This is a genomic window from Amycolatopsis sp. NBRC 101858 (assembly GCF_030269325.1).
Taxonomy (GTDB): Bacteria; Actinomycetota; Actinomycetes; order Mycobacteriales; family Pseudonocardiaceae; genus Amycolatopsis; species Amycolatopsis ponsaeliensis.
Map to the genome: position 1 here is coordinate 788816 of NZ_BSTD01000002.1, position 55909 is coordinate 844724.

The following is a 55909-nucleotide window of genomic DNA, read 5'->3' on the forward strand; positions in this document are numbered from 1 at the left end:
CCATGGTCAACCAGCTCCCCCAGGGCTACATCGGCAGCGACGACAAGCTGGCCGTCGAGAGCAACCAGGGCATCAAGGACGCCTGGACCAAGGTCACCGACGCCGTCGCCAAGGGCGAGTCGGCCAAGCTCACCGCGTTCAGCAACGAGTGGAACACCGGCTTCAAGCAGGGCGCGTTCGCGACGAAGGTGTGCCCCGCCTGGATGCTCGGCGTGATCAAGGAGCAGGCCGGCCCGGAGAACGCGAACAAGTGGGCCGTCACCGCGGCCTTCCCCGGCGGCGGCGGCAACTGGGGCGGCTCGTACCTGACCGTCCCGACGCAGTCGAAGCACCCGAAGGAAGCCGCCGAGCTCGCGGCCTGGCTGACCGCCCCGGAGCAGCAGATCAAGGCGTTCCAGGCCAAGGGCACCTTCCCGAGCCAGGTCAAGGCGCTGACCGACCCCGCGCTGCTGAGCAAGACCGATGACTACTTCGGCGGCACGAAGGTCGGCGAGCTGTTCGCCGAGCAGGCCAAGAAGGTCCAGAAGCCGCAGTACAAGGGCCCGGGCGACGGCCAGATCCAGGAGAACGCGTCCAGCCCGGCCCTGCAGGCGGTCGAACAGGGCAAGTCGGCGGCGGACGGCTGGAACCAGATGGTCGAAGCCGCGAAGAAGATCACGCGCTGAGCCGATGACCGTCCTCGACAAGGTCGCGCCGGAAGGGAGCAAGGCCGGGGAGCGCACGTCTCCCCGGCCCACCTTCCGTCACCGGTTGAGCCGGTGGGACGTCAAGGTCTCGCCGTACCTCTACATCGCGCCGTTCTTCATCCTCTTCGGGATCGTCGGGCTGTTCCCGCTGCTCTACACCGCGTACGTTTCGCTGTTCAAGTGGGAAGCCGGCAGCGACGACCCCGACTTCATCGGCCTCGACAACTTCAAGGAGCTCTTCGCCGACGCGCAGTTCTGGAACGCGCTGACGAACACGATCAGCATCTTCCTGCTCTCCAGCATCCCGCAGCTCATCATCGCGATGCTCCTGGCGGCGCTGCTCGGGGCCCGGCTGCGCGGCGCGACCGGCTGGCGAGTGGGCATCCTGCTGCCCTACGCGGCCAGCCTGGTCGCCATCGGCATCATCTTCGCCAACCTCTTCGGCCCGAAGTACGGGCTGATCAACGGCGTACTGCAGACCATCGGGCTGGACCCGGTCGACTGGCAGGCCAGCCGGTTCGGCAGCCACGTCGCGATCGCGATCATGGTGAACTGGCGCTGGACCGGCTACAACGCCCTGATCGTGCTGGCGGCCATGCAGGCCATCCCCAAGGAGCTGCACGAGGCGGCGCTGATCGACGGCGCGGGCACGTGGCGCCGCTTCTTCAACGTCACGCTGCCGCTGCTGAAGCCGACGCTGGTCTTCGTCACCATCACCTCGACGATCGGCGGCCTGCAGATCTTCACCGAGCCGAAGCTGTTCGACGCCATGCCCGGGTCGAACAACGGCGGCTCCACCAACCAGTTCCAGACCGTGACGCTGTACCTCTACCAGACGGCGTTCCAGAACGCCGATCTCGGCTACGCCTCGGCGATCGCCTGGGTGCTGTTCCTGATCATCGTGCTCATCGCGCTGGTGAACTTCTTCCTCACCGGCCGGCTGGCGCGTACCCCGGCGGTGAAGAAGAAATGACGACACTCCAGAGTGACATTCGAAAAGCGGGGCTGCGACGGCGGGTCGCCACGCTCGGCAAGCCGCGCAAGGCGACCTACATCGTGCTGGCGATCTTCGTGCTCGGGTCACTGTTCCCGTTCTACTGGTCGTTCCTGGTGGCCAGCCGCGACAACGGGATGCTCACCGAGCGCATCCCGCCGTTCGTGCCCGGTGGCAACTTCTTCGCCAACGCGGCGCGGGTGTTCGACACCGTGCCGTTCTGGAAGGCGCTGGCCAACAGCGTCATCGTGTCCGGCACGGTGACCCTGACGACGGTGCTGTTCTCCTCGCTGGCCGGGTTCGCCTTCGCGAAACTGCGGTTCCGCGGACGCGACAAGCTGTTCGTGTTCATCGTCGTCACGCTCGCGGTGCCCACCCAGCTCGGCATCATCCCGCTGTTCATCGCGATGTCCGAACTGGGCTGGACGGGGACCCTGACGGCGGTGATCGTGCCCAACCTGGTCACCGCGTTCGGGGTGTTCTGGATGCGGCAGTACACAGTGGACGCTCTGCCGTACGAGCTGATCGAGGCCGCGCGCGTGGACGGCTGCAGCATGATCCGGATCTTCTGGAACGTCTGCCTGCCCGCGGTCCGCCCGGCGGCGGCGATCCTCGCGATGTTCACGTTCATGATGTCCTGGAACGACTTCCTGTGGCCGCTGGTGGTCCTGGACGCGGGCAACCCGACCGTCCAGGTCGCGCTGGAGAAGCTCCAGAGCGGTTACTACGTCGACTATTCGCTGGTGCTGGCCGGCACGACCCTGGCCACCATCCCGATCCTCATCGTCTTCGTCCTCCTCGGCCGCCAGATCGTGGCCGGGATCATGCAAGGTGCCGTGAAAGGGTGAACATGTCCGTACATCCCGACAGCGTTCGGGCGGAGACAGCGCTGATGTTCCCGCCCGGCTTCGTCTGGGGCGCCGCCACCGCGGCGTTCCAGGTGGAAGGAGCGACCACGGCCGACGGTCGCACGGACTCGGTCTGGGACGTCTTCGCACGCCGTCCGGGTGCGGTCGTGGGCGGCGACACCGGCGACCCGGCCGCCGACCACTACCGCCGGTACTCCGAGGACGTCGACCTGATGCGCCGGCTCGGCCTCGGCGCCTACCGCTTCTCGCTGGCCTGGCCGCGGGTGCGGCCGGACGGCGGCGCCCCCAACGCCGCCGGGCTCGCGTTCTACGACCGGCTGGTCGACTCCCTCCTGGAGGCCGGGATCCAGCCGTGGGCGACGCTCTACCACTGGGACCTGCCCCAGACGCTGGAGGAGCAGGGCGGCTGGACGTCGCGGGACACCGCGTACCGGTTCGCCGAGTACGCCGAGACGGTGCTGGAGCGCCTCGGCGACCGCGTCGCCAGCTGGTCGACGCTGAACGAGCCGTGGTGCGCGGCGATGCTCGGCTACGCGGGCGGCATCCACGCGCCCGGCCGCACCGACCACCCGGCCGCCGTCGCCGCCACGCACCATCTGCTGCTGGGGCACGGGCTGGCGATGGACGTCATCCGCCGGCACGCGCCGGGCGTCCCGGCCGGGATCACGCTCAACCTCTACCCCGTCGTGCCGCACGACCCGGCGAACGTCTCCGACGTCTCCGCGGCCCGGCGGATCGACGGCCTGCAGAACCGGCTGTTCCTCGACCCGGTGCTGCGCGGCGGCTACCCGGACGACCTGGTCACCGACCTCGAACCGTTCGGGTTGGGCGAAGTCGTCGAGCCCGAGGACAGCGCGATCATCGCGGCGCACGTCGACTGGCTGGGCGTGAACTACTACCGCGACTACCGCGTCGCGGGGCGCCCGGTGCCGGGCAGCGAGCCGGCGGGCCCGGAGTGGGTCGGCGCGGGCGACGTCCACTTCGTCCCGGACCCGGCGGCCCCCCGCACGGACTCCGGCTGGGAGGTCCAGCCGGCCGGGCTGACCGAGTCGCTGCTGCAGGTCCACCGGGGCTATCGCCGGGTGCCGCTGTACATCACGGAGAACGGCGCGGCCTACCCGGACGTCGTCTCCGAGGGCGGTGACATCGTCGACACCGACCGCGTGGCGTTCCTGGACTCCCACCTGCGGGCGGCGCACGACGCGCTGGCGGCGGGCGTCGACCTGCGCGGGTACTTCTACTGGTCGCTGCTCGACAACTTCGAGTGGGCGGAGGGGTACGCGAAGCGGTTCGGGCTGATCCACGTCGACTACGCGACCCAGGTCCGCACGCTGAAGCGCAGTGCGCAGTGGTACTCCCGGGTGATCGGGTTGAACGGCCTCGGCTGAGGTCCCGGTCCGGGCAGGCCACCGGCGCGGGTGGCCTGCCCCAGGTTCCCGGCCGGGCCCGAGGGATCCGGGCCCGGCCACCGGTCCACCTGCGCAGGCGAGCGGCCCGACAAACGGACGAGGACCCAGACCCTCCCGCACCCCGATCCGAAGCCAGAACACGGCCGGCAGTGCCGGGTCAAGGCATCTTTCCCGCCTTGACGCGGTGCTGCCGGCCGTAGTCACCATGACAGCTTCGGGGTGCCGAAGAGGAAACCGTCCCCGTCCACCCGAGGACGTGCATTCCGGCACCACCATTGACAGACTGACCGGTATGGGACTGCGCAGCGAAGCTTGGTTCAACAACCCCGCCGACCCCGGGATGACCGCGCTCTACCTCGAGCGGTACATGAACTGGGGTCTCACCCGGGAGGAGCTGCAGTCCGGCCGGCCGATCATCGGCATCGCGCAGACCGGCTCCGACCTGTCCCCCTGCAACCGGCACCACCTGCAGCTCGCCGACCGCACGCGTGAGGGCATCCGCGAGGCCGGCGGGATCGCCATCGAGTTCCCCGTGCACCCCATCCAGGAGACCGGCAAGCGCCCGACCGCCGCCCTGGACCGCAACCTCGCCTACCTCGGCCTGGTCGAGACCCTCTACGGCTACCCCATCGACGGCGTCGTCCTCACCACCGGCTGCGACAAGACCACACCCGCGTGCCTGATGGCGGCCGCCACCGTCGACATCCCGGCCATCGTGCTGTCCGGCGGTCCGATGCTCAACGGGTGGTACAACGGCGAGCGCACCGGATCCGGGACCATCGTCTGGAAGGCCCGCGAACTGCTCGCCGCCGGGGAGATCGACGACGCCGGGTTCATGGAGCTGGTCGCGTCGTCCGCGCCGTCGCCCGGGCACTGCAACACCATGGGCACCGCCTCCACGATGAACGCGCTCGCCGAAGCGCTCGGGATGAGCCTGCCCGGCTGCGCGGCCATCCCGGCGCCGCACCGCGACCGGGCGCGGATGGCCTACCGCACCGGGCTGCGGATCGTCGAGATGGTGCGCGAGGACCTCAAGCCGTCGGACATCCTGACGCGCGAGGCGTTCGAGAACGCCATCGTGGTGAGCTCGGCGATCGGCGGCTCGACCAACGCGCCCATCCACATCGGCGCGATCGCCCGGCACGTCGGCGTCGACCTGCCGCTGGCCGACTGGCAGCGGCTAGGCCACCACGTGCCGCTGCTGGTCGACCTCCAGCCGGCCGGGAAGTACCTCGGCGAGGAGTTCCACCGCGCGGGCGGCGTCCCGGCGGTGGTGCACGAGCTGATGCGGCACGGGCTCGTCCACGAGGACGCGCGCACGGTCAACGGCCACACGCTCGGCGACAACTGCCGCGACGCCGAGGCCGGCGACCGCGACGTCATCCGCACGTTCGACACCGCGCTCACCGAAGACGCCGGGTTCCTCGTCCTCCAGGGCAACCTCTTCGACGCGGCGATCATGAAGTCGAGCGTGATCTCGCCGGAGTTCCGGCGCCGCTACCTGGCCGGTGGCGTCTACGAGGGCACCGCGGTCGTGTTCGACGGCCCCGAGGACTACCACGCCCGCATCGACGACCCGGACCTCGGCGCCGACGAGCACTCGCTGCTCGTCATGCGCGGCACCGGGCCGCTCGGCTACCCCGGCTCGGCCGAGGTCGTCAACATGCGCCCGCCCGCCGAGCTGATCAAGCGCGGCGTGCACGAACTCCCGTGCCTCGGCGACGGCCGCCAGTCCGGGACGTCCGGATCGCCGTCGATCCTCAACGCCTCCCCCGAAGCCGCGGCGGGCGGCGGGCTCGCCGTGCTGCGGACCGGCGACCGGGTGCGGATCGACCTGGCCGCGGGCACCGCGAACGTGCTCATCCCGGACGAAGAACTCGCGCTGCGGCACAAGGAACTGGCAGAGTCGGGCGGGTATCCGGTCCCCGACTCGCAGACGCCGTGGCAAGAGATCCAGCGGTCGATGGTCGACCAGCTCTGCGACGGCATGGTGCTGCGGCCGGCGGTGGCGTACCAGCGGATCGCGCGGACGAAAGGCATCCCCCGCGACAACCACTGACGTTCACGGAAAACCGCCGCTTCGAACGGGAGCGGAACGGGTACCACTCACACAGCCGAGGCGAGGAGGCCCACCATGCTGCCGGATCGCGAACGCCACGTGCTGCGCGAAATCGAGCTGGAACTGCAGGCGAGCGATCCCGCGTTCGCCGCCGCGTTCGCCGGCCGCACGCAGCGCGAGACCCGGCGGTGGAACCTGCTGCTCGTGCTGTGTGACGTGACCGCGGTCGTCATGCTGGTCGTCGGCCTGTTCGCCCGCGACGCCGGGCTCGTGCTCTGGGGCACGGTCGGCGCCGGCGCGCTCGTGGCGTGGCACATCGCCCGCGCCGAGACGACCCGCAAGCCCGCTCCCGACGGCACGACCCCGGCCGCCGACTCCCACTGAGCCGGCCGAGCCGATGCGTCCACTGTGGACAGCCGGCGGCGGGATCCCGCCGCTCACGACGCCTTGAGCGCCTTCTCCAACTGGGCGCGCGTCATCTTCGACCGGCCCTTCACACCCTGCTCGCGGGCCAGCTTGTCCAAGTCGGCCTTCGACAGGCCGGCGAGGTCCTTCTTCTTGCCGCCGCCCTTGCGGTTCTTCACGCTGCGGGAGAGCGCCTCGAACAAGTCGACGACTTCGGCCGAGCGCTCCGGCTCCTCTTCGTGGGCGATCTCCTTGCCCTGTTCCTTCGCCTTGATCAGCTTCTCGACGCGCTCGGAGTACTCGTCGCGGTAGTCGCCGGGCTTCCACGGCGCCGTCATCTCGTCGACGAGCGCCAGCGCCATGTCGAGTTCCTTGGGCCGCGGCTTCGGGAGGCTGGGCAGCCCGCCCATGACGTCCTTCGGCTTCCGCAGGTCCGCGACGAAGTGCAGGGTGTTGAGCACCATGACGTCTTCGCCGGCGCGGACGGCCGCGAGGTACTCCTTGCCGCGCAGCACGAACTTCGCGACGCCGGCCTTCTCGCTGCGGTCCATCGCCTTCAGCAGCAGGCCGTACGCCTTGGCGAAGTCTTCCTTCGCCGGCTTGAGCCAGTACGTGCGGTCGTAGAACCACGGGTCGATCTCGTCGAGCCCGACGAACTGCTCGATGTCGATCCGCCGGGACCGCTCGGGGGCGATTTCGTCCAGCTCGCCGGGCTCGACGAGCACGTGGTCGCCGCCGCCGAGGTCGTAGCCCTTGACGATCTCGTCCTGGGTGACCTCGTCGCCGGTCCGCTCGTTGACCTTGCGGTTGCGGATCCGGTCCGACGTCCCGCGTTCGAACTGGTGGAAGTGGATCGTGTGGTCCGCCACCGCCGGGTACAGCTCCACCGGAACGGTGACCAGCCCCAGGCTCAGCGCGCCGCTCCACACCGGTCTGGCCATGTCTCGACCTCCTCACCGGCAGCGATACCCGCGTGACCGGTGCGCGAAACGCGGGCCGTAGCGGAGGGTGACGCGCCGGAGCCCGCCGGACCAGGTGGTCTCGGCGGGCTCCGGGTGAGTCGTGCGTCAGGCGACTTCGCTGCTGCTGCGGCCGCCGGACCGGTGCAGGCCCAGCATGTCGAGCAGCTGCGCGCAGTCTTCGGAGTCCTTGGCGTTCGCCGCGACGGCCAAGGCCGCCTTGCGCCGGGTCGCGGCCTGAGCCGGCGTGTCCCCGCCCTCGAGCAGGAGGTCCGCCACCGGTCGCAGGTCGTTCCGCTTGTCTCGCATGTTCGCTCCCCTCCGGCAATCCCCGGTCATCCCTGTCCCCGGCCGGTTACCCGGCCTCATCCCACCAAACACAAGAGGCACCGAGCGGGTTCCCGGAGACAGCCGACGCTAGGCCGAACGAGTGATTTCACCGGGTTCTGACCAGAGAACCGGCAAGGTATGTGAGACCCACGTCACACCAGGAGGCCGGATGGGCACCCAGCTCCGCATCAGCCGCGAGGACGGATCGCTGCCCTGCGAAGTCTGTGGCTTCCCGACGTTGCACGTGGCCCAGGTCGTGGCCGACGACGGGACCGTGCTCGGCCGGACGCTGGTCTGCACGACGTGCCAGCGCGGCAGACACCGGCCCGAGCCGGTGCCGGAGACCGAGGCACCCCCCGACGAGGTCCCGACCAGCTAGCCGTACCCGGACAGTCGGCTCACGTACCCAGAGAGTCGGCTCGCGTACGCGGAGGGTCGGTTCACGAACCTGGAGGGTCGGTTCACGAGCCGACCGTCCAGGTACGCGAGCCGACCGCCTGGGTACGCGAGCCGACTGTCCAGGTACGCGGGTGTCACGCTTTCGTGGTCGCTACCGCCTCCACGAACTCCGCGGCCACCTCGTGCAGCTTCCGGTTGCCGTCCTGGGAACGCTTCACCAGCCGCTGGAACGCCTCCTCCGCGGTGATCCGGTGCGCGGCCATGAGGATCCCCTTGGCCTGGTCGATCACCGCGCGCGTCTCGAGCGCGCGGTTCAGCTGGTCGATCAGCTCGCGAGCCGCGAAGTACCGGCGTGCGCTGCGCAGGCCGAACACCACCGTCGCCGTGTACAGCTCGAGGATCTTCGTGCCCAGCTCGCTGAAGCCGTGCTCGCCGAAGCCGAACAGGTTCACCGCGCCGGACATGTCGCCGTCCACGGTCAGCGGCGCGGCGAGGAAGCTCGCCACGCCCAGCTGCTCGGCCTTCGACACGAACTGCGGCCACACGTCGCCCACGGCCCCGACGCCGACGCGCACCGGCTGCCCGGTCTCGGCCGCGCGCAGGCACGGGCCGTCCCCGATCCGGTACTGCTCGCGATCGAAGTTCACCGCCCGCTGGTCGGTGCTGGCCACGGTTTCCGGCAGGCCTTCGCGTACCAGGGTGATGCTCGCCATGTCGGCCCCCGGCACCACCTGGACCACGTGGTCGCAGACCGCCTGCAGCATCTGGCCGAGGTCGAGCTCCGAGTCCAGCATCGAGGTGAGCGATTCCATCGCCACCGTGACCTCGTCCAACCGCGCGGTGAGCCGTTCATCGCCGCCCGTCATCCTGGTGACGCCCCTCTTCTCGGTGCTCAGGGCGCTCTCAACCAGGGAGGACCCGGGCGCGCGCCACTAGTGGGCCGCTAGCGCTTTAACGGGTCCAGCGCGAGATTACTGCATCCCGCTCGGGGCGGGCACAAGCGGTCACCGCCCCGGCGGGCCATCCGTCCGTTCGGAGCAACGACGGTTGCGAACGGCTCGCACACAGTTAGTCTTTTGCCATCGGTTCAGCACAGCAGCCGGCTCGGAACACCCTCGAGCGCGGCGCTGCGGCCCCGCGCCTACCAGGACGGCGGCGAACCGGCGTGAAAGTCCCCGGACCGAGAAATCCCCTCCTGCGGCTGCGCACGACGTGGCCCGCTCAGCGCGCGGTGCTGGTCACCGCACGCGGCGCCCTTGACTCCGCGACGGCCGGCGATCTGGCCGCGCTGGTCTCGGACCGCCTCTGGGCGGTCCCCGAGCGGCTGACCATCGATCTGTCCGAAGTGGACTTCCTCGGCGTGGCCGGCGTCCGGGTGCTGCTGCACGCGGCGCTGCAGGCCGAACAGAACGGCACGGACCTGCAGGTGGTGACCGGGACGAACCCGATGATCCGCCGCGCCCTGCGGGTGACGGAGGCCGACCGGCGCCTCTCGCTCGCCACCCTCCGCCCGGAGCCCGCACCGGCCTGAGCCGCGGCGGCGGGCACGTCGTCACCCGTCCGATTCCGCTGCTCATCGCCCGGTCGGGACGTTTACCGGGTGATCGACCGGGTACCCGACCCGTGAGCACGAAGGGAGCCGTCATGCCTCAGGCCTGGAGCAAGAAGCGCGAGCGCCAGTACGAGCACGTCAAGGACTCGGCCGAGGACCGCGGCGTCGGCCCCGAACGGGCCAAGGAGATCGCCGCGCGCACGGTGAACAAGAACCGCGCGCAGGCGGGCGAGTCCCGCGAAGCCAGCAAGACCTCCCTCGACGACAAGTCCCCGCAGCAGCGCGGCGGTGAGCGGTCCGGCAACCGGAAGGGTCCCGGCGGCCCGACGAAGGACCAGCTCTACAACGAGGCCAAGAAGCGGAACATCGACGGCCGCTCGACGATGACCAAGCGGGAACTCGAACGGGCGCTCGGCCGGTGACCGATCCGGAAATCCCTGGCCACGAAGTGTCGTCGTTCGCCCGGATGGGTAGTACCTCCCGCATGGAAGAAACACGAGGCGGCAGCTCGCACAGCGCCAAGCCGACGCTGGAAGAGCTGCTGGAGGAACTGGTGGAGCTGCGCCTGCCCGCCATGGCGGAGCAGATCCCCCTCGTCCGGATGCTCACGCACGGCGTGGTTTCGCGTGCGGACTTCGGGCTGGACGCCATCGCCGACGCCAAGATGGCCGTCGACGAGGCCTGCGCCCAGCTCGTCCAGCTGGCCGAGCTGGGTACGCAGCTGCACTGCCGCTTCCGGCAGGGGCCCGACGGCCTGCACGTGACCATTTCGACCCGGTCGACCGACCCGCGTCCGCCGAGCGACCGCACCTTCGGCTGGCACGTGCTCACCACGCTGAGCCAGTCCGTGACCGCGCACTGTGACGTCCTGCCCGGAGGAGGCGCGGGCATCGTCACGATCGAACTGGTGCTCAACCCGGGAACGAGCGCGTGAGCGGCGAGCGCAAAACCCTCCTCCACCGCCCGGACGAATATGCCCACTGCGAACCGCTGTTCGAGGAGCTGGGCACCTTCGGCCCCGACGACCCGCGCCGCGAGGTCGTCCGCGGCCGGCTGGTGACCGAGCTGCTGCCGCTCGCCGAGCACATCGCCACCCGCTTCTCGGGCCGGGGCGAGCCGCGCGAGGACCTGGTCCAGGTGGCCCGGATCGGCCTGATCAACGCGGTCGACCGGTTCGACCCCGCCCGCGGCCACGACTTCCTGTCCTTCGCGGTACCGACGATCATGGGCGAGGTGCGGCGGCACTTCCGCGACACCGGCTGGTCGGTGCGGGTCCCGCGGCGGCTGAAGGAACTGCACCTGTCCCTGAGCCAGGGCTCGGCGGCGCTGTCGCAGCGCCTGGGCCGCGCCCCCACCCCGACCGAGCTGGCGGAGCACCTGAGCCTGGACGTCGACGAAGTCCGCGAGGGGCTGCTGGCCGGCAACGCCTACCAGGCCCTGTCCGTCGACAAGCCGGTGCACGACGACGCCGAGGCGCTGTCGCTGGCGGACACCATGGGGGAACCCGACCACGAGATGACCATGGTCGAGAACCACGAGGCCCTCCAGCCGCTGCTCGAGGAACTGCCGAAGCGGGAGCGCGCGATCCTCGTGATGCGCTTCTTCGGCGGGCTGACCCAGACCCAGATCGCCGACCGCGTCGGCATCTCCCAGATGCACGTCTCCCGGCTGCTGTCGCAGACCCTGGAGCAGCTGCGCGGGAAGCTCACCGGCGAAGGCTAAGGCCGGGCTCAGCCGAGCCAGCCCGGCCGCCCGCCCTTCCGGAGCCGCCGCCACTCCCCCGCGAACCGCTCGCGCAGCCTCGCCGCCGTCTCGGCGTCGCGCTCGTACAGCATCCCGAACGTGAACGTGTGCTGCCCTTCGGCGTGCCCGGCGATGGTGAGGTGGTGCAGGACGTCCCGGCCGACCGTGGTGTCCTGGTGTTCGCCCAGCGTGCTCTGGACGGCCTTGACGTTCTTGCGCCACTCCCGCAGCTTCTCGCCGTAGACCGGCTTGACCGTGTCCGCGGCGTAGCGGGCCCGCTTGGCCTTCTTGCGGACCTCGTGCAGGGCCGTCTCGAGCTCGAGGCCGTCGAGGCCGCGTGCCGCCGCTTCGGCCCGGCGCAGCTTCTCGGCCGCCTTGCGCAGCGGCTTGCGCAGGGCGGACTTCGCGGGCTTGCGCGCCCGGCCGGTCAGCGGCGGATCCGTCACCACCGCGTCCAGCGCGCGCAGCAGGTTCCGGTACCGCTTGCCCTCCAGCGCTGCCAGCGCGCGGGTGCGGCCTTCCTCCGCCTCGCGGGCGAAGTAGCGGGTGAGGTACTGGCGCAGCGGCCCGAACACCAGCTCGGACGGGACGTCGTCGAGCTGCTCGCGCAGCCGCTGCTCGCTCACCTCCGCGTCCCGGGCCGGCGCCAGCTCCTGCCCGAGCCACTTCAGCTCGGCCGCCAGCGGCCCGGGGACGTCCACAATGGACTCGAACGTGCGCAGTGCGCTGCGCAGCTTCCGGGTCGCGACGCGCATCTGGTGCACCGAGTCCTCGACGTCCAGGCGCACCCCGACGTCCGCCCGGCGCAGCCGGGCGTAGTGCTCGCGCAGCGACGTCACCACGACCTCGCCCGCCTTCGGCTTCTTGCGGCCGTGGGGCGGGGCCGGCACGCGGTCGCCGATCAGGCGCCGCAGCTTCGACGGCCACGGCGACGCCGAGGCGCCGGCTTCCGCCAGCGCCCGGTCGAACTCCTCGAGCCGGCCAGGGTCGGTCGCGGGGTCGAGCTCCAGCTCCAGCTCACGCCATTCGTCGAGCCGCGCGCTCTCCCCGCCGGCTTCCCCGGTCACGTGGTCGTCGGTGAGGATCGCGACGGTCCGGCCGTCGCCGTCGGCCAGCCGGTGGGCGAACCGGTCGGTGCGCAGGTGCGCGATCGGCACCAGCTTCTCCCCCAGGGTGTAGGCGCGCACGAGCCGGCGCAGGCGTCCGGGGACCTTGTTCGGGTCGCCGCCCAGCGGCAGCTGGAGCTCCTGCCGTTCGTCGGCGGAGACGGGCAGCTTGAGGTGCCAGCCGGCGTCGTGCCCGCCGACGCGGCGCCGCAGCGTGATCCCGCTCCGGGCCAGCCGGAAGGTCCCGGTGTCGTAGTAGGACGCGTCGAGGATGTGCTCGACCGGGTCGTCCTGGACCGCGACACCCGCGACGCCGACGAGCCGCGGCACCCCGCTGCCCGCCTCGATCTCGTACTTGCGCTCGCGCTCGATCACCGACGACGGCGCTGCCATGATCATCCTCCTCGAGGGACGGTTGCCCTGACGGATACCCGGCGCACGCCGGGCCACACGGGATTCGGCGGCCGGGCAGCGGGTATCCGTCCGGGAAACCCGAGTCCGGACCAGGAGCGTGCATGACCGACAGCCGGCCCGCAACCGATCTGACCACCGTCCTCGCCGGCGACCACCGGGGGCTCGACCGGCTGTGCACCGAAATCGAGCTCGGCCAGGGCAGCCCCGAGAACCGCAAGGACCTCGCCGACCACCTGATCGCCGAGCTCGTCCGCCACGCCGTCGCCGAAGAGCCCTTCCTCGACGGCGAGGGCGACCTCGCGGAGGCGGAGGGCCTGATGCGCGAGCTGGAGGGCGTGGGACCGCAGGAGACGCGGTTCGAGCGCCTGCTGAGCGCGCTGGTCCGCGCCGTGCGGCGGCACGTCCACGACGAGGGCCCGGAGGCCGTGCGCCGGGTCCGGCTCACCTGCTCGCCCGACCGGCGGGCCGAGCTGGGCGAGGAGGTCCTGGCCGTCCGGGGCGCCGCGGCGACGCTGCCGCACCCCGACCTGTCCGACCGGATGCCGCAGGCCGACCAGCTGTGGCCGGGCCCGGGCTTCGTCGACCGGGCGCGGGCCGCGCTGCGCCGCGCGGCCGGCTGACCCGGGTGCGCGCCGCCATCGGGTTGAATGGGGGTCCATCCCCGGAGACGACGGAGAACCATGAGCATCGGTGAAGACGAGTGGGCGCTGGAACGGGCCCGGTTCGGCCAGGACGGGGACCAGCCTCCCGGCCTCCTCGCGCGGCAGTTCGCCGACCTGACGCGCAGGCTGCTCGACGTGACGCCGACCGTCGGCGGCGTGCTCAGGCTGGTCGTCGGTGCCGCGAGCTCGCTCGTCCCGGACGCCGACCTGGTCAGCGTCACCCTCCGGGAACCCGACGGCAAGTACCACACGCCGGTGGAGACCGATCCCGTCGCGGTGCGGCTGGACCAGGTGCAGTACGACCACGACGAAGGACCGTGCGTCGAGTCGGCCCGCCCGGACGGGCCGGCCATCGCCTGGTCGCAGGACCTCGCGCACGACCCGCGCTGGCCGTCGTTCGGCCCGGCCACGGCGGCCCACGGCTACCACTCGCTGCTGGCGACGGCGCTGCTGCCCGACGCCCGCCCGCCGCGGCGCTCGGGCGCGCTCAACATCTACTCGAGACGGCCGGGCGCGTTCGACGGGCCGTCGATCGACCTGGCCCTGCTGCTGGCGACCCACGCGTCCCTGGCGCTGATGCACACCGAGGCCGTGCTGGCGGCCGAGCTGGAGACGGAGCACCTGCGCCGCGCGGTCGAGAGCCGCGACGTGATCGGCCAGGCGAAGGGCATCCTGATGCAGCGCCGCGGCATCACCGCGGACGAAGCCTTCGACGTGCTGCGCCGCGCGTCCCAGGACCTGAACGTCAAGCTGGCCGACGTGGCCCGGACGCTCGCCACCCGGCACACCGAGATGGACCTGCCGGCGGACCACTGAGCAATACAGCCGAAGGGCGGCACTTCCGCACGGGAAGCACCGCCCTGGGACCGAAACCGGCTACGAAGCCGAGTACGGGGACCGGTTCTCCAGCGACGGGCTGACCTCCGGGTAGGTGCCCGGCTGGCCCGGCGCCGGCGTCACCGTCGGGCCCTGCGGCTCGGGTTCCACCCGCTGCCGGGGACCGCGCTGGACGACCGCCTCGACCTCCTGCTCACCGCGGATGCGGGACAGCGCGGCGATCGTGATCGCGTGGGCCAGCGCCAGGATCAGCAGCAGGACGCCCACGCGGGCGACGACACCCGTGATGCCGACGCCGATGTCGATGGTCGACACGAGCGCCAGGACACCCAGGGTGCCGAGGTGGAACAGCACCGTGACCAGGCGGGTCATGGAGGAACCCGCCTCCGGGTCGCCGTAGGAGTTCTCGAGGTAACGGCGGCCGCTGCGGTAGATGATCTGCCCGTCGATCAGGACCAGCACCACCCCGATCACGAGAAACGAGAGATACGCGTTGGTGCTCATGCCGAACGCTCCTTCCGGGGGGACCTCTCCGGGTGAGGTACCCGGCCGGTAGCGGAGGGAAACTCCGCGGTCACCCCGTGAAGGTGTCGGGATCCGGCCCGGTGCGCCGGCCGTCGTCGAGCTTGCCGATCGCCGTCATGTCCTCGTCGTCGAGCTCGAAGCCGAAGACGTCGATGTTCTGCTTGATCCGCTCCGGCGACGACGACTTCGGGAACACGATGTTCCCGAGCTGGATGTGCCAGCGCAGCACCACCTGCGCGGCGGTCCGGCCGTGCTTCTCGGCCAGGTCCGCCAGCACCGGGTCCTCGAGGACCTCCGCCTGAGCCAGCGGGCTCCACGCCTCGGTCGCGATGCCGTGCTCCCGGTGGTAGGCGCGCAGCTCGGTCTGCTGCAACGCCGGGTGCAGCTCGATCTGGTTGACCGCGGGCACCGTGGAGGTCTCTTCGGCGAGCCGGTCGAGGTGGGCGGGCTGGAAGTTCGAAACGCCGATCGCGCGGGCCTTGCCCGCCCGCAGGATCTCTTCGAAGCCCCGCCACGTCCGGAGGTAGTTGTCCTTGTGCGGCAACGGCCAGTGGATCAGGTACAGGTCGACGTAGTCGAAGCCGAGGCGCCGCAGGCTGCCCTCCAGCGCGGTGATCGCGTTGTCGTGGCCGTGCGCGTCGTTCGCCAGTTTCGTCGTGACGAACACGTCTTCGCGCGCGACCCCCAACTCCGCGATGCCGGCGCCGACACCCTCTTCGTTCCGGTACATCTGCGCCGTGTCGATGTGGCGGTAGCCGGCCTCCAGCGCGGTCCGCACGGCCTGGGCGGTCTCCTCGGGCGGGATCTGGAACACGCCGAACCCGAACTGCGGGATCCGCACGCCGTTGGTCAGTTCCACGGCCGGGACGTCGGGGGAAATCATGTGTGCGGCCTACCCGAGGTCCCCGGACGCGAAACACGGCGGGCGCGAGCCTTTCTTCCGTATCACCCGATCGTGTGGCGGACCGGGCAAACCCGGCGTGGTTGACCTCCGGTGGACCGGGTACACGGCGATCAGGCAAGGAGGTGTTCGTGATCGAAGAAGTGAACGAGAAGCCGCCGGCCGACCGGTCGGTCGGCGAGCTGGTGACGGACCTGACCGGCGAGGTCAAGCGGCTCGTCCGGGACGAGCTGCGGCTCGCGGTCTTCGAACTGCAGCGCAAGGGCAAGAAGATGGGCCTCGGCGCCGGGCTGTTCGGCGCCGCGGGCCTGTTCGCGCTGTTCGGCGCCGGCACGCTGGTCGCGGCCGCCGTGCTGGCGCTCGCGCTGGTCGTGCCCGGCTGGCTGGCCGCGGTGATCGTCGCGGTCGTGCTGTTCGCGGCCGCCGGGATCGCCGCGCTGGTCGGCAAGAAGGAGGTCACGCAGGGCGTGCCGCCGGTGCCCGAAGAAGCCATCAGCGGCGTCCGGCAGGACGTGGACACCGTCAAGCAGGGAGTGCGCACATGAGCGGGGACTTCCCGAAGAACGCCGAAGAGGCGCGGCTCGACCGGGACGCCACCCGGGAGGAGCTGACCGAGACCCTGGACGCACTCGGGCAGAAGCTCGACGTGAAGAGCCGGGTCAAGGAGAACGTCGACGAAAAGCTCGACCAGGCGACCGCGAAGGTCGCCGACGTGACCAACGAGCCGACCGCGGTGAAGTTCCGCCAGGGCGCCGACGTCGTGCGGAGCAACCCGGTACCGGTCTTCGCCGGCGTGCTGGGCCTGGTGATCGTGATCCGGCTGATCCTGCGACGGGGGAGCAACTCGTGAACAAAGTCGTCTACAAGCCGCTGAGCTGGGGAGTCGGTGCGCTCGGCGGCCTTCTCGCCGGCCAGGTGTTCAAGCAGGTCTGGAAGCGCGCGGCCGGCGAAGAGGACGCGCCCGACGCCATCGACCGCGACTACACCTGGGCGCAGGTGGTCATCGCGGCCGCGGTCCAGGGCGCGATCTTCGGTGCGGTCAAGGCCGCGACCGAACGGGCCGGTGCCGTCGGGTACCGCAAGGCCACCGGTGACTGGCCGGACTGAGCCGAGAGTCCACAGTGGACGGCGGGAGGCGGGATCGCCGGGCGGTCACGCCTCCCGGCCGGGCTCGGGCACCGGGGTCAGCTCCGCGAGCGCGGCACCGACCCGGGAGTGGATCTCCAGCAGCACGTCCGCGCCGGTGGCCTCCAGCGAGCGCGTCACGGCGTGGCCGCCGACGACGACGGCGATCCGGGTGCGGGCGTTCGCCTCGAGCAGGGACCGGACGCCGGCGCAGCTGAGGAAGGCGACCCGGGTCAGGTCGACCACCAGCCGCTCGCCCGTGGCGAGGGCCTCGTCGAAAGTTTCGACGGTGGCCGCGTCGATGTCACCCACCAGAGTGACGACGCGGATCCCGCCCGGTCGTTCGGTGGCGGTGAAGGTCAAGCCGGACGGTTCGTCGATCGTGCGAAAGCAGTGCATGGCGCTCCCTATCGCGGCGTGCAGGGGCGCTGACCGGAGCACGTGTCTGAACAACAGCCAACACCCTGACCGTACGCCCCTGGGCCCCCAGGTCAACCCCGCGGGTCACTGGGCCGCGAGATCCGAAGGGTGCGTGGCCAGCGGGGTGACCTCGATCTTCATGAACGGGTACAGCGGCAGCGCCGCGAGGATTCCGTGCAGCTCGTCGTTCGAAGCGACGTCGAAGACGCTGAAGTTGCTGTAGCGCCCCACGATCCGCCACAGGTGCACCCACACGCCCGCGCGCTGGAGCTCCAGCGCGCGGGCCTTCTCGGCGACGACCCGGTCGGTGACGTCGAGCCCGGGCGGGATCGAGACGTCCATCCGCACGTGGAACAGCATCTCAGCGCCTTTCCAGGCGGCGCACGGCCGCCGGGTCGAGGTCGATGCCCAGGCCCGGGCCGTCCGGCAGGTGGAGCTCGCCGCCGGCGTAGCGCAAGGGCGTCGTCAGCAGCTCTTCGCTCATCAGCAGCGGGCCGAACAGCTCACTCCCCCACGTCACCGCCGGGGTCGTGCAGGCCAGTTGCAGCGTGGCCGCCGTCCCGACCGGGCTCTCGATGGACGTGCCCGCGTGGCACGGGATCCCGGCCGCGGCGGCGACCTCCGCGATCGCCCGCGTCGCGCGCAGGCCACCGGACTTGGTCGTCTTCAGCGAGAACACGTCGGCCGCCCGGGCCCGGGCCAGCCGGAGCGCGTCGCCCGGGGTGCGGAGGCTTTCGTCGGCCATCACCGGGATCGGCAGCGCGCGGTTGATCTCGGCGAGGGCCTCGACCTCGGCGCCCGGCACGGGCTGCTCGACGAGGTCGACGCCCGCGTCCGCCAGCCGCGGCAGGTACTTCAGCGAGGTCAGCAGGTCCCAGCGCGCGTTGAGGTCGACGCGCACGCTCGCCACCCCGACGAGTTTTTCCGCCACCGCGCAGACCCGCGCGACGTCTTCGGCCGGGTCCAGCGCGCCCATCTTGAGCTTGAAGCTGCAGTGCCCGGCGTCGAGCTTCGCGAGCGCTTCGTCGGCGACCACCGGCGCCGGCTCGGTGCCCAGTGCCCACGTCACCGGCACGGACCGCCGGGCGAGGCCGCCCAGCAGCGTGTGCACCCCGACGCCGAGCGCGCGGGCCCACGCGTCGTGCAGGGCCACCTCGACGGCGGCCTTGGCGTACAGGTTGGCCGCGACGACGTCACCGAGGTCGCGCAGGATCCCCGCGATGTCGTCGACCCGCCGCCCGAGCAGCACCGGGGTGAAGTACCGCTCGACGACGAGCGCCATGGTCTCCACCGATTCGCCGCCCCACCACGGGCCGCCCGGCACCACGCCCTCGCCGGTGCCGACGGCGCCGCCGCGGGTGTGGACGAACACCAGCAGCACCGGCTGCGCGGCCATGCCGGTGCGGGCGAACCGGTGCGGCCGGCGCAGCGGGACGTCCAGAAGCACCGTTTCGACGCGCTCGATCGCCAGGTCTGTCATGTCTCCTCGTTCCGGGGGAAGGGACCGGCCGGGCCCGCGGGAGGCCCGGCCGGGGGCGGCGAGTCAGGCGCGTTCGAGCACGAAGTCGTAGGTCGCGCGCAACCGGCCGTCGCCGGCCGGGCGCGGGTCGAGCACGAGCTCCGGCTTGGTGGCTTCCGCGACGTCGCTGTCGAGCCATTCCCCGCCTTGGAAGTACAGCTGCGTGGTGATCGTGCGGTGGCCCGGCGCGCGCACCATCAGGTGCAGGTGGGCGGGCCGCCACGCGTGCCAGTTCGCGGCGGAGATCAGCTTGCCGGTCGGCCCGTCGGTCGGGATCTGGTACGGCGCGGGCTGGACCGTGGTGATCTCGAACCGGCCCTGCCCGTCGCTCACGACGACCCCGCGCAGGTTGCCGGCCGGGATGTCCGGCGCGAACCCCGAGTAGTAGCCGTCGTCGTCGGCGTGCCAGATGTCCAGCTCCGCTCCGGCCACGGGGGCGCCGTCGAGGTCGCGGACCTGCCCGGCGAACACCAGCGGCGTCCCCTGCTCGTCCGGCCGCATCGGCAGGGCCGACTGCCACGGCAGGGTCTCCTGGTCCGGCAGGTAGTACGGGCCCTGGATGCTGCCCTTCGTCCCGTCCTGGCTCCGGGCGGCCACCTCTTCGACGACGTGCTCGACGAACACGTCCAGGAACAGCGGCCACTCGCCGCCCTCGCCGACGTCCATCAGCCACTGCTTCGCGGCCTGGAACTCGGCGTAGGTGACGTCGTGCTCGCGGATGGCCTGGTGCACGCCGCGCAGGACGGCGCGGGCGACCTCGTCGACGCGCTCGGGCGGTACCTGCGCCGTCGCGCGGGCGGCCGCGCGGAAGGCCTCGCTCGCGGAGCTGCCCGAGCCGGCCGCGGTGGGTGCGTGTTCGGTGGTGGTCATGGCAGGTGTCCTTCGTCAGCGGGAAAGGGAGGTGGCGCCGGGGTTGTAGAGGTCGGGGACGGTCCAGCCGTCGAGGTCGTACTCGGCCATGCACTGCTCGGCGAAGCCCTTCATCGCCTCGGCCGAGCCGGACTGCTGGGCGGCGAAGAGCAGTTCGGCGCGCACGCCTTCGTGGTTGCCGGAGTAGTTGCGCTCGTAGAGCTCGTGGCGGCCGCCGAACTCGCTGCCGATCGAGTCCCAGATCAGCTTCATCAGCTTGACGCGCTCGACGGAGTCGTAGCCGTTGGAGCCACGGACGTACTGGTCGAGGTAGGGCCGGATCTCCGGCGAGGAGAAGTCCTTCGCCGACGACGGCAGGTAGATCAGCGCGGACCCGAGATCCTGCATGATGATCTCGCGGATGCGCGGGTAGCCGAGCGTCATGAACCAGCGGTACGCGAGGCCGTAGTCCAGGTGCGGCAGCACCGCGCCGTTCTTCCACTCGTCCGGGTTCGCCGCCATCGCGTCCGACAGGGCCCAGAACAGGTTGCGCCAGCCGATGACCTCGCCGACGCGGGTCTGGATGCCGCGGAAGTCCTTGGTGCCGGTGACTTCCACGCCCTTCATCAGCAGTCCGGCGATGAAGTCGAGTTTGACGGCCAGCCGCGCGACGCCGTGGAAGGTGAAGCGGTGCAGGAAGCCCGAGCCGGGGAAGAAGGTGCTCGCCTTTTCCGCGTCACCGTAGATGAAGACGTTCTCCCAGGGGATCTTCACCTTGTCGAGGATGAAGATCGTGTCGTTCTCGTCGAACCGGCTCGAGAGCGGGTAGTCGAACGGGCTCGCCGTCGCGTCGGCGACGTTCGAGTAGGAGTTGCGGCAGATCAGCTTCATCCCGGGGGCGCCCATCGGCACGGTGCAGACCAGGGCGAACTCGCGCTTCTTGATCGGCAGGCCGTAGTGGGCGATGAAGTTGTAGTTCGTGATGGCCGAGCCGGTCGCGACGACCTTGGCGCCGGAGACGATGAGGCCGTCGTCGCGCTCCTCCTCCACGTGGATGAACAGGTCCTTGACGTCGTCGGGGTTGCGGTCGCGGTCCACCGGCGGGTTGATGATCGCGTGGTTCCAGTAGAGGACCTTCTCCTGCGACTCGGCGTACCAGCGCCGGGCGTTGTCGGCGAAGGGCTCGTAGAAGTCGGAGTTCGCGCCGAGCGTGCCGAGGAAGGCGGCCTTGTAGTCCGGGCTGCGGCCCATCCAGCCGTAGGTCATCCGGGCCCAGGCGACGATGGCGTCGCGGTCGGCGAACAGGTCCTCTTTGGACTTCGGAGTGCGGAAGAACGGGTGGGTGAAGCCGCTGCTGCCGGTGTCGGTCGGCGCGGTGAGCACGGACTGCCGGTCGGGGTCGTGCAGGGCGTCGTAGAGGCGGGCGGTCATCCGGACGGAGTTGCGGAACGCGGGGTGCGTGGTGACGTCGTCGACCTTGTCGCCGTAGATGAACACCTCCCGGCCGTCGCGGATGGACTCGACGTACTCGTCGCCGGTCATCGGCCGGGTCGTGCGCACCTTCGCCGGCGCGTCGTGCTCTTGGATGGACATCGGGCAAACCCTTCGTCGGTGAACGGTTCAGGAAGCGGCGGTGGTCAGCGGGGCGAATTCGGCGGCGGAGCCGAACCAGCCGAGGTCGGGGCAGTCGACCGAGGCCGACCAGTGGGCGTGGCCGCGCGGGCCGAGTTCGCGGAACCCGCCGGCGAAGAACAGCAACGGGTCCGCGTCGCTGGTTTCGAGGTGCTCGACCTCGCCGACGACGATGAGGTGGTCACCGCCGTCGTAGCTGCGCCACGGCCGGCACGAGATCGTCGCCGCGGCGCCGGTCAGCACCGGGGCGAGCGGCCCTTCGGCCCATTCGGGCACCCGGTCCTGCGGGCGGCCGGCGAAGTGCCAGGCCGTGTCGAGCTGGTCCGCGGCGAGGACGTTCACGGCGAACGGCGCGCCGTCGAGGTAGCCGCAGGCCTTCGACTGCCGGGTCAGCGTCACCTGGCACAGGGCCGGCTCGAGCGAGACGGCGGTGAAGGCGTTCACCGTCGCGCCGTGGGGCTCGCCCCGGTCGTTGCGGCAGGTCACGACCGTGACGCCGGTGGCGAAGCGGCCGAAGGCGTTGCGGACTCGGCGCTGGTCGAGCGTCATCGCTCCCACCTCCTGTACGCTCTGCGTACAACTTGAACGCTATGCGGACACGTTAAGGAGAGTCCCCCGGCGCGCCCGGGTTGTCAAGACGGCCGGTACGGAAGGATGGCCGCATGGAGACCGACCGCGACTTCATCCAGAGCATCGAGCGGGGCTTCGCCGTGCTGATGGCGTTCGACGCCGAGCGCGCGAACCCGACGCTGGCCGAGCTCGCGACCGCGACCGGGCTGTCGCGCCCGGCGGTGCGGCGGATCCTCCTGACGCTGCAACGGCTCGGGTACGTCCGCGGCGACGGCCCGCGCTGGTCGCTGACCCCGCGCGTGCTGAGCATCGGCCAGCACTACTCGGCGTCGCACGGGATGATCGAGACCGCCCAGCCGCGGCTGCTGAGCCTCGCGGAGGAGACCGGCGAATCGGCGTCGCTGGCCGCGTTGGACGGTGCGGAGGTCGTCTACATCGCCCGCGTGCCGGTGCGGCGGATCATGAGCATCAACGTCTCGATCGGCACGCGCGTGCCGGCGCACGCGACGTCCATGGGCCGGGTGCTGCTGGCCTGGGCGCCGCCGGCCCTGGTCGACGAGGTGGTGGCGGCCGGGCTGCCGCGGTTCACGGCCCGGACCGTCACCGACGCGGACGGGTTCCGCCAGACGTTGCGGACCGTGCAGGACCAGGGCTGGTCGCTGGTCGCCGAGGAGCTCGAGGAGGGCCTGCTGTCGGTGTCGGCGCCGGTGCGCGACGCGAGCGGGGCGGTGGTGGCGGCGCTGGCGTCGTCGACGTCGAGCGGGCGCTCGGACGTCGAAAAGCTGCGCCAGGAGGTGGCGCCGCTGGTCGTGCGGACGGCCGCGCGGATCAGCGCCGACCTGGGGCACCGGGTCGCGCCGGGCAGCGGCCGGGACGGGTTCTTCTGAGGGTCAGTCGTCGTCGAAGACGGACAGCGCCTGTCGGCGGTGCAGCAGGTCGACGGCGTCGTCGAGCTGCCGTTCGAGGTCCTTGAGCCGGAGGCGTTCGGCCGGGGTGAGCCCGCCGTGGTGGAGGGCGCCCTTGCGCAGCCGGTGCTCCTCGTCGATCAGGTCGGCGATCCGGTCGGTGATTTCGTGGCCTGCCATGGGAAATCCCCTCCTGTCCGCCAGCGAGCATACGCTGCGCGGGTAGCCTCGCCCGGGTGATCCACGTCGCGGAAGTGGTGCGCGCCCGCGGGGCGCGGGCGAGCCTGTGCGTGCTGCGCGAGGGCCGGGTGGTGCTCGACATCGGCGTCGGCGGCCCGCCGGACGCGCTGTTCTGGATCTTCTCGGCGAGCAAGCCGTTCGTGGCGCTGCTGGTGCACCAGCTGGCGGCGCGCGCGGTGCTGGACCTGGATGCCCCGGTGGCCCGCTACTGGCCGGCGTTCGCGGGCGGCGGCAAGGGATCGGTGACGGTCCGCCAGGTGCTCTCCCACCGGTCGGGTTTCGCGACGGCCCGCGGGCTCGCCGGGGACGCGCTGACGATGACCGACTGGCCGCGCGCGGTCCGCGCGATCGAGCGAGCCAAGCTGCGGTGGGAGCCCGGCTCGGTCGCGGCCTATCAGCCGATCGTGTACGGCCACATCCTGGGCGAACTGGTCCGGCGGGTGACGGGTGTTCCGGTGGAGGCGGTCCTGTGGTCGGAGGTGCTGGACCCGCTGGGTCTCTCGGACACGTACCTCGGACTGCCGGCGTCGTTGTGGCCCCGTCGTGTCCCGGTCCGCGGCTCCGGTTTCGGCGGCCCGCTGACGGCCCGGATGGTGAACCGCCGCGCGGTCCGCCGATCGGTGATCCCGGCGGCGGGCCTCTCGACGACGGCGCGTGACCTGGCCCGCTTCTACCAGGCGTTGCTGGACGGTTTCGCCCCGGCGGCGGTGACGGAGGCCCGGCGGCCGTCGGGGGACGTGGTGGTCGACCGGACGATCGGGACCCGCATCCGCTGGGCCCAGGGGTTCCAGCTGGGCGGGGTGGGCCGTCCGATGGGGAGTTTGAGCGGGCGCGAGACGTTTGGGCACAACGGGAGCAATTGCTGCATCGGGTGGGCGGACCCGGACCGGCGGGTGGCGTTCGCGTACGTGACGGACCGTCTGGTGTCCGGCCACAGCGCGGCGGCCCACCTGGGCGAGGTGGCGGACGCGGTCTTGAGAACCTGCGACTGACGACGGCCGAGCCGAGGTGGCCGGCCGCGAGAGAGCAGCGCAGCGTCCGGCGCGGGGCACGCGCACCCCAAGCGGCGACGCTCTGCGCGCGGCCCGCCTGCGCCTCCCCGAGCCGATCGCGCCGACTGCGAGCACCCCACCGCGCGGCGTCCGGCGCAGGGCACGCGCACCTCATGTGGCGTTCCGTGCACCCCGCCCGTCCGAAGCGGCGCTCAGCCCTCCGCCCAAGCCTCGCCGCGTCGAGCCGAGTCGATGAACGCCCGAACCACCGGCGACACCGTCCCCGCCCGCCAGGCCAGCCCCAGGTCGATCACCGGCGCCGGCTCCTCCAACCGCCGCAACACCACCCCGCGCCGCTTCAACCCCCGCGCCCTATGCTCCGGCACCGCCGCGATCCCCGCGCCCTCCGCGACCGCGCGCATCAGCTGCTCGTCCTCCGGTTCCTCGCGGACGATCCGCGGCACCCCGCCCGGCCAGACCTGTGCGCTGATCGCGTCGTACTGGCCCGGACCGTTCTCCCGCGGCCAGAACACCACCGGCTCCGAAGCGATCCACGCCCGCCGCAGCCGGCCGCGGCGGCGGGCCAGCGCGTGATCCGATGGCAGAGCGAGCAAGACCTCCTCCGAGCCCACCACCGCCACCTCGATGCCCGGCGCCACCACCGGCGGCCGGACGAACCCCACGTCGATCTCCCCCGCCGCCAGCCGGGCCAGGTTCAGGCTCGTCCAGCCCGTCTCCAGCTCCAGCGAGACCTCCGGGTGCCGCCCCCGGTACGCCGCCACCAGATCGCCCGCCAGCGGACCCGGCGCCGAACGCGTGTACGCGATCCGCAGCCGTCCTGCGTCGCCCCGGCCGGCCGCCGCGATCACGCCGCGCGCCCGGTCGAGACGGTCCAGCAGCTCCCGGGCCTCCGCCGCCGCGACGCGCCCCGCCTCGGTCAACGCGAACCGCGGGCCCGAACGGTCGAGCAGCGCCACCCCCAGCTCCGCTTCGAACGCCCGGATCTGCTGGCTCAGCGAAGGCTGCGACACGAACAGCCGCGCGGCCGCCCGCGTGAAGTGCATCTCCTCGGCGAGCACGGCGAAGTAGTGCCAGCGGCGCAGGTCCACCCAGCCACTATAGGACGAACCTATAGATCAAGAGGGATGAAGTCTTGGACCGGCCCCGCGCAGCGGCCCAAGACTGGGGGACGTGAACCGCACCGACCGCAAGCTCCACGCCCTCGCCGCCGCGGCGGACGCCGGCCTCCTCGACCCGATGGCCGGCTTCGTCGACCTCGCCGGGATCCGCGAAGCCGTCGAAGACCTGACCAAGGCGTTCGCGCCGCTCGGGCGCGTCCAGCACACCGTCGCCGCGAAGGCGTGCGGCCTGGCCCCGGTCCTGCGGTACCTCGCCGACCTCGGGGTCGACGCCGAGGTCGCGAGCCCGGGCGAAACGGCAGTCGCCGAAGCCGCCGGGCTCCGCGGCCCGCGGCTGGTCCTCGACTCCCCCGCCAAGACCACCGCCGAGCTCGCGCACGCGCTGCGCGAGGGCACCGCGATCAACGCCGACAACTTCCAGGAGCTGGCCCGGCTCGACGCGCTCGCCGGGGAGCACCCGCACTCGGTCCTCGGCCTGCGGATCAACCCCCAGGTCGGCGCGGGCCGGATCGGCGACACCAGCACCGCGACCACGACGTCGAAGTTCGGCATCCCGTTGCGGGACAACCGGAACCGCATCGTCGAAGCCTTCGCGCGACGGCCGTGGCTGACCCGGCTGCACGTCCACGTCGGCTCGCAGGGCTGCCCGCCGGAGCTGATGGCCGACGGCGTCGCCGCGGTCCACGCGCTCGCCGACGAGATCAACGCCGAGGCCGGCCACCGGCAGGTCACCAGCCTCGACCTCGGCGGCGGCCTGCCGGTGAACTTCGCTTCCGAAGACCCGGGCCCGACCTACGCCGGCTACGTCGCGACGTTGCTGGCGAAGGTCCCGGCCCTCGCCGACGGCCGCTACACCTTCGTCACCGAGTTCGGCCGGTCCCTGCTGGCGAAGAACGGCTTCCTCGTCAGCACCGTCGAGTACACGAAGGTCGCCGGCGGGCGGCCGATCGCCGTGACGCACGCGGGTGCCCAGGTCGCGGCCCGCACGGTGCTCCAGCCGGAGCACTGGCCGCTGCGGCTGACCGCGCTCGGCCCCACCGGCCGACCGAAGACCGGGCCCGAGGTGGCGCAGGACATCGCCGGGCCGCTCTGCTTCGCCGGTGACCTCCTGGCGAACGAACGGCCGCTGCCACTGCTGGAACCCGGTGACCTCGTCGTCGCGCACGACACCGGCGCCTACTACTTCGGCGCGCACTACGCGTACAACACGCTGCCGCGCCCGGCCGTCCACGGCTTCACGGTCACCGAGCGCGGCGAAGTCCGGTTCACGCCGATCCGCCGCGCGCAGTCCGTGGCCGAACTCGTCGCCGATGCCGGGGGCGAATACGTCGGAGCGCTCCCCGAAGCGTGATCATCGGCGTAGCATCCGGGCACGCCGAGGGGAGACTGCCATGGGGGCCGGTCGGGACCTGCCGCGGTTCGCCGCGCTGCCAGTGGGAATCGTCGTCGCCGCGCAGGCGGTGATCCTGACCCTGTTGTCCGGCCGCTACGGCTTCCACCGCGACGAGCTGTACTTCGTCGCGGCGGGCCACCGGCCGGACTGGGGCTACGTCGACAACCCGCCGATCACGCCGTGGCTCGCGCGTGCGTCGACGGCGGTGTTCGGCGAGACGCCCACGGGTTTGCGCGTGGTCGCGACCCTGCTCGGCATGGCGACGGTGGTGGTCGTCGCGCTGATCGCCCGCGAGTTCGGCGGCGGCCGCGGCGCGCAGCTGTTCACCGCGATCGCGACGGCACTCTCGGCGTACGTCCTGGTGGTGTCGCACATGCTGGCCACCAACTCGGCGGACGTGCTGCTGTGGTCGCTGATCGCCCTGTTCGGCTTGAAGCTCCTGCGCACCGGTGACGGCCGGTGGTGGCTCGCCGTCGGTGCTGCCGCGGGGATCGGCCTGGCCAACAAGTGGCTGGTCCTGCTCCTGCTGTCCGGGCTCGGCATCGGCGTGGCGATCGCCGGGCCACGGGGGGTGCTGCGGACGTGGTGGCTCGCGGGCGGCATCGGGATCGCCTCCGTCCTCGCCGCGCCGGTCGTGCTCTGGCAGGCGTCGCACGGCTGGCCGATGCTCACCGTCGCCGGCGGGATCAGCGACGACGGCGGCGAGAACCGCATCCTGTTCATGCCGATGCAGCTGGTCTACCTCTCCCCCGTGCTGGTGCCCGGGTGGATCGCCGGGCTCGTCCGGCCGTGGCGCGACCCCGCCCTGCGCTGGGCCCGCGCGCTCGCGATCGCCTATCCGGTGGTCTGTGCCGAACTCCTGGTTCTCGGCGGGAAGCCGTACTACTCGGTGCCGTTGCTGCTGCCGCTGGTGGCGCTCGGCGCGGAACCGGCGCTGCGGTGGCTGAGCCGGGGCGGGACGACGCGGCGGGTGCTCACCGGCGCGGCCGCCGCGGTGTGCGCGGTCGTGTCCGTCCTCACCGGACTCCCGGTGGTCCCGGCCTCGGCCCTCAACGGCCCGCTGCTCGCGGTCAACAAGGAACCCGGCGAGCAGGTCGGCTGGCCGGGGTTCGCCGACACGGTCGCCGGCGCGTGGGCGCGGATCCCGGCCACCGAGCAGGACACCGCGGTGATCCTCGCCGGCAACTACGGGGAGGCGGGCGCGCTGGAGCACTACGGGCCCGAGCGCGGGCTGCCCCAGCCGTATTCGCCGCACATGTCCTACGCCGACTGGGGCCCGCCGCCGGACCGGCAGGTCGGCCCGGTGCTGCTCATCGGGAGCTTCGAGCGCGGTTCGCCCGCGTCGCGGCTGATCACCGGCTGCCGCGTGGTGGCCAAGCACCACACCGCCGAAGGCGTCGACAACGACGAAAACGGCGTCATGCTCTCGCTGTGCACGCTGACCGAACCGTGGTCGACGGCGTGGCCGCTCCTTCGCCAGTACTACTGAACGATTTGCCCGGTTCGCGCTACCCTCGGGCGCATGGTGGCGAGGCGCACGGCGGTGGCCGTGGTGGGGGCGGGCCCGGCCGGGCTCACGGTGGCGAACCTGCTGCGGCGCGCGGGGATCGGCTGCGTGCTGCTGGAGCAGGAGAGCCGGGCGTTCATCGAACAGCGGCCGCGGGCCGGGTTCATCGAAGAGTGGGCCGTCCGCGGGCTCGAGCAGCGCGGCCTGGGCGAACAGCTCGTCGCGAAGGCGCCGCGGCACGAGAAGTTCGAGTTCCGGTTCGCCGGGCAGCGGCACACCTTCCGCTACGGCGACGTCACCGGGCAGCGGCATTTCGTCTACCCACAACAACTTCTGGTCACCGACTTGGTCGCGCAGTACACCGACGCAGGCGGTGAAGCGGTCTTCGAAGTCTCCGACGTCCGGCTGCACGACCTGACGTCGGACTCCCCCGCCGTCACGTTCCGGACCGCCGAGGGCGAGCACCGGATCGACTGCGACTTCATCGCCGGCTGCGACGGCGCGCGCGGCGTCTCCCAGGGCCACCTGCCCCCGGAATCGACCGTGAAGTCCCACCACGACTACGGAATCGGCTGGCTGGCCCTGCTCGCGGAAGCGCCACCGTCCGCCGACGGGGTGCTGTTCGGCATCCACCCGCGCGGGTTCGGCGCGCACATGGCCCGCACGCCCACGGTGACCCGGTTCTACCTGCAGACCGCGGCAGGCGAAACCGCAGACGACTGGCCCGACGAGCGCGTCTGGACGGAACTGCAGGCCCGGCTGGCGGTGCCCGACGGCCCGATCACCGGAGGAAAGCTGATCGAGAAGCGGATCCTCGACATGCACAACTACGTCGTGGAGCCGATGGCGCACGGCCGGCTGCACCTGGCGGGCGAGTCGGCGCACCTGGTCGCACCGATCGCGGCGAAGGGCATGAACCTCGCCCTGCACGACGCGTTCCTGCTCGCCGAGGCCTACCAGGCGTACTACGCCGGCGATCCCGCGCGGCTGGCCGGGTACTCCGCCGCGTGCCTCCCGCTGGTGTGGCAGTACCAGGAGTTTTCGCTGTGGCTGTCGGACATCTTCCACCACACCGCGGCCGCGGGCGACAACCCGTTCGCGGCGCGCGTCGCGGAGGCCCGGATGCGCCGCCTGCTGGGTTCGCCCGCGGCCGCGGCGGCGTTCGCGGAGCTCTACATCGGCAAGAACGCCGACCTCTAGCTCCAGGCGATCTTGAACACCCAGGCGAAGCGGCCGGCCTGCCGGGCCGCGGCCGGGACGTCGATCACCAGCGAACCGTTCTCGACCGTCCAGTGCAGGTTCCCGCGGTACCCGAGCATCGTCACCCGGTCCCCGCTGCGGATCGGGACCGGCGCGTCGACCACCAGCCTGCTGCCCGGCGCCACCAGTGAATGCACGTAGAACGCCTCGTTCTGCTTGACCGTGAACCGCAGGTCGCCGAGCTGGGCCATCCGCGACCAGTACGTCGTGCCGTAGATGGCCTCGCCGTTGACCTTCAGCCACGCGCCCGCGTCGCGCAGGTGCTTCTGCATGACGTCCGGGATGGTGCCGTCGAAGTCGGGACCGATGTCGAGCAGGAAGTTGCCGTTCTTCGACACGATGTCGACCAGCGTCCGGACGACCTCGTCGGCCGTCATGTACCGGTCGTCGGGGGTCGCGCGGTTGTAGCCGTAGGAGAACGGGTCGAGGCCGCGGCTCGCCTCCCACCTCGCCACCACGGTGTTCGGGTACGTCGTGTACTCCGGCGTCGTGAAGTCGTGGTCGGGGATGCCGCCGCGGTCGTTGTAGGTGACGTCCTTGGGGCGCTTGCGGTTCTTCGCGTGGTTGAAGTACTCCGAGACCACCGCGCGGGAGTCGTTGACGCCGCCGATGTCGAACCACAGGACGTCCGGGTCGAACTCCGAGATCAGCTCGAGCACCTGCGGCGCCTGGTAGTCGCGGACGAAGTCCTTCCCGGCCGTGTAACCGGTGTAGGGCAAGGGCGCGCCGGTGTAGGGGTTGCGCGGCGCGTGCCCCATCCACGGGTTGTCGGGGTTGAACCACTCGGGCAGCGAGAAGTACAGGCCGTTGCGCAGCTGGGGCGTGTACTTCCGGGACGCCGCGAACAACTCGGCGATGACGTTGCGCTTCGGGCCGAGCTTCACGGAGTTGCGGTCGCTGACCTTGGTGTCCCACAACGCGAAGCCGTCGTGGTGCTTGGACGTGAGGACGTAGTATTCGGCGCCCGCGTCCGCGATCAGCTTCAGCCAGGTGCGCGGGTCGAACTTCTTCGCGGTGAACATCGGGATGAAGTCGTCGTAGGCGAAGTCCTCGCCGTACTTTTCCTTGTGGTAGGCGTAGGTCGCGCCGTTCGGGTCCTGCTGGTTCTGCCAGTACCACTCGGCGTACTGCTGGCCGACCGGCGCCCACGCGGGCACGGCGTACACGCCCCAGTGGATGAAGATGCCGAACTTGCTGTCATTGAACCAATACGGCGCGCGGTGCGTCGACAGCGACGCGTCCGTCGGCCGGAAGTCCGGGACGCCGAGGGTGACCGGGATCTGCTGGGTGGCCAGGGTGCCCCGCCCGGCCGTGACGCGGACCTGGCCGTTCGTGGTGGTCCCGGGCGGCACGGACGCGTTCGGGGCGAGCCCGAGCCGGACCGTCGCCTGCTCCCCCGGCGCCAGCGCGCGGATGGCCGCCGGCACGGTCGTCCGGCCGCCGGGGACGTCGACGGTGACGCTGACCTTGTCCCCGGCCCCGAGCCACACCGTGCCCGCGTTGACGACGGTCGCCTCCGCGGCCTGCGGACCGCCGTCGGTCAGCAGGTTGGCCGCCGAGCGGCCGTCGAGGATGAGCGCCGAGCGGCCGACCGCCACCGGCTGCAGGGTGAGCGCGAAGACGTGCAGGCTGGAGACGTTCGGGGCCGGGGTGGCCGTGGTGGGCAGGGTCAGCGCGACGGCGTCGCGGGCCGGATCGACCCAGACCTGGCCGGTGGCCAGGGAAACCGGGTTGTCGTCGACGACGCCGCCGGGCGCGTAGCGGAACGGCGCGACCAGCGCGCCGGAGCCGGTGTACCAGTCGGGGCCGGAGAGGGAGCCGGTGCTCGTGCTGCCGTCGGCGTAGTGCACGGTCGCCGTGCCGCCGGTCGCGCCGTAGCTGGCGGCGACCAGGAAGTACGCGACGAAGTACCGCCCCTTCGGCAGGTCGATCGTCTGGCCGGTGGCGGCGATGTCGTTCTTCGCGCCGGCGGCCGCGGAGCCGAGCTTGAACGGAACGCCGCCGACGGTGGCGGTCTGCCCGACCGGCAGGTGCTCGGCCGGGAAGGTGTAGCCGGAGCCGTCGAAGTCGCCGCCGGGGGCCGACGCGCTGTCGATGCCGTCGTTGGAGAACCACGTGTCGAGGGCGACCGGGACGGGTGGCGGGGGCGGGACGATCGGGGTGCCGGGGCTGTCCGCGGCGGCGTCGACGGGCACGGCCGCACCACTGGCGCCGGCCGAGGTGCGGCCGGCCGCGCTGAGCGCCACCGCGCCTCCCAGGGCGATGCCGAGAGCTTGTCGGCGGGGGAAGGTCGTCACTGAACCTCCAGGGATCGGATGACTACGGCGGAATGACGACAGAGTTCGCCCCTAGCTGGCCGATCTGTCGTTGGCGGAGCTGATTCATCCGACGACTGACCCTGCTCGCTGCGCCTTCCGCTGTCAAGAGCCGATCGTTATGAACCTCGCTCAGGTCCGGCCCGTAGTCCTGGGTAACGAGCTGCAGCACTCGCCGCCAGAACCCAGCCGCGTCGAAAGGCCAGACCGATGTCCACCTACCCGAGCGCACTGAGCCGCCGCGCGATCGCCATGTTGAAGGCGGTCGGCGAGGGGCGCGCCGAGCTCCGCTGCAGCTGTGAACCCGACCTCCGCGTGGACGGGTTGTCGTGCTGCGACCAGAACACCGCCCACGACCTCGCCCGCGCCGGGCTGATCCGCGCGATCGGCACCCCGGCGCGCGGCCAGTGGGCCCCGGCCGAACTGACCGACGCCGGGCACCGCGCGCTCGGCGGAGGTCTTCCCGCCGCCGCTTGAGCCTCCCGCTCGAAAGCCGTGAAGGGCATCCTCATGGACGTCACAGCCATGAAGGTGCCCTTCACGGCTTTCGCGTCTTTCGCGGCGGCGACGAAGTGAGGTCGACAAAACCCCGAACCGGGCTGAACCGCCCCGGGCCGGGGACCGTGCTTTGGGTGAGGGCGTCTCGCACACGCCCTCCGGAGTCGCCACGACGCAAACGATCCGGGCCAGCCTCCGCCCGATCGGGACCGGGCACTCCGGCGAGCGGCCGTCGCGGCAACGGCCACCTCGCGCGGGCCCGTCCGGCATCCCCAGAATCCCGGACGGGCCCGCTCCCTCGCCGAGTGCACTGTCCGGGATCTTGTCCGATTCGCTCACCTGATCAGCGGTCGCTGGTCCGGAGCAGTCGCGCCACTGTGAGTGCATGCGACGCTTTCTGGCCGTGAGCGCGGCACTTCTGGCAGGGTTCGGCATCCTCACGACTTCCGGCAGCGCGAATCCGGAAAGCGCTGCCCCGGCGATCGCCGAGCACGCCGTCGGCGGCTGGGTCGGCACGTGGGCCGCCGCGCCCGCGTCCGCCGTCGCCAACACCCCGGACGGCTACCCCGGCTTTTCGATCCGCAACGTCGTGCACACCAGTGCCGGCGGCGACCGGGCCCGCGTCCACCTGTCGAACGCCTTCGGCGCCACTCCCCTGACCTTCGGGCACGTCACCGTCGCGGTCCAGGGCACCGGCCCGGACGCCGTGCCCGGCACGCTGCGGTCGCTGACCTTCGGCGGCGCACTGAGCGTCGTCGTCCCGGCGGGCGCCGAAGCCCTGAGCGATCCGGTGAGCCTGCGCGTGCCGGCCGACGCCAACCTGCTCGTGACGACCTACGTGCCCACGAAGTCCGGCCCCGTCACCTACCACCCGGCCGCTTCGCAGACGTCGTACTTCACGCGTGCGGGCGACTTCGCCGGCAGTGAGTCGGGCGCGCCCTACACCGAGCAGACTTCCGTGTGGCACTACGTTTCCGGCGTTGACGTCCAGGGCAGTGCCGAGGCTTCGATCGTGACGCTCGGCGACTCGATCACCGACGGCGTCGGCTCGGTCGCCGGGACCAACCACCGCTGGCCGGACTACCTCGCCGACCGGCTGCACGGCCGCTTCGGCGTGCTCAACGCGGGCATCAGCGCCAACCGGCTGCTGCTCGACGTGCCCGGGTCGGGTGCCGGCCAGAACGCCTTGTCCCGCTTCGACCGCGACGTGCTGAGCGTCGGTGGCGTGCGGACGCTGATCGTGCTGGAAGGCATCAACGACATCCAGCAGGACCCGCACCAGACCGACCCGAACGCGATCACCTCGGCCTACCGCCAGCTGGTGACGCAGGCGCACGCCCGCGGCATCCGCGTCCTCGGCGGCACGCTCACGCCGTTCAAGGGCTGGGGCGTCTACGACGAAACCCTCGAAGCGACCCGCACCGCGGTGAACACGTTCATCCGCACCAGCGGGGTGTTCGACGGCGTCGTCGACTTCGACGCCGCCGTCCGCGACCCGGCCGACCCGCTCCGGATGCTCCCGGCCTACGACTCCGGCGACCACCTCCACCCGGGCGACGCCGGGTACGAGCGGATGGCCGCCGCCGTCCGACTAGACCGGCTGTGAGCGCGGAATGAACAGCACCGCCACCAGGCTGAGCACCGCCACCCCCACCAGGTAGAGCGACACCGAGAACGAAGTCCCGGTCGAGGTCTGCAACGCCGTCGCGATCAGCGGCGCGAAGCTGCCGCCCAGCACCGCGCCCACCGCGTAGGAGAACGACGCGCCGCTGTAGCGGAACCGCGGCTCGAACAGCTCCGCGAACAACGCCGACTGCGGCCCGTACGTCGCGCCCAGCCCGATGTTCAGCACCACCACGGCCACGATCAGCCAGACCGCGGCCTTCGTGTCCACCAGCAGGAAGAACGGGATCGGCCAGACCACCAGCAGCACCGACCCGGCCAGGTACACCGGTTTGCGGCCGACGCGGTCCGACCACGCGGCCGTGACGAGGATGCTCACCAGCCACGTCACGCTGCCGACGATGACCACCACCAGCAGCGTGGTCCGGTCGATCTTCAGCACCGACGTGCCGTAGGACAGCAGGTACGCCAGGAAGATGTACCCGATCGCGGTGTTCGCGATGAAGCTGCCCGACGCCACGAGCAACGCGCGCGGCCGCTCCCGGAAGACGTCGACCATCGGCCGGCTGCTGCGCGCCTCGGTTTCCCGCAACCGCGCGAACACCGGCGTCTCCTCGATCCGCAGCCGGATCACCAGGCCGACGCCGACGAGCACGATGCTCGCCAGGAACGGCACCCGCCAGCCCCACGCCGCGAACTGCGCGTCGGACATCGTGCGGCCGAGGATGAAGAAGAACAGCTGCGCCAGGATCAGCCCGGCGGGGACGCCGATCTGCGAGAACGCGCCGTACCGGCCGCGATGCCCCTCCGGGGCGTGTTCGACCGCCATCAGCGCCGCACCGCCCCACTCGCCACCCGCGCTCAGGCCCTGCAGCAGCCGCAGGACCAGCAGCAGGATCGGGGCCCAGACACCGATCGCGGAGTACGTGGGCAGCAGGCCGACACCGACCGTCGCCACGCCCATCAGGAGCAATGACAGCACCAGCATCGCCTTGCGGCCCACGCGGTCGCCGAAGTGGCCCCACAGGATCCCGCCGACCGGGCGGGCCAGGAACCCGACGCCGAGCGTCGCGAACGCGGCGAGGGTGCCGGATGCGGGCGAGAGCGTCGTGAAGAAGAGCTTGCCGAACACGAGTGCCGTCGCCGTGCTGTAGATGAAGTAGTCGTACCACTCGATCGTGGTCCCGATCGCGCTCGCGACGGCGACCCGTCGCAGCTGCCGAGTGGCCTCGGCCGGCGCCGGCGTGCTCACGAGCCCGCGAAAGCCGGGAGGAGGTCTTCGGCCAGCAGGTCCATCAGCAGCCCGTCGTGCCAGCTGCCGTCCGGACCGCGCTCGTAGGAGCGCATCGTGCCGACCGGCTGGAAGCCGAGCGACTGGTAGAGCTGGATCGCGGACTTGTTGTCCGCCGCGGGGTCGATCACCACCCGGTGGTGCCCGCGCACGGTGAACAGGTGCTCGGCCAGCGTCCGGATCGCGTCCGAGCCGAGGCCACGGCCCTGCCAGTCCGGGTGGACAGCGATGTCGATCCCGGCGTGCCGGTACTGCGGGTCGGCCTCTTCGAAGGCCAGCTCGATGCCCACGACGACGCCCTCGTGCTCGATGGCGTACGTCGTGGTGCCGTCGTCGGGGTCCAGCAGGTACGAAACCTGGGCGGCCACCGGTTCTTCGGCGTCCGCCCACCACCGGGCGACGTCCGGGTGCGACAGGATCTCCTCGAACCGGGCGGCGTCCGCGGCTGCGGCGGGGCGCAGGCGGACGCGGCTTCCGGTGATCAGGCCGGTCATCGGCTCAGTGTCGACCCCCGGAAGCCGTCTGTCGAGGAGTGCCGCCCGGCCGGGCCAAGCCGGTCGGCGGGTCCTCAGCCCCCGGTCACCACGGGTTGTTGTCCTGCTCGTCCGGGTCGGTGGCCCCGGTGCGCCGCGGCGGCGGCGACGCCGGGGGCGCCCCGGCCCCACCGGCAGGCGGCGCGGGCGAGGGCGGCGTGGGCGGCGGTTCGGCGGGCGGCGGCGGCGCGTCCTCCGGCTCGTCCGGGTCGGGGAACCGGCCGCGGAGGTTGTCCAGCAGCAGCGTCCGGGTCTCGCGGTCCTCGTCGCCGAGCTGCTCGGTCATCACGCCCGCCACGCGCTCGGCGATGCCGGCCTGGGCCCGCCGCATGGTGGTCAGGATCGTCCGGGACAGCTCGTCCAGCGGGAACGACTTGATCTTGTTGCTGAACGTCAGGTCGGTGACCGTGCCGTCGGCACCGACGGTGACGCTCACCGCGCCGTCGCCGCTGCTCGCGGTCAGCCGCAGCCGTTCGGTCTGCTCCTGCGCGGCCTGGTAGCGCTCGGCCTTGGCCGCGAACCCGGCGGCCCAGTCGTCCATCCGGCGGATCGTCTCGTCGGGGTCCCGCATCAGGTCCCCCAGGCCGTTGTTCGGGCCCGTCATGCCTGCACCTTCGTTTCCGCCGTGCGCGGGGCGGCCGCGAGCTGCCGCTTGAACGGCTGGGCGTTGCCCTCTTCGCCGTCCCGGTACGACTGCGCGGCCGTCTTGACGTTGTCGGCCAGGCCGCGCACGCCCTCGCTCGACGCGGTCAGCGCTTCCTTCGCCTTCTCACCCGTCGGCCGGATGATCGGCGGGAGGAACGCGCACAGCAGCCCGTACGCGTGGTCCGACATCGCCGTGTCGGCCGCGGCCGCCGCCGTGTCGAGCCGGTCCACCAGGCTCTCGACGTGGCTCGAGTGCGCGACCAGGTCGTCCGGCTCGACCTCGAATCCGCCGGCCGTCATGCCCTCACTTCCAATCCTGGTTCTTCCAGTCACCGATCACCGGAGGCGCCACCGCTTCTTCGCCCGCGAAGAAGTTCGGGTCGTCGCTCTCGAGGTAGTCGGCGGCCTTGTGTTCCTTGTCGTCTTCCTTCTTACCGCCACGGCCGGCGCCCATGCCGCCCATGCCCGGGCTGCCCGCCGCACCGGCCTTGCCGCCCGCCGCACCCGCGTTCCGCATGGCGGCCGCTTCGGCCTCCGCGGCCGCGCCCGACGCGGCACCACCGCTCAGGTTGCCCGCGCCGCGCATGCCCGCGCCACCGGCGCCGCTGCCCGAGCCGCCGATCCCGCCGAGGGAACCGCCACCGGCTCCCCCGCCGCCGGGGATGCCGCCGAGCCGGCTCGCGATGCTTTCGCCGTTGATCCCGCCACCGCGGCCGATGGTCGGCATCTTGCCGATGCCGGTGCCGCCGCCGGGGATACCACCCGGGCCGGTGCCGGTGGGCAGGCCGGTGATCGGGTCGATGCCGGGAGGGTTGAAGCCCGGGATGCCGCCGCCGCGGATCCCGCCACCGCCGCCGCCCGAGGTGTCCGGGATCCCGGGGATCGAGCCCGGGTTGAAGCCGCTGCCGCCGGGGCCCCCGCCGCCGGGGATCCCGGACGGCGTGAAGCCGGAGGACGTCGTCCCGTCGCCGCTGATCGGGATCGACGAGCCGGGGATGCCGGAGCCCGTGAAGCTGCCGCCGCCCGGGATCTCCGGGATGCCCGCTCCCGAGAAGCCCGAGCCACCGGCACCCGAGCCGCCCGCGCCACCGCCGCCCGACGCGGCCGGGATGCCGGAGCCGGAGAACCCGGAACCGCCCGCACCGGAACCGCCACCGGGGATACCGCTGCCGGAGAACCCGGAGCCACCCGCTCCCGAGCCGCCACCGGGGATGCCCGAACCCGGGATGCCGGAGCCGGGGATGCCGGAGCCGGGCGCGCCCGCGCCGCCCGGACCGTTCGCGCCGTCGAGCCCGCTCGTGGTCCCTTCGGCCGGGATCCGCGCCGAAAGCGGGTCCATCGCCGTGCGCGCCGTCAACGGCTGGGAACCGTCCGTGCCGGCACCGGCGCCGCCCGCCTGGCTGGTCGCCGAACGAGCCGTCGCCGACGGCAGCTTCGGCGGAGCCGGGAACCGCGGCGTCGCGACCGCGCCGCCGATGGTCTCGTCGTACTGCGTCATGATCTGCGCGGCGTGGTCCCGGGCCGCCGTCTGCGCCCGGTAGGTCTGCATGGCCTCGCCGGCCGCCGCCGCGTACTGCACCGGGTCGGTCATCGACATGAGCTTCTGGTTCGTGGCCTGCAGGTCGAACTGGACCGGCGGGTTCGCGACCATCTGCCGCTGGGTCTCGTTGAGCGCCTGCGAGTGGATCTCCTGCTGGCGCCCGGCGAGCGTCGCGCCCTGCGCGGTCGCGCCCAGCCACTTGCCGACCCCGGCGAGGTGCTCGCGCACGGCGTTGCCGGCGTCGCCCTGCCAGTTGCTGGTGCTCGCGTTGATCGCGTCGGCCAGGTTCTGCTGGTGCGTCCCCAGGTCGTTGCCGACCGAGACCCACTCCTCCGACGTCTCCGCGACGGTCGCCGGGTTGGCGTCCTGGGTGATCGCCTCGTTCATCTGCTCGTGGCTGGCGTTGGCCCACAGCGTCTTCGGCGCGCCGCCGTTCTCGCGCATGGTCAAGCCCTCGTCGAGGCCCTGCCGGGACTGGTCGAGGTGCTGCTGGTAGACCTCTTGGATCTTCTTGTCGCGCAGCACCGGGTCGACGGCCGGGCCGAGCCAGCCGGCCCGGATCTCGTCGTCGACCTGCTGGGTGGCCATGGCGCGGATGTCGTCGCCGGAGGGCGAGTTGTCCGTGCTCAGCGGGCCGACGTAGTACTTCGACGAGCTGTCGAGCGTGACGTCGTAGAGCGGGCTGCGCGGGTTGTAGTCCGGGGACCCGGGGTCCGACACGGTCTGGGCGCTCTGGTGTGCGCCGTGGTGATGGCCGTTGAAGGCGTTGCGAGCCACGATGTCCCTCAGCTCAGGTCGGAGGCGGTCGGGAGCGACGTCAGGGTCGTGCGCGTCGTCTCTTCCCGCGACTTGTAGTTCTGCTTCGCGAGCTTGATGGCTTCGATGTAGGTGGGGAACTCCTGGCGAGCGGCCTGCAGCTGCGTGACGAGGCCGTTCTCGTCGGCGGCGGTGCTCACCATGTGCGCGGAAACCCACTGCCCGGTGGCGGTGCGGCTCATCGCGGGCGCGTCGTGCAGCCGCTGGAGGTTCGCCCAGCGCTGCTCGAGGGACTCGAGCACGCCTTCGAGGGCTTCGATCAGCTGGTTGCCCGTGGTGTCGTCGACGGCGAAGCTGCCTGTCTGCGCGAGCCGCTTCAGCTGGGCGCCGGCGAGGCCGACGCGGACCGCCGCCATCGCCTTCTGCGCGGGTTCCGTCGCGGTCTGCATCTGCGCCGTCGCTTGGAGAGCCTGGGCGACCGCCTCGGTCTCTTCCGTCATCAGAAGCTGTTCCTTCCCGGTCAGTAGACGGCGGCGATCGCTTCGCGGATCGCGCGCGCGAGGTCGGCGCGGCCGGCCGGTACGTACTCCGCCGTCAGTTCGCCGGCTTCGCCGGTCTTGGTGTGCACCAGGTAGCGGCCGTCGGCGGTGTCCAGCCAGCTCAGCGGTTCGCCCGCGAGCCGCTCGCCGCGCCGGCTCTGCGCGCTGACGGCGATGTGCCCGCCACCCAGCCGCGGCTCGGCCAGCACCCGCTCGAGCACCGCGACGTCGGAGGGCTTCGGCGCCGGCGGCCGGCGGCCCGGCCGCACCACGGCCTTGACCTCGATCATGCCGAAGGCGTCGGTCTCTTCCTCGTCGAACTCGGCGTCCGCGATCCGCTTCGCCGCCATGGCCGAGACCTCACGCCCGGCGGCGCGGTGCACGACGTGCTTGCCGGTGGTCGCGGCCGGGGCCGGGGGCAGCACGCCGGTGACGACCTCGACCAGCTCCTCGTCGGCGAACAGCGAGAACAGCAGATCGTCGGTGTCCGCGGCCTGGGTGATGCCGAGCGCCTGGGCGCCGTCGGTGACCACCAGCACGGCGACGTCGGCGCCGAGGCCGTCGATCCCGCTCACCGCAACCGAAACGCGCGGCGCGGCCAGCAGCTCGAACGCCGTCCGCACCCCGGGGTGCAGTTCGCCCGAAACCGAAAGCCGTCGCTCCTCGAGCGCGTCGTAGACCTGGCGCGCGACCCGCACGAACCGCACCGGGTCGGCCGGGAGGTTGCCCGCGCGCAGCGGGTAGCGCCGCACGTCACCGCCGGTGGCTTGGCCCACGACGAGGGCTTCGACGACCTCGAGGACGAACTCGAACCTGTCCGCCATTTCCCCTCGCTGTGTTCTTTCGTCAAACCCTCAAGCAACTTTCCTGCCAAAGGCTATCAGTGCCCGGGGACCCCGCGTCGGCGCCGCCACGCGGATGCCCGAAAGACCACGATCACCGGCCTGTGCGGGCAAAGCGCGGTCGGTGACGAGATCACCCGATGCGGTTCTGGTGCACCCGCAGCTGCAGGGTGACGAGATCGAGAATCGGCACGGCAATGCCCAGCTCACGGGCACGCGCGGTGAGATCGCCGAAGATCTGGTCCCCCTCGACCGGGTGACCGCCGAGCAGGTCACGGTAGAGCGAAGATCCCCCCATCGCGGGGTCGGTGACGGTCTTGCGGGTGCCCGCGAGCTCGGCTGCGGGCACCGGGTACCCGGCAGCCTCGGCGACGGCGGCCGCTTCGGCCACGACGGCTTCGGCGAACGCCGTGCCGCCGGGGACGGCGACGACCTCGCCGATCGTCGCGCGCATCAGGCTGTTCACCGCGCCGATCGCGGCGATGAACACCCACTTCGCCCACATGGACTCGGTGATCCGCTCGTCCAGGGCGGCGCCGAACCCGGCGTTCTTCATGGCTTCGTCGACGTCACGCAGCTTTTCGGGCGCGGGATCCGTGCGAGCACCGTAGGCCAGGCTCTGCAGCGGGCCGAGCCGCCGGATGGCGCCGTCGTCGTCGATCGTCGTCTGCACCTTGGCGACCCCGCCGAGCACGGCGTCCTTGCCGAACCGCGCGTCGAGGGCGTCGACGTGCGCGAGTCCGTTGAGGAACGGCAGGATCAGCGTGCCGGGGCCGACGGCGGGGGCGAAATCGTCGATGGCCGAGGTCAAGCCGGTCGCCTTGACGGCAACGAGAACCAGGTCGTAGGTCCGGTCGAGGGCGCCGGTTTCGACGAGCGGCGGCGCGAGGACGGTGTCTTCGCCGAGGCCGGTGATCCGCAAGCCGCGGTCCCGCAGCAGCTTCGCCCGGCCCGGCCGCACGAGGAAGGTGACGTCGCGGCCCGCTTGCAGCAGCCGCCCACCGAAGTAACCACCGGTCGCGCCGGCGCCCACCACCAGAATCTTCAAGTCGCTCACGACGTGACGCTACGCCTCCCGGGCCGCCGTCCCAGTCCCCGGACCACAGCATCTCCACAGCAATGCACAGCGAAACGACAGGTCGTTTCGCGAGCGCCGGGCGTTGACCAGGCATGGGAAGACGGATCCGGGCGCTGGTGGGCGCGGGGCTGGCGGCCGCCGCATTGACGACCGGGATGGTCGTCGTGGTCGACGGGCACCGGGCAACCCCGGCCGCCGCTCCTCCGGCTTCTTCCCCGGCTGCTTCTTCGGAGTCGCCCGACGACACGGCGGTCAGCCCGGTGGCGTCGACGTCCGAGGTCCCGTACCCGGACCTGTCGTCGGTGGCGGGCGAGGTGAGCGCCGCGGTGACGGCGGTGTCGCGCGGCACGAGTGTCGGATTCGTCCTGTACGACCGCGAATCGGGCAAGGAACTGGCCTCCCTCGACGCGGACCGCGAGTACTACACGGCATCGGTGGTCAAGCTCCTGATCGCGATCGACGAGGTCCGCTCGGACGGCGGCTGGGCGCTCCCCGACGCGGACGCGGTCGAGGACCTGACGGACATGCTGGAGGGCAGCAACGACGCGATCGCGTCGGAGTTCTGGGAGCAGAACGGCGGCACCGCGATCGTCACCCGGACGGCGGCGCTGATCGGGCTTACGCACACAACGCCGCCCGAGGACCCGACCCAGTGGGGAATGGCGAAGACGAGCGCGAACGACGTGGTGGCGACGTACGAGTACCTGCAGGACGCGATCCCGGACGACGTGGCGGCGCCGTTGCTGGCGGCGCTGGGCGATGCGCGGAACCCGGCGGATGACGGGTGGGATCAGTACTTCGGGATCCCGGACGGCCTGCCCGGGCGTTCGTGGCAGATCAAGCAGGGGTGGATGATCCTGCGGAACGCGCTGGTGCTGAACACGACCGGCGTGGTGGGCGGGCGGTACGTCGTGGTGCTGATGACGCAGCAGCCGCCGGTGAGCTCGGCCAAGGGGCGGGAGGCGGTCACGGCGGGGATCAAGACGCTGGGCCCGCTGCTCGACCGGCTCGACGCGACGTGAGCCGGGCCGCGGACCTCAACCGCGGGCCCCGGAAACGGAACGCGCCCGCTCGATGTCCGGCCCCCGGTACATCCGCTCGGGAATCCGGGCCAAGGTGGACGGGTGAACCTGCGGCCCCAGCCCGTAGAGCTTCTGGAAACTCATGATCAACGGCCGCCAGGCGTCGGGATCGATGTGGTCCGTCGTGCCCGGGACCAGGATGTCGTCGTGCACGAACACCCGCTGCACCCGGACCTCGATGGCCACGATCCCGCCACGCTGCCGGGGATCGTCGTCGGCAACGGGGTGCACCGCCTCGACAACGGCCTCCATCGCAACCGGGCACTCGGCAACCCGAGGCGGCGCAACGGTCTCGGAAGTGACCGGAGTCAATCCCGCACGCGAGAACTTGTCCGCGACGTGGAAGTACCCGCGAGAAGTCTTGCCCGCGGGAACCGGATCCGAACCCGTGGTCAACGCCAGCCGGTCGACGGCCGCGGCGAGCGCGTCGGAAGGCAGGTTCAGCACGCACTCCCGCGTGCGCAGCAGGTTCTGGGCCGTCTTGGAGCGGGCACCGAGCCCGAGCATCGCTCGCCAGCCGAGCCAGAAGGCCGAGGACATCGGGGCCAGGTTCGCCGAGCCGTCCTCGTTCGAACTGGAGATCAGGACGACCGGGGTGCCGAAGTACAGGATGCCGGGCTCGATGGCCGTGTGCGCAAGGGTTTCCGTCTTCACGCCTTCGATCCTGCCGCCGCCGCGGCCGGAAGACTCGCGGGAATCGGCCGTCGCGATCACCGGCGCCGCAGCGGGCGCCGGTGATCGCGACGACGGCTCAGCGGGTCAGCGCCCGCCGGGTCAGGACTCGCGCCAGGTGGCGGCGGTACTCGGCCGTCGCGTGGGGCTCGTCCGGGGGTGATGTTCCCTCCGCCGCCAGTTCGGCCGCTTCCGCAACCGACGCCCCCGATGCCAGGGCCGCCTCCGTCGCCGTAGCCCGCAGCGGGACTCCGCCCATGTTCACCAGGCCGACGCGGCCACCGGCGACCGCGACCCCCACCATCGCCCAGTCGATCGCGCGGCGGGTGAACTTCCGGAAGCCCCACTCCTGGCCGGTCTGCGCCGGCAGGCGGATCTCCGTCAGCAGCTCGTCCGGCTCCAGCGGCGTCGTGAACGGGCCGAGGAAGAACTCCGCCGCCGGGATGCGCCGCTCCCCCGCCGGGCCGCGGGCGACGAGCACCGCGTCCGACGCCAGCACCGCCGCGGGCAGGTCCGCCGCGGAGTCCGCGTGCACCAGCGACCCGCCGATCGTGCCGCGGTGGCGGACCTGGCGGTCGCCGACCTCGCCGGAGACGTGGGCCAGCAGCGGCGCGTGCTCGCGCAGCACCGGGTCCTGCGCGAGGTCGCTGTACCGCGACAATGCGCCGATCACGACCTCACCGCCGTCGAGCCGGACGTAGCGGAGCTCGTCGACCGGCCCGATGTCGATCAGGTACTCCGGCGCGGCCAGCCGCAGCTTCATCAGCGGCAGCAGGGAATGCCCGCCGGCCAGCACCTTCGCCTCGTCTCCCAGCGCCACGAGCCGGGCCAGCGCCTCGTCCACTGTGGACACGCGCTCGTAGCGGAACTCGGCGGGGATCACTCGCCCACCTCCTGTCCCGAAGCGTCGATCACGGCGCTCACGATGTTGTGGTACCCCGTGCAGCGGCACAGGTTCCCCTCGAGCCCGGCCCGCACCTCGTCGCGGGTCGGCTTCGGGTTGTCGGCCAGCAGCGACACCGACGCCATGATCATCCCCGGGGTGCAGAACCCGCACTGCAGCCCGTGCTGCTCGCGGAACGCCTGCTGCACGGGATGCAGTGAACCGTCCGAAGAGGACAGTCCCTCGACGGTCGTGACGGCGTGGCCGTCGGCCTGCGCGGCCAGCACCGTGCAGGACTTGACCGACTCGCCGTCGAGCAGCACCGTGCAGGCGCCGCAGGACGTCGTGTCGCAGCCGATGTTCGTTCCGGTGAACCCGGCGGTGTCGCGCAGGAAGTGCACCAGCAGCGTCCGGTCCGGCACCTCCTCGGCCACCGGCCGCCCGTTGACCTCGATCGAAACCTTCACCGCGCGTTCTCCTTGCTGGCTGCTTCCAGTGCGGCCCAGACCCGGATCGGGGTCGTGGGCATGTCCAGGTGCTTGACGCCGCGCCCGGCCAGCGCGTCCACCACGGCGTTGTGCACCGCGGGCGTCGAGCCGATCGTCGCCGCTTCGCCGATCCCCTTGACGCCCAGCAGGTTCCGGTCGGTCGGGGTGGCCATGTCGACCAGCTCGAAGTCCGGCAGCTCGGCGGCGGTGATGAACGAGTAGTCCGCCAGCGTCGCGGTCGTCGGGTTGCCGTCTTCGTCGTAGGTGACGACTTCCATGAGCGCCTGCGCCGCGCCCTGCCCGAGCCCGCCGTGGCGCTGGCCGCGGAAGGTGAGCGGGTTGACGATCGGGCCGGCGTCGTCGACGGCGACGATCCGGCGCAGCTCCACCTTGCCGGTCTCGGTGTCGACCTCGACGACGGCGAGGTGCGCGCCGAACGGGAACGTCGGCTTGCCACCGCCGAACCAGACGTCGGCGGTGAGCTTGCCCTCGGCGGCCGAGGCCACCTGCGCCCAGCTGAGCACCGAGCTCGACGGCGCGCCGCGGACCTGCCAGACGCCGCGCTCGGCGTCCAGCTCGAGGTCGTCGGCCGACGCCTCCAGCAGGTCGGCCGCCAGGTCGCGGGCCTGCGCGATCACCTCGTCGGCGGCCTGCCGGATCGCCGAGCCGCCCAGCTGCAGCGACCGGGAGCCGAACGTGCCGACCGCCTTCGGCACCTCGTCGGTGTCACCGTGGCGGACGGTGATCTTGTCCAGCGGCACGCCGAGCTGGTCGGACAGCAGCATCGCCAGCGACGTGCCGAGGCCCTGGCCGTGCGGGGAACTGCCGGTCCACGCGACGACCGAGCCGTCCGGGTGGACGTCGACGCGGCCGCTCTCGCCGCCGGAGTCACCACCGGTGATCTCGACGTACGCGGCGATCCCGAGGCCGAGCTCGATCGGGTCACCGGCGTCGCGCCGCCGTTTCTGCTCCGCGCGCAGTTCGGCGTAGCCGGCGGCTTCGAGCGCTTTGTCCAGGGCCGCCGCGTACTCGCCCGTGTCGTAGGACGCGCCCGTCGGCGTCGTGTACGGGAACTCCTCGGGCCGGATGAAGTTGACCCGGCGGACCTCGGCCGGGTCCACGCCGATCTCGCCGGCGAAGCGGTCCATCGCCCGCTCGAGCGCGGCCGTCGCCTCCGGGCGGCCCGCGCCGCGGTAGGCCGCGATCGGCGTCGTGTTCGTGACGACCGCGCGGCTGCGCGTCTCCACCTTCGGGAACCGGTACACGCCGACGGCCATCAGCTCGGTCAGCGTCGGCAGGAACAACGTCCGCGGGTACGCGCCGGCGTCCTGGATGACGTCGAGGCGGTACGCGAGGACGGTGCCGTCGCGCTTGCCGCCGACGGTCACGGTGTTCTGCTGCGCGCGGCCGTGCGTCATCGAGGTGAGGTTCTCGCTGCGCGACTCGACCCAGCGGACCGGACGGCCGATCTCCCGGGCGGCCCAGCCGAGGACGGTCGCCTCGGGGTCCGCACCGATCTTCGCGCCGAACCCGCCACCGACGTCCGGGGCGATGACGCGCACCTTCTCCTCGCCGACACCGAGGCTCATGGCCAGCTGCGTCCGGGCGATCTGGGCGTTCTGCGTGGAAAGCCAAACCGTCAGCCTGCCGTCCTCGCCCCACGCGCAGGACGCGCCCCGGACTTCCAGCGGCGCGGGCGCGACCCGCTGGTTGACGATGGTCGTCGTGACGACCACGTCGCAGTCCGCGAAGATCCCGTCGTCGAACTCCTGCGCACCGTTGACCTGCATGACGTTGCTGCCGGTCTCGGGGTACAGCAGCGTCTCGTCCGCCAGGGCCGCGTCGATGCTCGCGACGGCGCCGAGGGGGTCGTAGTCGATGTCGACCAGCTCGGCCGCGTCGGCCAGCTGGTAGCGCTCCTCGGTGAGGACGAGCGCGACGGGCTCGCCGACGTAGCGCACCACCTCACCGGCCAGCCACGGTTCCTTCACCGGCCCCGCGGCGTGCGGGTCGAGGCCGAGGTCGGCGGCGGTGAACACGCCGAGCACCCCCGGCGCCGCCTTCGCCTCGCTCACATCGATGCTTCCGATCCGCGCGTGCGCGACGGGACTGCGCACGAACACCGCATGCGCGGCGCCGGAAAGCGCTTCCTCCCGCAGATCGTCCACGTAGGTGCCGCCCGCGGTGATCAGGTTCCGATCCTCCTGGCGGACCACCCGGGTCCCGACAATGCTCATCTGGTCTCCTGCTCGCCGATACCCCGCCGATCATGCCCTGTTTTCAGGAGAACGCCAGTACCACGGCGAGTCCGAGGCCGGCGATGCCGATCCCGATGCGCAACGGCGTGGCGGGCAGGTGGCGCACGAGCGTCGAGCCCAGCCAGGCGCCGCCGAGGGAACCGAGGCAGACGGCGAGAGCGGCCACCCAGACGACCTTGCCGGTGACGGCGAAGACGATCGCGGCGAGCAGGTTCGCCGAGCCGGTGACCAGGTTCTTCGCGGCGTTCGTCCGGGCGAGCGGCTGGGTCCAGACGGACACGAGCAACGCGAGCATGAGCACGCCCGCGGCCGCGCCGAAGTAGCCGCCGTAGATGCCGATGAGGAAGGCGGCGACGCCGGTGGCCGGGCGCAGGCCGTGGTGCTCGGCGCCTTCGGCCAGCCGGCGCAGCCGCGGCCCGGCCATGAGGACGACCGAGGCGCCGCCGATCAGCCACGGGACGATCGCGGTGAAGGCGCCGGACGGGGTCAGCAGCAGGACCAGCCCGCCGCACGCGCCACCGACGGTGGTGATGACGCAGAGCGGGATCAGTTTCCGTCGTTGGCCGGCGAGCTCCGGCCGCGCGCCCGCGGCGCCACCGGCGGTGGTGCCGAGCATGGCGACGGTGTTGGTGATGTTGGCGGTGACCGGCGGGAGTCCCGCGGCGAGCAGGGCCGGGTAGGAGACGAGCGAGGCCAGCCCGGCGATGGACCCGGTCAGGCCGGCCCCGACCCCGGCCAGGACGAGCAGGAGGAAGACGCCGGGGTCCGTGATCACGTTGTCATCTCAACACGCCGAGTGCCGCGGGCCGCGGTGAGATTGCTCCCACCGGCGCCGGCGGTATAGGCCGTTATACGAATTACCCCGGCCTTGTCCGAAACCGGACGGGATCCGGCGCCGGGCTTGCCCCACCACCGCGGGCCGTCACAGAATCCGCGCTGACAAGGTTGTCATCGAGCGGAGACCGGACCATGGGTGAGTTGAACCGGCGGAAGGCCCTCGTGGGCGCGGGCGGCGTCGCGGCCCTCCTGGCTTCCGGACTGCTGCCGGGCGTCGCAGCGGCAGCGGTGCACGAGAACGCGGTGGGCCCGAAGCCCCAGGGTCCGCCGGATCCCGTGGCCGCCACCTACCTGCGGGTCCTGCTCCGGCACACCCGCTGGGCCGAGCAGCAGTTCGACGCCGCGGCCGGGATCTACCCCGCGAAGGACTTCACCTTCGCCGTCGTCCTCGGCAACGCGCTCCTGCTCACCCGCCCCGGCTACGACGAAACCGCGGCCGGCGTCAGCCAAGCGACGCTCAAGGCCCACACCCTCGCCACCATCGAGCACTTCGCCGCGTCGAACCTGCTCACCGGCGGCACCGAGTGGGGCCGGAAGCTGTTCTTCGACACCACCTTCCAGTCGTACTTCCTGCTCGCCGCCCGTCTCCTGTGGACGGACCTCGACGACGCCACGAAGCAGAACATCGAACGCATCACGACGGAACAAGCCGCCTACACCACCGCTCTCGGCGACAAGGACGACCCGACGTCCGGCGGCTGGACGCCGAACGGCCGGAAAGGCGGCTTCGTCGGCGACACCAAGCTCGAAGAGATGGGCGTCTACGCCCAGTCGCTCGCCCCGGCGCTCGCGTGGGCGCCGAACGACACCCGAGCCCAGGCCTGGCGCGACGCCTTCGGCACCTGGAGCCGCAACGAAGGCGGGCTGCCGGCCGCCGACCTGGCGAACCCGCGGCTCGTCGACGGCGTCCCGGTCAGCGCCAACACCGCCACCAACCTCTACGACACCTTCCTCGTCGAGAACCACGGCTCGTTCGGCCCGCACTACCAGGAAGAACTGTGGCGCACCTCCGGCCGCAACGCGATGCACTTCCTCGCGGCCGGCACGCCGCTGCCCGAAGTCCTCACCGCCCAGCCGAACGGCGAGCTCCTCTGGCGCACCATGCTGCTGATGACCAGCGACGCCGGCGAGCCGCTGATGCCGATGGTCGCCGACCGCGAGCACCTCTACGGCCGCGACGTCATCCCGCTCGCCTTCCGCGCCCAGGTGCTCGGCGACCGCCACGCCGCCCGCGCCGAAGCCGACCTCGCCGCGCGGCTCGAGCCGTACCAGGCCTACGCGCCGGCCGACCGGATCACGAAGTTCTCCGGCGAACCGAAGTACGAGCCGGAAGCGCGCGCCGAACTCGCCATCAGCTACCTGCTCCACGAGTGGCGCACGAGCCACGGCGGCCCGGTCACCCCCGCGAGCACGACGGAGTTCGACGCCCACGCCGCCGGGGTCGCCGACTTCGGGGCCGCACCCGGCCTGCTGGCCCACCGCTCCCCCGCGGCGTGGGCCGCGACGGTGACCAAGCCGGGCTTCGTCAAGTTCGCCTGGCAGCCGCACCACGACGACTGGCTGTTCGTGCTCGGCGGCGCCAACCCGATGCTGCTGCCCGCGACCAACGTCGTCGTCAAGGAACGGCACGCGACGACCTACGAGAAGGTCCGCGACGGCTTCGACGGCACGGTCGGTGTCCTGCGCTTCGACGCCGGGTACGCCGCCCTCGCCACCCTCCCGACCGGTGCCGCGGTCTACGCGAGCACCGGCGTCGCCGAGAGCGAAGGCGTCCTGAACGTCTACAACCTCACCATGCCCGGTGTGCCCGGCCTCGACGGCGACCGCACCTACACCGCCGCCGAAGGCAAGGTGACGCTCGAGGCGCAGGCCGCACCCACCGGCGCCCGGACCGACGACCTGACGTTCGCCCCGGTCACCGCCCGGCACGTCCGGATGCTCGGCGTCCAGCCGGATCCGACGTACGGCTATTCGCTCTGGGCCCTGGAAGTCCGCGACGGCGACGGCCCGGACCTGGCGCGACCCGGAACCGCAACGGCGTCCTCGGCAAGCGCGGGCAAGGAGGCCAAGTACGCCAACGACGGCGACCCGGCCACCCGCTGGGCAGTGTCCACATCGGACCGCCCACGCGCCGACAGCTGGCTCGCGATCAACCTCGGCACGCCGCAGACCATCGACCGCGTCCGGCTGAGCTGGGAGGCGGCGGCCGGGCGCAAGTACCGCATCGAGACCTCGCCCGACGGCGCGACCTGGACGGCCGTGGCGACCTACCCGGTGCCCGCGCTGCGCAGCACGAAGGGCTGGCTGGACGTCGACGGCCGGGCCGGGATCGTCGTCGACGGCCCGAACCCGGTGACGGTCACCGGCGACCGCGTCACGCTCTCCGACGGCCCCGCCGCTCCCCTGCTCGCCGAGCTGTATCCCGGCTCGTCGAACGCCTCGAAACTGGCCGCCCGCACCCGCGCCACCACCGGCACACCGGCGGTCCGCGCGACCGTCACCGACGGTTTCCTCGTGCTGCTCAACCTTTCCGGCGCCGCGGCGAGCGGCACGGCCACCCTTCCCCAGGACGGCGGCACGTACCGGCTGTACCGCGGCGAGCAGACCGTCACGAGGACCGGCACCGAACTCTCCTACGCGCTGGGCGCGGCGGAAGGCCGCGTCGAACCCCCGCGGTTCACGGTGCGGGGACCGGCCGGGCTGAAGGCGGTCGTGCGCGACGCGAGCCGGGTCGACATCACCATGCCGTCCGGGTTCCTCCCGGTCCTCGTCACCGTGACGCCGGACGGCGGCCGGCCGCGGCCGGTGGTGCTGCCGCCGCGCCGGACCGTGCCGGTCGTGTTCGGCGACGTCCGCCCGTACCCCCTGGCCGACGTCGCGCTCGGCCGGACCACGTTCCCGGCGGCGCCGCTGCCGCCCGGGATGTCGAGCCCCGCGGCGGCCGTCGACGACGACCCGGCGACGGCGTGGCGACCCGGCCCGGACGGCCGGATGGTCGTGGATCTCGGGGCGGTGACGGCGGTTTCCGCGGTCGAGCTGGCCTGGACACCCGGCCACCGTCCCCCGGCGACCGTCGAGACCAGCACCGACGGCGTCACCTACCGGACGGCGGGCAGCGGGCCGGCCCGGTACGTGGCGGTCCGGACGGGCTGGCGGTCCGGCGACGCGAGCCTCGCCCGGATTTCTGTCCGGACTTGATCGATCTCGCACCACTCGCGGCGGGCCCCGGGGCGAGTACCTTGGCACCACAAGGGCTCGGCTCCCGGGAGGACGGATGCGCGTCACGATCGCCGAGGTCGCCCGCCGCGCGCGGGTGAGCAAGACGACCGTGTCCAGGGTGCTCAACAACAAGGCCGATGTGGACGCGGCGACCGCGATCCGGGTGCGCGAGGTGATCGCGGCGACCGGGTACATCCCGAGCGCCGGCGCCGTCGGGCTGGCCCGCGGCGTGACCCGCACGGTCGGGATGCTGGTGCCCGGGCTGACCTGGCCGTGGATGGGCGAGGTGCTGCAGGGCGTCGCCGACGTCGTGGAGGCCAAGGGCTACGGCCTGCTGCTGTCCACGGCCAACCGCGGCGCGGATTCCCTGGAGGAATTCTCCCGGCAGGTTTCGGCGAAGGCGTTCGACGGGCTGCTGCTCGTCGAGCCGCCGGACGCCGTGCGGCACCTGCGCGTGCTGCACGACTCCGGGCTGCCGGTGGTGGTGATCGACGACCGCGGCCGCCGTCCCGCGTTCCCGTCGGTGGGCACGGACAACCGGCAGGGCGGCGCGGACGCGGCCCGCCACCTGCTCGAGACCGGCCGCACCCGGTTCGCGACCGTGACGGGCCCGCGCGACTTCGGCTGCACGAGCGACCGGCTCAACGGCTTCCGCGACGTGATCCGTGACGCCGGGCTCGTCCTGGACCCGAATCTGGTCATCGAAGGCGATTTCACGAGTGAAAGCGGCGAGGCGGCGATCCTCCAGCTCCTCGCCACCGGCCCGCCGTTCGACGCCGTCTTCGCCCACAACGACCTCACCGCGGCCGGGGTGCTGGCCGGGCTGCGGAAGTTCGGGCGGGCGGTGCCGGGGGACGTCGCCGTCGTCGGGTTCGACGACATCCCCCTGGCCGCGCACACCCAGCCGCCGCTGACGACGATCCGCCAGCCCCTGCGGCAGATGGGCGAGACGGCGGCGCGGCAGCTGCTCGCCCGGCTGGGTGGCGCACCCCAGCCGGACGAGCCGCTGATCGTCCCGACCTCCCTGGTGATCCGGGAGTCGACTCAGGAGACGGTCAGCGCCGCCGAGAGCGGGACGTTGCGCGAGGAGTCACCGAGGTAGACGCGGTACTGGCCCGCGTTCGCCGTCCACGAGCCGGTCCAGTGCGCGAGGTCCCGCGGGGTGAGCGGGAACGACACGACCTGGCTCTGCCCGGGGTTGAGCTGGACCTTCTTGAATCCCTTCAGTTGTTTGGGCGGTTCGCCGTTGCCCGAGGGCTGACCGACGTACAGCTGGACGACGTCGGCGCCCGCGCGGGTGCCGGTGTTGGTGACCGTCGCCGTCACGGTCGCCGTGCCGTTGGTCCCCTGCGGTGTCACGACCAGGTTCGAGAACCCGAACGTCGTGTAAGACAGGCCGTAGCCGAACGGGAACAGCGGCTCGATGTTGCGGCTGTCGTACCACCGGTATCCGACGTTGAGACCTTCCGAGTACTCGATCCGGTCGTTCGCGCCGGGGAACTGCTGGACGTTCGCCGTGGGCAGGTCGGCGATCTGCTTCGGGAAGCTGATCGGCAGCTTGCCCGACGGGTTGACGTCGCCGTAGAGCAGCGACGCGATCGCGTTGCCGTTCTCCTGGCCCGGGTACCAGCCCTCGATGACCGCCGCGGCCTTCGCCAGCCACGGCATCGTCACCGCCGACCCCGTGTTCAGGACGACGATCGTGCGCGGGTTCGCCGAGGCGACCGCGTCGATCAGGTCGTTCTGCTGGTTCTGCAGGTCGATCGTGTCGAGGTCCTGGGTCTCGGACTCGCCGTAGCTGCCGAAGACGACCGCGACGTCGGCCGCCTTCGCCGCCGCCACCGCCGCCGGGATGTTCGGCGTCTGCACGTGCTCGCCCGCGCCGTCCACATAGGACACCGTGACGCCGGACCCGGCCCGCGCCTTGATCCCGTTGATCGGGTTCACCGACGCCGGCGACGGGTTGACCTTGGCGCTGCCGCCACCGATGTTCTGCGGGTCGATCCCGTCGCCGCCGGACAGGGCGATCGACTTCGTCGACGCCGTCAGCGGCAGGACGCCGGTGTTCTTCAGCAGCACCGACCCGGCCGCCGCGACGTCCCGGGCGGTCGTCACGTTCGCCGCGTTCGTCACGACCGACTGGGGTGTCCCCCGCCGGGCCCGGTCGAACACGCCGAACTTGAACATCTGCGTCAGCACTCGCCGGACCATGTCGTCGACCCGGGCCTGCGTGACCTCGCCGCGCGAGACGGCGTCGAGCAAGCCCTGGCCGAAGAACGCGCCGCCGGGCATCTCCATGTCCATCCCGCCGTTGGCCAACTGCCGCGCGCCGCCGGTCGCCGAGCCCCAGTCGGAGCCGACGAACCCGCCCCAGTTCGCGTCCTGCTTGAACGCGGTCGTCAGCACCCCGCTGCTCTGGCAGGCCGGGACGCCGTTGATCTGGTTGTAGGCGCACATCATCGACGCGACCTGGCCCTGGCTCGCGACCTGCTGGAACGCCGGCAGGTACAGCTCGTGCAGGGTCCGGTCGTCGATGATGACGTTGTCCGACGGCGTCCCGCGCGACGCCCCGGCCTCGACGTTGTAGGCCGCCGCGTGCTTGGCCTGCGCCATCACGCCCTGGCTCTGGATGCCCTGGATCGTCGCGGTCCCGGCCGCCCCGGCGAGGTAGGGGTCCTCGGCGTAGGTCTCGAAGTTGCGGCCCCACCGGGGGTCGCGGACCAGGTTGATCGTCGGGCCGAGCGCGATGTCGACGCCCTTCCCGGCGAACTCGGCACCCATCGCGGAGCCGTACCGGTTCATGAGGCCGGTGTCCCAGGTCGCCGCCGCCGACACCGGCGCCGGGAACTGGGTGACGCCGTCGAGGCCGTCACCGACCCCGGCCGGGCCGTCCTGCAGGCCGAGCGCCGGGATGCACAGCTCCGGCACGGCATCGGTGTTGCCGATGTACGGCCCGGTCGCGCCGTTGCCGTGCAGCACCTTGATCTTCTGCTGCGCGGTCATCGCCGCCATGAGCTGGGTGACGCGGTCCGCGACCGGCGCGGTCGACCCCACCCACGGGCAGCCACCCGGGTTGGTCGGCGTGGTCGTCGGCGGTGCGCTGTCGCTCGTGTGCACCGCGAACTCCCACAGCGAGATGCCCCACTGGGTGGCCCGTGCGGTGGCGTTGAGCCGGACGTACCTCGCCGTGCCGCTCACCGCGGGGTGCTCGGTGCCGCCCGCGCCGGCCACTGTCGCCGCCGTCGTCCACGACGAGCCGTTGGTGGACAGCTGGATCGTGTACGCGCTCGCGTACGCGGCCTCCCACGTCAGGTCGACGCCGCAGACCGGGCGTGAGCTGCCGAGGTCGACCTGGATCCACTGCGGGTCCGCGGCCAGGCTGGACCAGCGCGTCCCGGCGTCACCGTCGAAGGCCGCGCTGACCGGGAAGGCGTCAGACTGCACGCTGGACGCCGTCGCCGGTTGCCGCAGCGCTGCGTTCGCGCTGCCGCACGCCTGGGCCGAGCCGTCGCCGAACACCTGGAACTCCCACAGCGACACGCCCCACTGGGTCGCGCGCTGAGTGGTGGTCAGCCGGACGTACCGGCCGCTGCCCGACACCGGCAGCGTCTGGGTGCCACCGGTGCCCGTCGTCGTCGAGTACACAGTGGACCACTGGCTGCCGTCGGCCGACGCCTGGATCGTGAACGCCTTCGCGTAGGCAGCTTCCCACTGAAGCACGACCTGGTTGAGGGTGTGCAAGCCACCGAGGTCGACCTGCAGCGTCTGCGGGTCCGCCGCCAGGCTCGACCAGCGGGTGCCGGGGTCGCCGTCCACCGCGGCACTGGCCGGGAAAGCGGCGTTTTCGGTGGAGGACGCGGTCACCGGGTGCCCCTGCGAGAGCAAGGTGGGTGCCGCCTGGGCCGTGAACAGTGGTGCGGTCAGCAGCCCGGCCGCGACCACCGCGCCCGTGACGAGCGCGAGCCGTCGCCTCATTGGTAGACCCGCACGTAGTCGACGACCATGTCCTGCGGCAGCACGGTGCCCGCTCCCGGCGGGCCGGGGAAGTCGCCGCCGATGGCGTTGTTGAGGATCAGGAAGAACGGGTGGTCGTACACCCACGGCCCCCGCGTGCTTTCCACCGTGTCGCGGTTGATCGTCTCGAACGCGTTGCCGTCGACGGAGAACGTCATGTGGTTCGCGTCCCAGTCGAGACCGAACTTGTGGAAGCCCGCCGAGACGTCCTGACCGAGGTCCAGGGGCGCGCCGATGCCGCCGGCGCCGTTGTACGCGGGCGCGTGGATGGTCGAGTAGGCCAGGTTCGGCGACTTCCCGACGTGCTCCATGATGTCGATCTCACCGCAGTTGGGCCACGGCGTGCCGCTGAAGAAGTTGGCGCCCAGCAACCAGAACGCGGGCCAGAGCCCCTGCGTGCCGGACACCTTGATGTTGGCCTCGACGTGCCCGTAGGTGAAGCTGAACTTGCCCGCGGTGTTGATCCGGCCCGAGGTGTACTGGCAGGTGCCGCTGCCGCTGATCGGGTCGACCGGGCAAGCCGACCCCGGGGTGGCTTCGCGGCGGACCTGGATGACGAGGTTGCCGCGGCCGTCCTGCTTGGCGTTGTTGTTGTTCGTGTAGTACTCGAGCTCGTTGTTGACGCCCGGGCCGGTCTCGGCGGTCCACTTGCTCGCGTCCGGGCCCGCGCCCGCGGTGCCGTTGAACTCGTCGCTCCAGACCAGCGTGCCCGGGAAGTGCGGGGCCGGCGGCGCGGCCGGCGGAGTCGTCGGGTTGCCGCCGGTGCCGTAGACGTCGAAACCCCACAGCGAATAGCCGTAGCCGTTGGAGCGCGCGGTGCCGTACATCCGGACGTACCGGCCGCTGCCGTTGACGGTCAGCGTCTCCTTGAAGCCCTTGCCGGTGGTCGTCGAGTAGATCGAGGTCCAGTTCGCGTTGTCGTTGGACACCTGGATCTGGTAGGCGACGGCGTAGGCGGGGTCCCACTGCAGGACGACCTGGTGCACGGCCGCGACCGCGCCCAGGTCGACGGTGATCCAGCCCGGGTCGACCCAGCCGGTGGTCGCGCTCGTCGCCCAGCGCGTGGCCGGGTCGCGGTCGAACGCCTTGGCCGGGAGACAGCCCGGGCAGGCGCCGTCGTCCTGGTAGGAGGAGGCGGTGCCGGACTTGCCGTAGGACAGGAGGACGTCACCGGGCTGGGTCGTGCCGCCCCCGCCGTAGACCTGGAACTCCCACAGCGAGTAGCCGTACTGCGTGGCGCGCTGGGTACCGGTGAGCCGGACGTACCGGCCGCTGCCGGTGACGTTCAGAGTCTGGGAGCCGCCGGTGGCGGTCGTCGTCGAGTAGAGCGTCGTCCAGGTGGCGCCGTCGGCGGACGCCTGGAGCGTGAAGGCCTTGGCGTAGGCGGCTTCCCAG

56 protein-coding genes (2 of these 56 cut by a window edge) are annotated in these 55909 nt (G+C 71.8%); 26 read left to right on the top strand and 30 right to left on the bottom strand.

Translation table 11 applies throughout. The features are described 5' to 3' along the window. The 6 genes from QSK39_RS16860 to QSK39_RS16885 form a co-directional block, all read left to right on the top strand. Window positions 1-665 carry the 3' portion of an ABC transporter substrate-binding protein gene (locus QSK39_RS16860; RefSeq protein ID WP_285478682.1) on the top strand. It extends 637 nt beyond the left edge of the window, so only the last 665 of its 1302 coding nucleotides appear in the window; its start codon lies beyond the left edge, outside the window; its stop codon occupies window positions 663-665. A gap of 4 nt (window positions 666-669) precedes the next feature. Beyond that, the gene (locus tag QSK39_RS16865; RefSeq protein ID WP_285478683.1) at window positions 670-1659 is read left to right on the top strand and encodes a carbohydrate ABC transporter permease; all 990 of its coding nucleotides are present in this window, start codon (window positions 670-672) and stop codon (window positions 1657-1659) included. Then, on the top strand, window positions 1656-2528 hold the full coding sequence (locus QSK39_RS16870; protein ID WP_285478684.1) for a carbohydrate ABC transporter permease: 873 nt from the start codon (window positions 1656-1658) through the stop codon (window positions 2526-2528). The genes QSK39_RS16865 and QSK39_RS16870 overlap by 4 nt, the downstream gene beginning before the upstream one ends. Further along, window positions 2525-3937, top strand: a complete 1413-nt coding sequence (locus QSK39_RS16875; RefSeq protein ID WP_285478685.1) for a GH1 family beta-glucosidase — start codon at window positions 2525-2527, stop codon at window positions 3935-3937. Before QSK39_RS16870 ends, QSK39_RS16875 begins: the two co-directional genes overlap by 4 nt. Window positions 3938-4250: 313 nt before the next feature. Continuing rightward, the gene (locus QSK39_RS16880; protein ID WP_285478686.1) at window positions 4251-6017 is read left to right on the top strand and encodes an IlvD/Edd family dehydratase; all 1767 of its coding nucleotides are present in this window, start codon (window positions 4251-4253) and stop codon (window positions 6015-6017) included. A gap of 75 nt (window positions 6018-6092) precedes the next feature. Then, entirely contained in the window at window positions 6093-6401 is a 309-nt protein-coding gene (locus tag QSK39_RS16885) for a DUF3040 domain-containing protein (protein ID WP_285478687.1), read from the top strand. A gap of 53 nt (window positions 6402-6454) precedes the next feature. Here the strand turns inward: QSK39_RS16885 and ku are convergent, their stop codons facing one another. After that, window positions 6455-7363: a non-homologous end joining protein Ku gene (ku, locus tag QSK39_RS16890; protein WP_285478688.1), complete on the bottom strand. Its 909-nt coding sequence runs from the start codon at window positions 7361-7363 to the stop codon at window positions 6455-6457. 126 nt (window positions 7364-7489) lie between these two features. Next, window positions 7490-7690: a hypothetical protein gene (locus tag QSK39_RS16895; protein WP_285478689.1), complete on the bottom strand. Its 201-nt coding sequence runs from the start codon at window positions 7688-7690 to the stop codon at window positions 7490-7492. Between the two features lie 190 nt (window positions 7691-7880). Between QSK39_RS16895 and QSK39_RS16900 the strand changes: the two genes are divergently transcribed. After that, window positions 7881-8090 carry a hypothetical protein gene (locus QSK39_RS16900; RefSeq protein ID WP_285478690.1) on the top strand — a complete coding sequence of 70 codons (210 nt, stop codon included), beginning with the start codon at window positions 7881-7883 and terminating at the stop codon, window positions 8088-8090. Between the two features lie 154 nt (window positions 8091-8244). Here the strand turns inward: QSK39_RS16900 and QSK39_RS16905 are convergent, their stop codons facing one another. Beyond that, window positions 8245-8976, bottom strand: coding sequence for a GAF and ANTAR domain-containing protein (locus QSK39_RS16905; RefSeq protein WP_285478691.1), 732 nt, complete (start codon window positions 8974-8976; stop codon window positions 8245-8247). A gap of 299 nt (window positions 8977-9275) precedes the next feature. Here QSK39_RS16905 and QSK39_RS16910 point away from each other — a divergent pair, with 299 nt between their 5' ends. From QSK39_RS16910 to QSK39_RS16925, 4 genes are all read left to right on the top strand, one after another. Next, the gene (locus QSK39_RS16910) at window positions 9276-9641 is read left to right on the top strand and encodes an STAS domain-containing protein (protein ID WP_285478692.1); all 366 of its coding nucleotides are present in this window, start codon (window positions 9276-9278) and stop codon (window positions 9639-9641) included. Window positions 9642-9754: 113 nt separating this feature from the next. Further along, a complete protein-coding gene (locus QSK39_RS16915; protein ID WP_285478693.1) occupies window positions 9755-10084 on the top strand; it encodes a plasmid stabilization protein in 330 nt (109 codons plus the stop codon). Between the two features lie 62 nt (window positions 10085-10146). Then, a complete protein-coding gene (locus QSK39_RS16920) occupies window positions 10147-10596 on the top strand; it encodes an ATP-binding protein (RefSeq protein WP_285478694.1) in 450 nt (149 codons plus the stop codon). After that, window positions 10593-11384, top strand: coding sequence for a SigB/SigF/SigG family RNA polymerase sigma factor (locus QSK39_RS16925; RefSeq protein WP_285478695.1), 792 nt, complete (start codon window positions 10593-10595; stop codon window positions 11382-11384). Before QSK39_RS16920 ends, QSK39_RS16925 begins: the two co-directional genes overlap by 4 nt. 8 nt (window positions 11385-11392) lie before the next feature. On the opposite strand, the gene QSK39_RS16930 is transcribed toward QSK39_RS16925, so the two are convergent. After that, window positions 11393-12904 carry a CYTH and CHAD domain-containing protein gene (locus tag QSK39_RS16930; protein ID WP_285478696.1) on the bottom strand — a complete coding sequence of 504 codons (1512 nt, stop codon included), beginning with the start codon at window positions 12902-12904 and terminating at the stop codon, window positions 11393-11395. A gap of 122 nt (window positions 12905-13026) precedes the next feature. Between QSK39_RS16930 and QSK39_RS16935 the strand changes: the two genes are divergently transcribed. Together QSK39_RS16935 and QSK39_RS16940 are read left to right on the top strand one after the other, a co-directional pair. Further along, on the top strand, window positions 13027-13545 hold the full coding sequence (locus QSK39_RS16935; protein WP_285478697.1) for a hemerythrin domain-containing protein: 519 nt from the start codon (window positions 13027-13029) through the stop codon (window positions 13543-13545). 60 nt (window positions 13546-13605) lie between these two features. Continuing rightward, window positions 13606-14403 carry a GAF and ANTAR domain-containing protein gene (locus QSK39_RS16940; protein ID WP_285478698.1) on the top strand — a complete coding sequence of 266 codons (798 nt, stop codon included), beginning with the start codon at window positions 13606-13608 and terminating at the stop codon, window positions 14401-14403. A gap of 60 nt (window positions 14404-14463) precedes the next feature. Here the strand turns inward: QSK39_RS16940 and QSK39_RS16945 are convergent, their stop codons facing one another. Continuing rightward, entirely contained in the window at window positions 14464-14928 is a 465-nt protein-coding gene (locus QSK39_RS16945; protein WP_285478699.1) for a hypothetical protein, read from the bottom strand. 70 nt (window positions 14929-14998) lie between these two features. Continuing rightward, window positions 14999-15832: an aldo/keto reductase gene (locus QSK39_RS16950; RefSeq protein WP_285478700.1), complete on the bottom strand. Its 834-nt coding sequence runs from the start codon at window positions 15830-15832 to the stop codon at window positions 14999-15001. 149 nt (window positions 15833-15981) lie between these two features. Here QSK39_RS16950 and QSK39_RS16955 point away from each other — a divergent pair, with 149 nt between their 5' ends. The 3 genes from QSK39_RS16955 to QSK39_RS16965 are packed head-to-tail and all read left to right on the top strand — an operon-like array spanning window position 15982 to window position 16957. Beyond that, on the top strand, window positions 15982-16395 hold the full coding sequence (locus QSK39_RS16955; protein WP_285478701.1) for a phage holin family protein: 414 nt from the start codon (window positions 15982-15984) through the stop codon (window positions 16393-16395). After that, window positions 16392-16700, top strand: a complete 309-nt coding sequence (locus tag QSK39_RS16960; protein WP_285478702.1) for a DUF3618 domain-containing protein — start codon at window positions 16392-16394, stop codon at window positions 16698-16700. The genes QSK39_RS16955 and QSK39_RS16960 overlap by 4 nt, the downstream gene beginning before the upstream one ends. Continuing rightward, window positions 16697-16957 carry a DUF4235 domain-containing protein gene (locus QSK39_RS16965; RefSeq protein WP_285478703.1) on the top strand — a complete coding sequence of 87 codons (261 nt, stop codon included), beginning with the start codon at window positions 16697-16699 and terminating at the stop codon, window positions 16955-16957. The genes QSK39_RS16960 and QSK39_RS16965 overlap by 4 nt, the downstream gene beginning before the upstream one ends. 45 nt (window positions 16958-17002) lie before the next feature. On the opposite strand, the gene QSK39_RS16970 is transcribed toward QSK39_RS16965, so the two are convergent. The 6 genes from QSK39_RS16970 to QSK39_RS16995 form a co-directional block, all read right to left on the bottom strand. Next, entirely contained in the window at window positions 17003-17374 is a 372-nt protein-coding gene (locus QSK39_RS16970) for an STAS domain-containing protein (protein WP_285478704.1), read from the bottom strand. A 105-nt stretch (window positions 17375-17479) separates the two neighbouring features. Beyond that, window positions 17480-17755 carry a muconolactone Delta-isomerase gene (locus QSK39_RS16975; protein WP_285478705.1) on the bottom strand — a complete coding sequence of 92 codons (276 nt, stop codon included), beginning with the start codon at window positions 17753-17755 and terminating at the stop codon, window positions 17480-17482. Between the two features lies 1 nt (window position 17756). Further along, on the bottom strand, window positions 17757-18875 hold the full coding sequence (locus QSK39_RS16980) for a muconate/chloromuconate family cycloisomerase (protein ID WP_285478706.1): 1119 nt from the start codon (window positions 18873-18875) through the stop codon (window positions 17757-17759). A gap of 63 nt (window positions 18876-18938) precedes the next feature. After that, on the bottom strand, window positions 18939-19784 hold the full coding sequence (catA, locus tag QSK39_RS16985; protein ID WP_285478707.1) for a catechol 1,2-dioxygenase: 846 nt from the start codon (window positions 19782-19784) through the stop codon (window positions 18939-18941). Between the two features lie 15 nt (window positions 19785-19799). Continuing rightward, window positions 19800-21356 (bottom strand): 4-hydroxyphenylacetate 3-hydroxylase family protein, encoded by a 1557-nt coding sequence (locus QSK39_RS16990; protein WP_285478708.1) that lies wholly within the window; start codon window positions 21354-21356, stop codon window positions 19800-19802. A gap of 27 nt (window positions 21357-21383) precedes the next feature. Continuing rightward, window positions 21384-21944: a flavin reductase family protein gene (locus tag QSK39_RS16995; protein ID WP_285478709.1), complete on the bottom strand. Its 561-nt coding sequence runs from the start codon at window positions 21942-21944 to the stop codon at window positions 21384-21386. Between the two features lie 113 nt (window positions 21945-22057). On the opposite strand from QSK39_RS16995, the gene QSK39_RS17000 reads away from it, so the two are divergent. Beyond that, window positions 22058-22852 carry an IclR family transcriptional regulator domain-containing protein gene (locus QSK39_RS17000; protein ID WP_285478710.1) on the top strand — a complete coding sequence of 265 codons (795 nt, stop codon included), beginning with the start codon at window positions 22058-22060 and terminating at the stop codon, window positions 22850-22852. A 3-nt stretch (window positions 22853-22855) separates the two neighbouring features. Here the strand turns inward: QSK39_RS17000 and QSK39_RS17005 are convergent, their stop codons facing one another. Further along, window positions 22856-23050: a DUF2630 family protein gene (locus QSK39_RS17005; RefSeq protein WP_285478711.1), complete on the bottom strand. Its 195-nt coding sequence runs from the start codon at window positions 23048-23050 to the stop codon at window positions 22856-22858. 56 nt (window positions 23051-23106) lie between these two features. On the opposite strand from QSK39_RS17005, the gene QSK39_RS17010 reads away from it, so the two are divergent. Further along, on the top strand, window positions 23107-24102 hold the full coding sequence (locus tag QSK39_RS17010) for a serine hydrolase domain-containing protein (RefSeq protein WP_285478712.1): 996 nt from the start codon (window positions 23107-23109) through the stop codon (window positions 24100-24102). A gap of 212 nt (window positions 24103-24314) precedes the next feature. Here the strand turns inward: QSK39_RS17010 and QSK39_RS17015 are convergent, their stop codons facing one another. Then, window positions 24315-25211, bottom strand: coding sequence for a LysR family transcriptional regulator (locus QSK39_RS17015; protein WP_285478713.1), 897 nt, complete (start codon window positions 25209-25211; stop codon window positions 24315-24317). A gap of 82 nt (window positions 25212-25293) precedes the next feature. On the opposite strand from QSK39_RS17015, the gene QSK39_RS17020 reads away from it, so the two are divergent. The 3 genes from QSK39_RS17020 to QSK39_RS17030 are packed head-to-tail and all read left to right on the top strand — an operon-like array spanning window position 25294 to window position 29341. Further along, window positions 25294-26592, top strand: coding sequence for a type III PLP-dependent enzyme domain-containing protein (locus QSK39_RS17020; RefSeq protein ID WP_285478714.1), 1299 nt, complete (start codon window positions 25294-25296; stop codon window positions 26590-26592). A 40-nt stretch (window positions 26593-26632) separates the two neighbouring features. Then, window positions 26633-28123: a glycosyltransferase family 39 protein gene (locus tag QSK39_RS17025; RefSeq protein ID WP_285478715.1), complete on the top strand. Its 1491-nt coding sequence runs from the start codon at window positions 26633-26635 to the stop codon at window positions 28121-28123. 33 nt (window positions 28124-28156) lie between these two features. Next, on the top strand, window positions 28157-29341 hold the full coding sequence (locus QSK39_RS17030) for a 4-hydroxybenzoate 3-monooxygenase (protein WP_285478716.1): 1185 nt from the start codon (window positions 28157-28159) through the stop codon (window positions 29339-29341). Here the strand turns inward: QSK39_RS17030 and QSK39_RS17035 are convergent. Next, window positions 29338-31698, bottom strand: coding sequence for an alpha-L-fucosidase (locus QSK39_RS17035; protein WP_285478717.1), 2361 nt, complete (start codon window positions 31696-31698; stop codon window positions 29338-29340). The genes QSK39_RS17030 and QSK39_RS17035 overlap by 4 nt on opposite strands. 228 nt (window positions 31699-31926) lie before the next feature. Between QSK39_RS17035 and QSK39_RS17040 the strand changes: the two genes are divergently transcribed. Both QSK39_RS17040 and QSK39_RS17045 read left to right on the top strand, forming a co-directional pair. After that, a complete protein-coding gene (locus QSK39_RS17040; RefSeq protein WP_284749372.1) occupies window positions 31927-32193 on the top strand; it encodes a hypothetical protein in 267 nt (88 codons plus the stop codon). Window positions 32194-32599: 406 nt separating this feature from the next. Then, window positions 32600-33820: an SGNH/GDSL hydrolase family protein gene (locus tag QSK39_RS17045; protein ID WP_285478718.1), complete on the top strand. Its 1221-nt coding sequence runs from the start codon at window positions 32600-32602 to the stop codon at window positions 33818-33820. On the opposite strand, the gene QSK39_RS17050 is transcribed toward QSK39_RS17045, so the two are convergent. The 8 genes from QSK39_RS17050 to QSK39_RS17085 all read right to left on the bottom strand — a co-directional run bounded on the left by QSK39_RS17050 (window position 33806) and on the right by QSK39_RS17085 (window position 41040). Next, window positions 33806-35089, bottom strand: a complete 1284-nt coding sequence (locus tag QSK39_RS17050; protein ID WP_285478719.1) for an MFS transporter — start codon at window positions 35087-35089, stop codon at window positions 33806-33808. The two genes, QSK39_RS17045 and QSK39_RS17050, sit on opposite strands and share 15 nt — an antisense overlap. Further along, window positions 35086-35622, bottom strand: coding sequence for a GNAT family N-acetyltransferase (locus QSK39_RS17055; RefSeq protein ID WP_285478720.1), 537 nt, complete (start codon window positions 35620-35622; stop codon window positions 35086-35088). Before QSK39_RS17055 ends, QSK39_RS17050 begins: the two co-directional genes overlap by 4 nt. 85 nt (window positions 35623-35707) lie before the next feature. After that, the gene (locus tag QSK39_RS17060; protein WP_285478721.1) at window positions 35708-36265 is read right to left on the bottom strand and encodes a YbaB/EbfC family nucleoid-associated protein; all 558 of its coding nucleotides are present in this window, start codon (window positions 36263-36265) and stop codon (window positions 35708-35710) included. Then, a complete protein-coding gene (locus QSK39_RS17065) occupies window positions 36262-36606 on the bottom strand; it encodes a type VII secretion target (protein WP_285478722.1) in 345 nt (114 codons plus the stop codon). Before QSK39_RS17065 ends, QSK39_RS17060 begins: the two co-directional genes overlap by 4 nt. A gap of 4 nt (window positions 36607-36610) precedes the next feature. Further along, the gene (locus QSK39_RS17070; protein ID WP_285478723.1) at window positions 36611-38623 is read right to left on the bottom strand and encodes a hypothetical protein; all 2013 of its coding nucleotides are present in this window, start codon (window positions 38621-38623) and stop codon (window positions 36611-36613) included. Between the two features lie 8 nt (window positions 38624-38631). Further along, window positions 38632-39102 (bottom strand): hypothetical protein, encoded by a 471-nt coding sequence (locus QSK39_RS17075; RefSeq protein ID WP_285478724.1) that lies wholly within the window; start codon window positions 39100-39102, stop codon window positions 38632-38634. 20 nt (window positions 39103-39122) lie between these two features. After that, the gene (locus QSK39_RS17080) at window positions 39123-39965 is read right to left on the bottom strand and encodes an ESX secretion-associated protein EspG (protein ID WP_285478725.1); all 843 of its coding nucleotides are present in this window, start codon (window positions 39963-39965) and stop codon (window positions 39123-39125) included. 151 nt (window positions 39966-40116) lie between these two features. After that, a complete protein-coding gene (locus QSK39_RS17085; protein ID WP_285478726.1) occupies window positions 40117-41040 on the bottom strand; it encodes a 2-dehydropantoate 2-reductase in 924 nt (307 codons plus the stop codon). A 113-nt stretch (window positions 41041-41153) separates the two neighbouring features. Between QSK39_RS17085 and QSK39_RS17090 the strand changes: the two genes are divergently transcribed. Continuing rightward, window positions 41154-42083 carry a hypothetical protein gene (locus tag QSK39_RS17090; RefSeq protein WP_285478727.1) on the top strand — a complete coding sequence of 310 codons (930 nt, stop codon included), beginning with the start codon at window positions 41154-41156 and terminating at the stop codon, window positions 42081-42083. A 15-nt stretch (window positions 42084-42098) separates the two neighbouring features. On the opposite strand, the gene QSK39_RS17095 is transcribed toward QSK39_RS17090, so the two are convergent. From QSK39_RS17095 to QSK39_RS17115, 5 genes are all read right to left on the bottom strand, one after another. After that, a complete protein-coding gene (locus QSK39_RS17095) occupies window positions 42099-42797 on the bottom strand; it encodes a flavin reductase family protein (RefSeq protein ID WP_285478728.1) in 699 nt (232 codons plus the stop codon). A gap of 97 nt (window positions 42798-42894) precedes the next feature. Further along, entirely contained in the window at window positions 42895-43698 is an 804-nt protein-coding gene (locus tag QSK39_RS17100) for an FAD binding domain-containing protein (protein WP_285478729.1), read from the bottom strand. Beyond that, entirely contained in the window at window positions 43695-44165 is a 471-nt protein-coding gene (locus QSK39_RS17105; RefSeq protein WP_285478730.1) for a (2Fe-2S)-binding protein, read from the bottom strand. The genes QSK39_RS17100 and QSK39_RS17105 overlap by 4 nt, the downstream gene beginning before the upstream one ends. After that, a complete protein-coding gene (locus QSK39_RS17110; protein ID WP_285478731.1) occupies window positions 44162-46423 on the bottom strand; it encodes a xanthine dehydrogenase family protein molybdopterin-binding subunit in 2262 nt (753 codons plus the stop codon). The genes QSK39_RS17105 and QSK39_RS17110 overlap by 4 nt, the downstream gene beginning before the upstream one ends. 43 nt (window positions 46424-46466) lie before the next feature. Next, window positions 46467-47219, bottom strand: a complete 753-nt coding sequence (locus QSK39_RS17115) for a sulfite exporter TauE/SafE family protein (protein ID WP_285478732.1) — start codon at window positions 47217-47219, stop codon at window positions 46467-46469. Between the two features lie 194 nt (window positions 47220-47413). On the opposite strand from QSK39_RS17115, the gene QSK39_RS17120 reads away from it, so the two are divergent. Beyond that, on the top strand, window positions 47414-50479 hold the full coding sequence (locus tag QSK39_RS17120) for a discoidin domain-containing protein (RefSeq protein WP_285478733.1): 3066 nt from the start codon (window positions 47414-47416) through the stop codon (window positions 50477-50479). 76 nt (window positions 50480-50555) lie between these two features. Beyond that, the gene (locus QSK39_RS17125; RefSeq protein ID WP_285478734.1) at window positions 50556-51602 is read left to right on the top strand and encodes a LacI family DNA-binding transcriptional regulator; all 1047 of its coding nucleotides are present in this window, start codon (window positions 50556-50558) and stop codon (window positions 51600-51602) included. Here QSK39_RS17125 and QSK39_RS17130 read toward each other — a convergent pair. Both QSK39_RS17130 and QSK39_RS17135 read right to left on the bottom strand, forming a co-directional pair. Beyond that, window positions 51545-54475: a glycoside hydrolase family 3 C-terminal domain-containing protein gene (locus QSK39_RS17130; RefSeq protein WP_285478735.1), complete on the bottom strand. Its 2931-nt coding sequence runs from the start codon at window positions 54473-54475 to the stop codon at window positions 51545-51547. The genes QSK39_RS17125 and QSK39_RS17130 overlap by 58 nt on opposite strands. Further along, window positions 54472-55909, bottom strand: the 3' portion of a protein-coding gene (locus QSK39_RS17135) for a discoidin domain-containing protein (RefSeq protein WP_285478736.1). It continues 269 nt past the right edge of the window; only the last 1438 of its 1707 coding nucleotides appear in the window; its start codon lies beyond the right edge, outside the window; the stop codon is at window positions 54472-54474. The genes QSK39_RS17130 and QSK39_RS17135 overlap by 4 nt, the downstream gene beginning before the upstream one ends.

Coding starts and splice junctions, on each gene's coding strand:
- QSK39_RS16865 (WP_285478683.1), top strand. CDS start 670: ATGACCGTCCTCGACAAGGTCGCGCCGGAAGGGAGCAAGGCCGGGGAG.
- QSK39_RS16870 (WP_285478684.1), top strand. CDS start 1,656: ATGACGACACTCCAGAGTGACATTCGAAAAGCGGGGCTGCGACGGCGG.
- QSK39_RS16880 (WP_285478686.1), top strand. CDS start 4,251: ATGGGACTGCGCAGCGAAGCTTGGTTCAACAACCCCGCCGACCCCGGG.
- QSK39_RS16885 (WP_285478687.1), top strand. CDS start 6,093: ATGCTGCCGGATCGCGAACGCCACGTGCTGCGCGAAATCGAGCTGGAA.
- ku (WP_285478688.1), bottom strand. CDS start 7,363: ATGGCCAGACCGGTGTGGAGCGGCGCGCTGAGCCTGGGGCTGGTCACC.
- QSK39_RS16895 (WP_285478689.1), bottom strand. CDS start 7,690: ATGCGAGACAAGCGGAACGACCTGCGACCGGTGGCGGACCTCCTGCTC.
- QSK39_RS16900 (WP_285478690.1), top strand. CDS start 7,881: ATGGGCACCCAGCTCCGCATCAGCCGCGAGGACGGATCGCTGCCCTGC.
- QSK39_RS16905 (WP_285478691.1), bottom strand. CDS start 8,976: ATGACGGGCGGCGATGAACGGCTCACCGCGCGGTTGGACGAGGTCACG.
- QSK39_RS16915 (WP_285478693.1), top strand. CDS start 9,755: ATGCCTCAGGCCTGGAGCAAGAAGCGCGAGCGCCAGTACGAGCACGTC.
- QSK39_RS16920 (WP_285478694.1), top strand. CDS start 10,147: ATGGAAGAAACACGAGGCGGCAGCTCGCACAGCGCCAAGCCGACGCTG.
- QSK39_RS16930 (WP_285478696.1), bottom strand. CDS start 12,904: ATGGCAGCGCCGTCGTCGGTGATCGAGCGCGAGCGCAAGTACGAGATC.
- QSK39_RS16935 (WP_285478697.1), top strand. CDS start 13,027: ATGACCGACAGCCGGCCCGCAACCGATCTGACCACCGTCCTCGCCGGC.
- QSK39_RS16940 (WP_285478698.1), top strand. CDS start 13,606: ATGAGCATCGGTGAAGACGAGTGGGCGCTGGAACGGGCCCGGTTCGGC.
- QSK39_RS16945 (WP_285478699.1), bottom strand. CDS start 14,928: ATGAGCACCAACGCGTATCTCTCGTTTCTCGTGATCGGGGTGGTGCTG.
- QSK39_RS16950 (WP_285478700.1), bottom strand. CDS start 15,832: ATGATTTCCCCCGACGTCCCGGCCGTGGAACTGACCAACGGCGTGCGG.
- QSK39_RS16960 (WP_285478702.1), top strand. CDS start 16,392: ATGAGCGGGGACTTCCCGAAGAACGCCGAAGAGGCGCGGCTCGACCGG.
- QSK39_RS16970 (WP_285478704.1), bottom strand. CDS start 17,374: ATGCACTGCTTTCGCACGATCGACGAACCGTCCGGCTTGACCTTCACC.
- QSK39_RS16975 (WP_285478705.1), bottom strand. CDS start 17,755: ATGCTGTTCCACGTGCGGATGGACGTCTCGATCCCGCCCGGGCTCGAC.
- QSK39_RS16980 (WP_285478706.1), bottom strand. CDS start 18,875: ATGACAGACCTGGCGATCGAGCGCGTCGAAACGGTGCTTCTGGACGTC.
- catA (WP_285478707.1), bottom strand. CDS start 19,784: ATGACCACCACCGAACACGCACCCACCGCGGCCGGCTCGGGCAGCTCC.
- QSK39_RS16990 (WP_285478708.1), bottom strand. CDS start 21,356: ATGTCCATCCAAGAGCACGACGCGCCGGCGAAGGTGCGCACGACCCGG.
- QSK39_RS16995 (WP_285478709.1), bottom strand. CDS start 21,944: ATGACGCTCGACCAGCGCCGAGTCCGCAACGCCTTCGGCCGCTTCGCC.
- QSK39_RS17000 (WP_285478710.1), top strand. CDS start 22,058: ATGGAGACCGACCGCGACTTCATCCAGAGCATCGAGCGGGGCTTCGCC.
- QSK39_RS17005 (WP_285478711.1), bottom strand. CDS start 23,050: ATGGCAGGCCACGAAATCACCGACCGGATCGCCGACCTGATCGACGAG.
- QSK39_RS17025 (WP_285478715.1), top strand. CDS start 26,633: ATGGGGGCCGGTCGGGACCTGCCGCGGTTCGCCGCGCTGCCAGTGGGA.
- QSK39_RS17030 (WP_285478716.1), top strand. CDS start 28,157: ATGGTGGCGAGGCGCACGGCGGTGGCCGTGGTGGGGGCGGGCCCGGCC.
- QSK39_RS17040 (WP_284749372.1), top strand. CDS start 31,927: ATGTCCACCTACCCGAGCGCACTGAGCCGCCGCGCGATCGCCATGTTG.
- QSK39_RS17045 (WP_285478718.1), top strand. CDS start 32,600: ATGCGACGCTTTCTGGCCGTGAGCGCGGCACTTCTGGCAGGGTTCGGC.
- QSK39_RS17055 (WP_285478720.1), bottom strand. CDS start 35,622: ATGACCGGCCTGATCACCGGAAGCCGCGTCCGCCTGCGCCCCGCCGCA.
- QSK39_RS17060 (WP_285478721.1), bottom strand. CDS start 36,265: ATGACGGGCCCGAACAACGGCCTGGGGGACCTGATGCGGGACCCCGAC.
- QSK39_RS17065 (WP_285478722.1), bottom strand. CDS start 36,606: ATGACGGCCGGCGGATTCGAGGTCGAGCCGGACGACCTGGTCGCGCAC.
- QSK39_RS17075 (WP_285478724.1), bottom strand. CDS start 39,102: ATGACGGAAGAGACCGAGGCGGTCGCCCAGGCTCTCCAAGCGACGGCG.
- QSK39_RS17080 (WP_285478725.1), bottom strand. CDS start 39,965: ATGGCGGACAGGTTCGAGTTCGTCCTCGAGGTCGTCGAAGCCCTCGTC.
- QSK39_RS17090 (WP_285478727.1), top strand. CDS start 41,154: ATGGGAAGACGGATCCGGGCGCTGGTGGGCGCGGGGCTGGCGGCCGCC.
- QSK39_RS17110 (WP_285478731.1), bottom strand. CDS start 46,423: ATGAGCATTGTCGGGACCCGGGTGGTCCGCCAGGAGGATCGGAACCTG.
- QSK39_RS17120 (WP_285478733.1), top strand. CDS start 47,414: ATGGGTGAGTTGAACCGGCGGAAGGCCCTCGTGGGCGCGGGCGGCGTC.
- QSK39_RS17125 (WP_285478734.1), top strand. CDS start 50,556: ATGCGCGTCACGATCGCCGAGGTCGCCCGCCGCGCGCGGGTGAGCAAG.
- QSK39_RS17130 (WP_285478735.1), bottom strand. CDS start 54,475: ATGAGGCGACGGCTCGCGCTCGTCACGGGCGCGGTGGTCGCGGCCGGG.